This window comes from Catalinimonas locisalis (assembly GCF_038039535.1).
Taxonomy (GTDB): Bacteria; Bacteroidota; Bacteroidia; order Cytophagales; family Cyclobacteriaceae; genus Catalinimonas.
On sequence record NZ_JBBPHP010000045.1, the window covers coordinates 1 to 57,671 of the forward strand.

Here is a 57,671-nt window from a genome sequence, read left to right on the forward strand (position 1 = left end):
TACTACCGCCAAATTGGAAACTTGCCAAGGTAATTGATGTGATGGAAAATTAACAGGCTACTTCACCGCACGGATACGTTAATAAGGGCATTGAAGTTACATAAATACGTAGTTATTCAAGCCATGTTAGATAAATAAACCATATTGAAGTATTTTAATATAGTATAGGCTATACTTTTTTTATAAAATTCTGAAAAGGTATAAAACTGAATTATGCAGGTGATTTTTTCCAAATTGATGAACGGTTTTTGAGGATTTTGAATCTTTTTTTACGGATATATATATAAGAGTACATTTAATAATGCTTCAAAAAACCATAATTATTATGGCGTTTGAAAGGGTATTTTTATTTCCTTATATCTATTAAATATATAATATAATTTAATGTGTTTTTTTAATTAAAAATACATATTAATAACCATAAAGTTAAATTATGTGTTTTGTTATATTTTTAAGATTCAAAAAAAGGAAGATGTCATTAGACAGAGAAATTGAAAACTTGCCCATGTAATTAAAGGTGACACAATGTCAACTAAAGACAATCCGAATGTTATAATATTGAATTGGTGATCGAAATGAGTTTAGAACATCCTCTTTAAAAAAAAACATTTCTATTAATAGGAGGGGCAGCTTAGGATATAATCTTGTAAACTACACTATACACGAAAGTGAAACACAAAAAAACATATATTTTAATAATTGCATGGACTTTTTGCCTAGCGTCATGTATTCCAACCAGGGAGCTGCTTTATTTTGAAGAAACTCAAGCCCCTAAAACATATTCACCGGAGAAACAGGAAGTAGTATTAAGAAGTGGGGATGTGCTCCACGTATCAATAAGTACCCTTCCTACTAGTCAACTGAATACATATTCAAATGCTGATATGCAAAGTAATACTGTCCCTATTATCAATGGATATACTGTTTCTGATGAAGGGTACATAAAGTTACCGGTAATAGGTAAAATAAAAGCGGCTGGAAAAACGGTTAATCAGATTAGAGAAGATATCACAAGCCTAGTAGCCGAATATTTCCAAAATGCTTCAGTAAAAGTTCATTTGTTAACCTTTACCATAAGTGTGATTGGTGAAGTATCCAGACCTGGGCAATATACCGTTTATAAAAGCAATATCTCATTTCTGGATGGGTTAGCTTTAGGCGGGGATTTGCTGCCCACTGCCAACCGGAATGAAGTACATCTTATTCGCACAGTGAATGGAGTTAGTACACGTAGTAAAATTGATTTACAACAGGATAGCCTGTTTTCAAGTCAGTATTATTATTTACAACCTGACGATGTGATTTATGTGGAACCTGCCCGGTATAGGAATATTAATCCTTTACAGCCCTGGGCTATTGCCGTGTCCTCATTATCTGTACTCGCAGTTATTTTAAACATATTCTTAAATTAAATTTCAATGGAAAGCAGGCTTCAAAACGACGAAGAGTTTGATTTTCATAATATTATAAGAAAGGTAAAACAATACCGCTGGCTTTACTTATTCAGCGTGATTGTTTGTGTCATACTTGCCTTCTTGTATAATCGTTATACTGTACCAGTATACAATGTCAAAGCTTCTATTTTGATTGATGAAGAGGAGAATATGAGTGAGACTGCTGAGCTGATTTATGGTACGGATTTACTTTCATCCAATAAATCATTATATAATGAAATTGCGATATTAAAATCTTTTCCTTTCATACATCGCACGGTAAAAGTGCTTAATCAGAGAATTTCGTATTTTAGAGAAGGCAGGATTGAAGATGGGGAGCTATACTCGACGCTGCCATTTCAGGTAAGGATTGACAGTCTACAATATAACAGCCTGAATGAGGATATTCCTTTTTATGTTACCATTCTTGATGAGGAAAAATTCCTGTTGGAAGCATATTGGGATGAAAACCTTAAAGTAGAAAAAGAACTGAAGTTTGATGAAGATTTTATGATCAATGGCACCGGTTTGACCCTTCGGTTAAATTCTTTACCTGAGAGCTCAGGAAGATTTTATTTCATCATTCGTAACTTTGAAAAGTTAGCCCGGAATTACAAAAATAAGCTTGCTATTTACCCTTATAGTAAAGAGTCGTCCGTAATTGATATCTCTATAGAAACAAGCGTGCCTCAAAAAGAAATAGATTTTCTGAATGAACTGACCCATCAATATACCATAGTGAGTTTGGAAGATAAGAATAAGTCTACTTCACAGTCTCTTACTTTTATTGATGAACAATTAGAAACAACGTTTGATACACTTCAGGTCATTGAACAGGAGTTAGAAAATTTTAAGTCAAGGAATAGTTTTTCCCAGGCCAGTACTATGATGGAGCGTAGTTTTGATAAAATTTCGGACTTAGAATCGCAGAAAGCTACCCTCTTGGTAAATGATAAATACTATAAGGCAATCCAACAATATCTGGAAGAAAATAGAGCCCTGGATGAATTAGTAGCTCCTTCTGGTTTTGGGCCACAGGATGTGCTGTTGAATAATCTGATTAACCAACTGGCTACCTTACAGATTGAAAAGAATACCTACTTAATAGAAGGCTCTGCGAAAAACCCTTATGTCAAAGAGGTAGAAGGAAAAATCAACAATATTAAAGCTACCTTAAGCGAGAGCCTTCAAAATATGATTGCCAGTAATCAGATGAGTCTGACGCAAGTGAATAATCGTATTGCCAGCCTGGAAAATGAAATTAGTGTATTGCCTGAAGCGGAAAGGAAATATGTAAATATAAAAAGGCTTTATGATTTAAATGAAAGCATATACAACTTACTGCTACAAAAGAAAGTAGAAGCTGGCATTACCCAGGCTTCCGCAACAGTAGATAATAAAGTGATTGAGCCTGCTTACTTGGTGAATACATTGCCTGTTAAGCCTAGGAAGACAAGGAATTATATCATTTCAGTAATTTTTGGCATTTTGTTTCCTATGGGTACTATATTTTTGCTAGATAAAATTAGTACTACAATTAATAGTAAAGCAGAAATTGAGAAATATATAGATTTACCACTTATTGGATCTATCAGCCAGAATGAAAAAAATTATCCTCTTGCAGTACATCAGTCTCCTAAATCCCCAACTGCTGAGTCATTCAGGGTACTAAGATCAAACCTCAGGTATGCCGTGAGAAACCAGGATACTAACAAGACTTTTTTAATAACTTCTATGATTAGTGGGGAGGGGAAAACATTTTGCAGTGTTAACTTGGCAATTGCTTTAGCATTGTCAGGGAAAAAAACGCTATTGATAGATTCAGATATGCGTAAACATCAACCTATTTCGGAATTAAACCTTGACTCTCAAAGAAAAGGTTTAAGTAATTATCTAATTGGAGATGCATTATTAGATGAAATTATTCAAAGTACACCTATCAATAATTTAGAAGTTATTGCTTCTGGTCCGATTCCTCCTAACCCAGCAGAGTTGTTGATGGAGGGGGCAATGGATGTGATGATGGATGTATTAAAATCATCTTATGAATATATTGTTATCGACACATCCCCTATAGGCTTGGTTGCTGATGCACAGATTATGATGAGTCATAGCGATGCTTGTCTTTTTATAGTACGTCAAAAATTTACACAGAAGGAGTCTCTCAGGTTGCTGACTGAAATTAAAGAACAGAATAGTATCAATAATGCGCATATTGTATTTAATGATGTTGAAAGCAGCTATGGGTATTATGGATATGGTTATTATATATATCCACAAAAGAAAAAATCATTATTTAAATCATTCAAAGCACTGTTTTAATCTCAAATGCAGTTGACTCAGGTATATGAAAGTTCCAGTAATATATATACTCAGTAATGGTAGGAGCGGATCAACCATTTTAGATCTAATGCTTGGCTCATTCCCAAATTTATGGACCCTAGGTGAAGCACAGCTATTACCTTTAGAAATTGATTTTAATGCAATTTGTGGCAGTGGAGAACCTATATTAGAATCCTTTTTTTGGAAAGATTTGATTCCAAGCATTCAATTAGAAGATAATAATAGCAGTATTAGTTATTTTAGAAGGTCCCATCCGCATGGGGCTCATACTGGTGCGGTGATCAGATGGAAATTACTCTATGAATTATTTACAGCAAAGTTTTCTAAAGATACACTAGGAAGAGTTGAAAGTTATGGGAAGCTTAATTATGATTATTTTAAAAAAACAATTCATCATGCTGAACAAAATGGTTTTGCTAATAAAGTTGAGTGGATTGTTGACGCCTCTAAAGATCCCTATAGGCTCATGTGGTTGCAAAAATCTGGTTTATTTGATATTAAAGTAATCCATCTGGTTAAAAGGCCTTCAGCTTTTGTATATTCTACTGCTAAGGGAAAACAGCAAGGAATGAACCCTGTAATGGTAGCAAGGATGACTCTAAGATGGATAATTGAAAATAAGATCATGAGTAAAGTATGTGATCAATGTATCTCTCCAGAAAATGTGTACACTCTTCAATACGAAGAGTTAGCTCAAGATCCAGACAAAGCATTATCCTTAATTGGAGAACGATTTGGTATTAATCTAAATGGATATTCTACTAATCAGTTTAGAGAATATCAAAATTTTGGTGTTTCAGGAAACAAAAGTCGTTGGGAAAATAGAAGTATTTTTCTAGATGAAAAATGGAAAAAACATATGCCTTCTAAACATATTAAATTTGTGAACCTGTGGACTCAAAAGCTTGCAAGTAGATATGGCTATAAAATTATGGGTTAAGAGTGCTTTAGCTCATCCATTTGTAAATAATGCCACATGGATGTTAGGAGGGAGTGGACTGCAGGCTGGTATTGCTTTTATCTCTAATGTAATATTGGCCAGATATCTAATGCCAGAAGATTTTGGGACATTTGCAATTGTGCAAGCCAACATAAATTTAAGCAGTGCAATATTAAATCTAAAATTAGAACCATATATTATCAAGCTAAATCAGACTACTTTAAAGGAAAAATATGAAATAATCACTACTGTAGCTGTAATTCAAAGCATAATCAATTCTTGCATTGGGTTTTTATTATTGATGTTATGGGGTATGATGAATATAGGTGGACTTATTTTACTCATTGATAAACTTATTGCTCCATTAGTTTTATTTCAGTTAAGTATTTTTGAGAGAAAGTTAAATTATAAAAGCATTTCATTTATTGAAACTACATCCAATACCTTGAGTCATTTGCTTGTGATAGTGTTGGCCATTAGTGGAGTTGGCTTTGTAGTTTTATATATTCGTGTATTTGCGGAAACTATTCTTAGATTAACTCATCTGATATATAAAAAAGAGTTGAAAAAAATGCCTCTCAAAAAAGTTAACTTTTCAGCAGTTAAGAATATTATTTCAAATGTTCGTGGCTTCTGGTTAGATGCCTTGTTAGAAGGTATGTTTGAGAGAATATTAATCTTAGGAGGAAGCTTCCTCCTTACCGAAAGACAATTGGGTTATTTTGTTCAGGCAAAAAGGTTGGCGATTACACCCCATCAACTATTACAACCTATAGCATTTCGTATCTCATATAACTTCTTTAATAAAGTAAGTAATCTGAGAGCAAGATTTTTAATGTTATATAAGATTTTGTTTTCTGAATTTGTAGTACTTACGGTAGTAGCGTTGATAATATTCTTTAAGTCTGAAAGTATTATCTCTTTTTTATTCGGAGAGAAATGGGTGGCTTCAGCAATGGTATTAAATAGCATGTTAGGCGTTATCACCTGTCTCACTCTGTTTAATACTTATAAAAGCTTTTTTATGTCTGGGATTCATATGAAAGTGTTCTTTAAGATAGGAAGAGTCATTCAGTTTTCAATATTATTAATAGCCCTCGCAATACTATATACTACTTTGTTAAAAGTTGATTTATTATTTGGTGTGTCACTAACTTATTCACTTGCATATGTAATACCTGTTTTGACGTTAACCTTATATAGCCTCTTGCAAAGTGTATCCTTTAAGAGTAAAGTCATTTATCAATTAATACCAGAAAAGAAGTAACAATGTACAGGGAGTTGTTATTTTATACTTTTGCTTTTTCTGCATTTATACCTATTTATCAGGCTTACAAAAGACCTCGGAAATTGTATGAACTACCTTTTTTGTATGGGGTAGCATGTTTTGTCTTTATAATTCCAACTTTATTCTTTGTTAAAGAAGACAACTATCTGTTAACAGACTCTCAATACAACCGTTATGTACTTAATGCTATAATCTGTTTTTGGGCAGCGATATGGGGGTATCATAGTATTAATAATGCTCAAAGAATTGAAAAAAATAGAAAAGAGTTAGTTTATAGTGACAACAAAATATTTATTGCTATTCTGCCATTAATACTTATTGGTGGTTATGCTTCTTCATTGATTGATCCTTCTGAGTTTGGCAGTGAGCAAGGTGGTATATTTGCAATCATACTGTTTTTTTCTCGTTTATTAAGACCTGCAATAGTTATCCTGTTTACCACTTATCTGATGAAATCTAATCAGAAAAAGTTAATACTATTATTATTCTATTTAGCACTTTCGCTTCAATTTATAATTATTTCCGGGAGAAGAAGTGAAGTGTTTAACTTAGTAATTACAATAATATTTCCACTATTCTTTATTAAGAAAGCATATATTCCTAAACAGTTTATTATACCAGCAATAATATTGGTAATAACTGTAATAGCGGTTTTACCAGTAACAAGAGAATTTACAAAGAGAGGGGAGTTTAACCAATTGTTAAATTTATCATTAACGGAGATTTCCAGTGCGTATTTAAGTGGAGAACGAACCAATGAGGTAATTGAAGCTGCTATCAATATGGAAGTAGTTGATAGAGAAGGAATCTATAATTATGGAGTGTCGATGTACAATTATCTAGTTCACCAATATGCAAGTTCTACTATTTTTGGTAGTGATGTTAAAAAGTCGTTGTTTATCGAAAAAGTCAATATGGATAGATTGAGAGAAAAGTATTTTTGGATGGGAGATGCTGTAGGTTATAAAGGATACTTATCATATACAGGCTTTGCAGCTACATTTTATGAATTTGGTTATTTTGGATGTATTCTCTTCTTTTTATTCGGCAGGCTTACTAAATCCTTTTGGGTGAGAACTCAAGATGGGAATATTTTTTGGGTATTATTTTATTGTTGTTTTGCCACGTTTATACTTTTTTCAGTTTATCATTCAATCATGGCAATACCTACCATTTTCTTACCAATATTAATTATACTGATAGGAGTGATGAATTATGCCAAGATAAAGAGTTACACAATTAATAATAAAAGTTATGCCTGACATTAGATTTATAGTTTCATTGTTAACTGCCAGGAGAGAATATGATGTAGCACGAGTTTTATATAATAATGGGTTACTGGATAGCCTTTTTACTGATTTATACTATGCGCCGAATCAGCCAATAGAGAATTTACTGAAGATTGTGTTACCACAAAGAGTTAGAAAAGTTTTAAATAAATACCAGTCACCCATTCCAAAAATAAAGGTGCACTATGATTTACCACTTGGAATAGAGTTTAGATACAAGTTAAGTAAGAATAAGAGAGGAGATTATTATAAAGCGCAAATAGATGCTTATAAAAAATTAAATAAAAGAGTAATTAAATATGCTGAAAAATCTGATTCTAAGGATAAACTAGCTTTTTTTGGCTTTGATACTGCATGCTTGGAATTATTTGAATGGGGAGCATACAATCAAAGCCACCTTGTGATGGAGCAATGTGTGGCTCCAAGAAAAACACAGATAAAAATGCATCAATATTTTGCTTCAGTTAGTAAGGACAGTTGCCAAAAAATGATTGAACATTGCCTACACCTTCAAGAGAGAGAAGAAAAAGAGTGGGAGTTGGCTGATACAATTGTAGCACCATCTTCCTTTGTAAAGGACAAATTGATAGAAGCTGGTGCACCTCAAGAAAAAATTACAGTAATTCCTTTTGGTTACAACCCTACACATTTACAAAAGGAAGCTGAAAATTGTATTGAAACCCGTTTTCGTAGCGATAAAGAAAAAATAAAAATATTATTCGCAGGGAATGCAGGACAAAGAAAGGGAATCTATGATTTGTTTTCTATTGCTGAAGATATGAAAGCAGAGAATGTACATTTTTTAATTGCTGGAGCAATTGAAGAAAACTGTCAAAACTATCTTAATTCTATTAAGCTTGACAATGTTTCATTCTTAGGGAAGCTTTCTCAAGCTGATTTACATGAAGAATATCGTAAAGCTGATATTTTTTTCTTTCCTTCCTATCTAGAAGGATCAGCCATGGTATTGCTAGAGGCAATGAGTTGGGGAGTTCCTGTTGTCACTACTTATGAATCAGGAAGTGTTATTCAGCATAAGCATGATGGTTTTATTTGTTCAGCAGGTGATAAAAAAGATATGAAATATTGGCTGAGTAAGCTTATAAATGACCTGGGATTAAGATATGAAATAAGTAAAAATGCTTTGTATACCTCAGCAAAATATACATTAGAACAATATAGTGATCAATTAGTAAATAAGCTTACAAATGTCAAGCAGTCTAGTTATGCGTGAAAAACAGTTCGCAAAGAGAGTAAGCGGATCAACGTTTTCAAAACTTAAGGACTTCGGAAGTTTACTCCCATTTGCACTGTACTGGTATATTACGAGAGCTTTCAGGCAATCTTTTCTTAGATTTTATTTCCATACGATAGGCAAATATGGGTTTCGTTCTATTGGAAGAGGTGTTGTTATTGATGGCATGCCTGAATTTATTTGGCCTTGTGCAGATATTACCTTGGGTGATTTTGTGAGAATTGGTAAAAGATGTGTTTTCCAAGGGGCTCCTGTATCTAAGATACGGTTAGGTAACAGAGTTACGGTGAATGATGGCTGTTATCTAACTTCAATGTTTTCTATTACAGTTGGGCAAGGGACTTCCATAGGAGAATATACCAGTATACGGGACTATAATCATAAGTTTGATGATACAAGTATTCCTATAAAAGATCAAGATTACTATGGCTCCCCGATTGAAATTGGGAATGATTGCTGGATAGGAAGGGGGTGTATTATTTTACCGGGAGTGAGTATCGGGTACGGAGCTGTGATAGGTGCTAATTCAGTAGTAACTAAAGATATACCTCCTTTATCGGTTGCTGCAGGAGTACCAGCAAAAGTCATTAAAATGAGAAAATCAGATGTCTAAAACTAAAGCATATTTTATTGACAATCCTTCAGACGTTAGAAAAAGACAAGGGCTTACTTTTAAGAAATCCTTATGCTTATTCCTTTATTATGTAATTGCTCGGCGATTACCTGATACTCCTCTACCAGGAAGTAAATTAAGCATGTACATACGTAATTTGTTAGCTAGACATATTTTAAAAAAAACGCCTAAGTTATTTAAAGTACATGCTGACGTTGATTTTGGAAGTGGATTAAATGTTGAAATTGGAGAAAATTCATCATTGAACAGAGGGGCTTGGATAGGAAATGATACGATTATTGGTGATAATGTGATGATGGGGCCAGAAGTAAGTATCTTATCAGGTAGTCATAATTTTGATAATACTGAGATCCCTATGACGATGCAGGGAGCTCCACCTAGAAAACCTGTAATTATTGGTAATGACGTATGGATTGGTACTAGAACTATCATACTTCCTGGGGTTAAGGTTGGTAATCATAGTGTTATTGGAGCAGGTAGTATAGTGACTAAAGATGTCCCTGATTGGGCTATAGTGGGAGGTAATCCAGCTAAAATAATAAGGTTTAGAAAATAATGCTTTAGATGAAGGTAACATTACTTTCTGGTTCTAATTCAAGGAAATCAGGTGGACTATATAATAGTGTAAGATGTCTGACAAATTCACTAAATCAAAAACAAGTTAATGCTTGTATTCTAGCTCATAATGATGAATTTTCTAGTGAAGACATTAAAGCGTATTCCAATCCTACTGCTTCCTATAAACTAGTAGGGCCTACTAACTTTGGTTACTCGACTGACCTACATAGAATTTTGAGGCAACAAAAGCCTGATATTATCCATACCCAATGTTTGTGGATGTACTTATCTAAAGTAAGCTTAGACATTTATAAGAAACATCATGTGCCCCATATAATCTCCCCACGAGGAATGCTTGACCCCTGGGCAGTAAGCAATGCTGCCTGGAAGAAAAAAATAGTTGCTACTTGGTTTGAAAATAATCATTTGAAAACATCTGCATGCATTCATGCTTTATGCCAAGCTGAAGCAAATGCTATTCGAGAATACGGGTTAAAAAATCCAATAGCGATTATTCCTAATGGTATAGATTTGCCCCCAAGTGAATTAACTCAGCTTAACACTACGCCAGCATGGAAAAAAGATATTCCAGAAGATAAAAAAGTATTATTATTCCTGGGACGGATTCATCCAAAGAAGGGGTTAAAGTTTTTAATAGAAGCTTGGGCATCTTTTGAAGAAGGGGTAAAAGATTGGTGTCTGGTAATTGCCGGATGGGATGAAAGTGGTCATCGTTCGGAACTGGAAGCTATTGTGAAAAAGAATCAACTGGAAAAACATATATTGTTTGTGGGTAGCCAATTGAGAGAAAACAAAACTGCTTCATATCTGCACGCGGATGCGTTTATTCTCCCATCATTAAGTGAAGGATTGCCTATGTCAGTTTTGGAGGCTTGGTCATACAAACTGCCAGTATTGATGACACCTCAGTGTAATTTGCCTGAAGGATTTCATGCCAATGCTGCTAAACAGTTTGCCCCAGATGTAGGAGGTAATTATCTGGCATTATGCTGGCTTCAAAAGCAAGATGTAACTCAACTGAAGTTATTAGGTGAAAATGGTTATAAATTGGTAAAAGAGAAATTTACGTGGGAGAGAATAGCCGAACAGATGGCTGATGTTTATAAATGGGTATTGACAGGTGAGCATAAGCCATTAAGTTTAATTGCTGACTAAGCTGAAATTTATTTTTGAAATGATCAAGATATTTTAATATTTAATTCAATTGTTATTATGGCAAATTATCAAGATTACAATTTTAATGAAACTTATGTCCCTCATCATCATAGCTATTTGTTAAATCCAATAATTAATTTATTAAATAAAAATAACAATAAATATATTTTGGATCTTGGTTGTGGGAGTGGTTTTTATGCTAACGAGCTGATAAAAAGAGGGTATAATGTGTTTGGTACAGATGCATCAGAAACAGGCATAGCACTTGCAAAGGCAAAACATCCAAATAGGTTTTTCTTACAAAATCTTGAAGAAGACGAACTTCCCCCTGAAATAAGAGATATTACATTTGATACAATTATTTCTACTGAAGTCATAGAACATCTATACAATCCTCAAGAGTTTTTAATGTTTTGTAGAAAAATTCTTGCAAAGAATAAAAATGGAACCTTGCTGATAAGTACTCCATATAACGGTTACCTCAAAAACATTGCTTTGTCAGTGACCAACAAATGGGATCATCATCTTAATCCTCTTTGGTTAGGAGGGCATATAAAGTACTGGTCAAAAAAAACATTGGAAATTGGACTTGAAGAGGCAGGTTTTAAAATAAATAAGTTTGTTGGTTGTGGCCGTTTACCTTATCTATGGAAATCTATGTTATTTAAAGCAGATATTGATAAATGAAATACCTTACCATAATACTACTTACGTATAATGAGGAGGAAAACCTTCCGGATTGCCTTAATAGTATGTCTGAATTGAATGCTCCAATATTCGCAGTAGATTCATACTCTACTGATCGGACATTGGAAATATTAGAAACTCATGCGATTCCATTTTTGCAGCACCCTTTTGAGAACTATGCATGCCAAAGGAACTGGGCACAGATAAATTCTCCTTTCGATACAGAATGGGTTTTCCATTTGGATGCAGGAGAAAGAATGACCCCAGAGTTAGTTAGCTGGTTAAATCAAAAATTTGACCCAAACGCAGATGTAGATGGGTTTATGTTTAGCAGACGTACTTTGTTTTTTGGAAAATGGATAAAACATGGAGGCCACTATCCTAACTTTCATCTGAGGTTATTTCGTAAAACAAAGGGGTACTGTGAGAATAAGGTTTACGATCAGCATTTTATCGTTGACGGTAATAAACGAGTAGTACCAGCAGGGTTTGATATCATAGATACAGTAACGGATACTCTAAAAAACTTTACAGTTAACCATGCTAGATGGGCTCAACTGGAAGCTGATGAAATCGTTGCTAATAAAAAGATGAAAGGGGAGGTAAAAGCCAGTTTTTTCGGTTCACCTATTGAAAGAAGGCGTTGGCTAAAAAATAATATCTTCCAAAGAGCCCCCATTTTTGTCAGGAGCTTTTCATATTTCATATACCGCTACTTCATCAAATTAGGGTTTTTGGATGGGAAATGGGGATTAGTATTTCACCTGTTGCAGGGTTTCTGGTTTCGCTTTCTGGTAGATAGCATGGTATTAGAATTATTGCATAATACTCAAAATACAAAAAATCAATCTAATACTTCGTCAAAAGTAGCCCCAGAATCAGGGTTTAGGGTTAACTATAGTGTAATGCAGACTAACAATAAGGTTTCAGTTAAGTCTGAATAAATTCCAGTAACTCTTAATGAAAAATATTACCTGGAAAAACCTTTATTTTTGTGCGTTGGTAACAATATATTTTTCATTATTTCTCTGGGTATTATTCTTCAATAGAATCCCCCCTTTCTATCAGAATAGTTTACCCGCGAAAGAGTTGGGGGCTCAATTGATACCACTAAATACCTCTTTTATTTTCATCAAAAAATCAATTTCAAATGGTTTTAGTTGGCCTACCACCTATATGATGGTATCAAATCTACTTGGGAATGTTATTTTATTTATCCCTTTTGGTATTCTTTCTCCTCTTTTGTTTTCGTGGGTACATAAATCAAAAAGAATACTGTTCTTAACTTTACTATTTAGCTTCGCTGCAGAATTGATCCAGTTTTATTTTCAAATTGGAGTATTTGATGTTGATGACATTATTCTGAATACTCTTGGTAGCGTAATAGGTTATAATTTACTCATTCAATTTTGTTATGGGAGGCTTGAAGGATAGTTGGTTAGTTTTTAAGAATTCAACTATCTTCTCTTAAAAGGATTAATTTTTCTTCTAAACCTAACTGGACCAAGCTCTTTAAGATCTGGCTTATAATTAAGGTCATATTCAATGGCTAACATTCCTCCTACATTACTGGTAATTTTTCCAACGTCAAAGGCTAACGTACCGCTGACCTTCAACCCATTTAACTTATAATTGAGCTCCTGCATAAAATAACTTTGCTTTTTATCGCCCGCTACCCAATGACTATCGTTATAATTGCCATTATTAATGGTATAGGTAAATAAGGTACGGTAGGATAAAGAAAACCACTCAGTTGGAAAATAGCCTTTAACTCCTATATGGAAGCCATTGATACGGTTATTTGCAATGTTATATACCGCTTGACTGTTGTAGCTTTCTCCAAAGTAATGAGTAGCTCTTTGGTAGTCAAAGAAGAGTGGAGTACCAATGATATTCCCTTGGTAAGTCCAACCATTGGTGTAGCGTTCATTATTGTAAAAGTTATAATCTGCCCTCCCAGTAGGACTTGTATTATCCTGCCAGGTGGTATTAATGGCTTCAAAGGTAAGGGCTGAAAGAATGGCATCAGTTTGATGGTTAGTCCATGAAACACCTACCAATCTATTCTTAATCCTGAAAGGATTCATATTGGTTTTACTCTCAAAAGGTACCTGGGTGTAGGCTGTGAGATTAAAATCCCTAGTAGTGAGTGTAGCCCCATAATCAAAAAAACCTAAGTTATTCCCTGGTACTGCAGCTTTAGTGAATATATCTATCCACTCTCCAGGAAGCTTGTTACCCTTTGAGCTTTCACCTCCCCATACTACAAACTGGTTTAACCCTCCATAAAGGTTAATGGTGGTAAACTTCCGCGCATTGACCAAAGGTTTTTTTCCCAGCCTGACATAAAAGCTTCGTTGATGTAGATAAGCTTTGCTCACCAGAGAGTCACTGTCCATCCATCCATTACTAAACTGCCCTTTTACCTGTATCCATCCCGGAGCAATAAAAGGTACATCGGTATAGCTTGGGATAGCCAGACTTACTTTTGGTATGGGCAATGCATTGCCACTGATTCCTAAAGATCCACTGGAAAGCTGATAATCTACTTCACCAACGACTTCTTTGTACCGCCCTATGTCTAATCGTAAAGCGTGCCATTTCACCTTGGCATAGGCTTCAGAAAGAAAAGTTTTTTTGAAGTGATTATGATTGTTAATGGAAACTCCATAGATGATGTTGGAAGTAGGTTGATCAGTATATCTACCGTAGTACTGCCTTATGGGGCCTTTCCCGCCAAATGTATGATGATTGCTTAGTGTAAGATAAGTACTGGCGTCAAACTTTTGATCAGTAATGGTACCCCAGCGATTTGACACCAGCCACAGTGGCTGGTAATCTTCTTTCGCAATGGTAACACTAGTCCCTACTTTTACTTTCAAAGAGTCAAGAAACTGAGCACGCACAGCATGGTTTAGCCCAAAGTAGAGTGCTATTATAAGTATAGGTGTAATGTTTTTTTTGTAGTTTTTCCACCTGTTCATGGCATTATATTTTATCGAGAATGCTACTCCTGATATGATCAAAATTTGGTGTAAGATGGAAATGTGTTTTTCATAATCTCAGCTTTATTATGACCATCCCATATTTTATTTTTGTCTTATTGATAGCGCCTCAGCAATTTCTCCTTCGAAGTCAAGTATACTTTTATCGGCTTGAGTACACCTTTTTCTTTTTGAAGTCGCCGGATTTCCCTGGTAAATTTCGTAAGCTGATAAATCAGAAGTAGCCACTGAACTAACAGACAATACACTATGAGAATGACATCTTACTCCGGGGCAAACTACCGCATGGGCACCTATCCATACTCCGTCTTCCAGGACTATGTCATTTACAATTAAATCAAATGTTTTTACCTTGTAGTTATGGCTGCCAGTTAACAACATTGCACCCTGAGAAATGCATACATGATTACCAATCTGTACATTAGCTAAATTATCAATCCAGGCATTTTCCCCTATCCAAACATGATCTCCGATACAAAGTCGCCAGGGATATTTAATATTTACACCAGGTTTTATGACAACACCTGTGCCTACTATTGCACCAAACAGTCTAAGTAGTCTGGTTTTTAGTGTATTTACAGGAAACAGACTGGACTGAAATACCAGGCTATTTGTGAAATACCATAGCAGCCTGATGATTGAGGTTTTACCGGGCTTATACCAGTCGTTATTATACTGATTGAGTGCTATCTTTAGCATTTGAGATGTATTCTTTAATGATGTACCGCAAATTACAGTCTAGGTTTAAGATGGAATATGTTAAAAAAACACAAATGGTACGTAAGCATAGAATGTCATCTAATTGGTGGATAGTAGTGGGCATTAACTCCTTTTTCAAAGGAGACCAATTTATTTAACCTTGTTTTCAAAGTAAATTCATGACAAGTAGAGCTGGGATGAAAATTACTCTGGACTGTAAGAGAACTCAGTATTTACTAAATCTACCTTGACGAAGTTTTATCAGTAAAATCTTCTGCTTTTTTTAGGCAATTAATCGGTCAATATAGGATAGATCAATCTTAACTTTTTTTGCATCTTATCCTTTGACGTAAAAATATACAAGGTAAGAAATCACCTTGTTCTCAATGGGCAAACCCAGCCAAAATAGATTTCTTTGAACATCCAATATTTTTGGATCTGCCAACCTTAGACCTTCTTATTAAGCCAAATTAAAACAAAGTAAAAATTGAAAGTCTCTATCATTACTGTCGTTTATAACAATGCAGCCACAATAGCTGCTTCCATAGAGTCGGTATTAAACCAGGACTATGAGGATATTGAATATATCGTAGTAGATGGTCAGTCTACAGATGGTACTCAAGAAATTATACAGCAGTATGCCAATGATATACAAGTATTTATATCTGAGAAGGATGAGGGGTTGTATGATGCACTTAATAAAGGAATTGCTTTAGCCAGCGGCGAAGTTGTGGGGATTTTACATGCTGATGATATTTTTTATTCCAAAAGCTCAATCTCTGAGGTTGTGAAGGGTTTTGAGAAAAATAAGGTGGATTGTATCTATGGAGACCTAGTATACGTGGAGAGAGAAAATACAGATGCCATCGTTAGAAACTGGAAATCAGGTGAATACAAATGTTCAAAGTTTTTGAATGGATGGATGCCCCCTCATCCTACATTCTATGTAAGGAGAACATGCTTTCAACAATATGGAGGTTATGATACAGCGTTTAGCTGCTCCGCTGATTACGAGCTTATGTTACGTTACCTGTACAAAAATAAAGTGAAAACAGGCTACGTAAATAAGGTTTTAGTAAAGATGAGGGTAGGAGGAGTAAGTAATAGCACTCTTAATGGTAGGTTAAAAGCTAATCAGGAAGATATGTTGGCTTGGAAAAAAAATAATATTAGCCCTAACCCTCTACTTCGTATTATGAAGCCTCTAAGGAAAATAGGACAGATCAATTTTCCTGAAGTTGGGTTTAAATGGGCTACATATTTAGCTTTAATATTACCTTTTGTAGCTTTAATGAGCGGCTTGGTTGATGGTATGCAAATTGAAACTAATGGAATAACTGTTGGCTTAGCCGGTATTTTTGCCTGGGGTATAGTTGGTGTTTCTATACCGGTAGTGATCAAAATAGCTGAAATCAAACATTTGATGGATAAACCTAATCACCGAAGTTCTCATGTCAAACCAGTTCCTACCTTAGGTGGTATCGCTATTTTTGCTTCTATTTTGTTGAGCCTAACGATCTGGGGAGGAATTAATGAGCTTAATCACCTCCAGTATGTAATAGGGGCCTTAACTATTATATTTTTTATTGGAGTTAAAGATGATATGTTGGTTATTTCTCCTAAAAAGAAATTTATAGCACAAGTTATTGCTTCTATCTTAATTGTTAAGGGGCTTGGAATTGATGTGCAAAGCTTCTATGGAGTATTAGGAGTGAATGAAATATCACCTTGGTTAGGTGTTCCATTTACAATTTTAACTTTTATCCTAATTACTAATGCCTATAACCTAATAGATGGAATTGATGGGTTGGCAAGTTCACTTGGTATGTTTACCGCTTGCTTTTTTGGAAGTTGGTTCCTAAGTGCTGGATATAAAAACGAAGCGATTCTTGCTTTTAGTCTTGTGGGGGGCTTAGCAGCGTTTATTAAGTTTAATTTTTCAAAACACAATAAAATATTTCTCGGCGACACAGGTTCATTGATTATTGGCACATTAAGTGCGACAATGATATTCCAGTTTCTCAAGCTAAACGGAGATGTAATCAATACCCCTTATTACTTAGAAAATGGACCTATAGTAGTAATGGGTGTTATAGGTGTTCCTTTATTTGATGTACTGCGTTTGTTTGTTTTAAGAATTGTTAGGGGACAGTCTCCTTTTAGTCCAGATAGAAATCATATTCACCATTTGTTGATTGACTTAAGCTTTAGTCATAGAAATGCAACTATTTTCATTGGAATCCTGAATGTAATAATGATTATGTTAGCTTTGTTTTTCTTTACTATGCTTGATCCTACTATATCCTTTCTACTTTTAATCTTGAGCTTTTTATTTCACATAGTACTTTGTCACCAGCTTCAGTTTTCAAGTCATAGAGTAGTCAAATTGCTATTCATAAAATACATAAGGCTTCTGAATGGAAAAAGAGTAGTAAAGCATACTATTAAGTCTTCTTAATTAAACTTAAAATAATTGCATAATCCTGCTAAAAAGATAACATGAAAGATGAGTTCTCTTGAGCTATTGCTTTTATGATAGTATAGTGTTGTTTGCTATGTATGAAGAAGTTAATTAAAGTATATCACAAATGATTTTGTATGAGGTGTGAAATTGATTGCCCAGCGCTTTTTACAATTGTGAAACAAATCATAAAAACACAAGGCAAAGGATAGTAAGATTTAAGCATTGACCACCTAAATCTCGGAGTACAATATAATCTGGTGAGTATTTGAATAGCTAATCAATACGAATTTAGGTAGCTGTACATGACAGGGTAATATGGGATTTAGGTAAGGCAAAATCACACTAACCTACTGGTTAACCTTGGATGCATAGTGATTGGATTACAGTTTCCATATGCTATCATAACTTAGAAAAAACTAATAAATGCAAAGTTCACAGAGCTCCAAAGAGAACTCAGCACAGATATTGCCAAGTGATAAAAATTAGAGTATCCATTTTCAGGTGTGAAAAGACTTAAGATCATTCGCAATAGGATAAGCCTCAAATTTTATGAAATAGAGACAGTATCACGTAAATTGTCTTTGCTTTGCTCAATTTTAGATTTTTGCCCTCCCCCTAATAAACTATCCAAACTTAAGCGAAGTAATTTTTCCTAAAAATTTATACCAAAATATATTTTTACATATCATATATTTGTTATTGCTGATTATTAAGCTTACTAATAAGTTAAACCTAGGTTAATAATAACCTAGGTTTCTTTATTAACCACAATTAAGCTCATCTTTAGCCTTTTAGCATAAACAAAAAGAGCTCCCAGTAATAAAAAATTTACATCAAGCACAATACAAATTTGTAATAATTATCCTTTAAGAGTTCTGGAATTAAATATTTCCATTTATCTCAATTAATTCCAGAAAAATATTTAACCATGTTAACGTTTTTCTATTAAGTTTACTCCCTATTACAGGCAGACTAACTATTTACAGTGCATTGAGGTCTATGGATTTGGGTGGAGCAAAAAAGCACATAAATGTCGCTCAGTGTTTAGTAAAGTAAAGTCAAAGGGGTAACCTACAGGGCTTTCCGCGTGCTGCTCTGTGATATATGGCAACCTCCGCAAAATATTTCTCCTTCAGAGCTTGCTTTTGTGTATCTGCCTGGTGGTACATTGTAATTGTTAGACAAAATTCAGGGAATCGTCCATTTTTTAGTCATCTTGCTACCATGGGCCCAAAGGTATTGAGCGCGATAGCTAAAGGACAACTCCATGAATTCTTCTAATGTCATTCTTTCCTCTTCCATATCCAAGCAAGAGAAAAGCCCAGGAGGTCATTTGCGATGAGATCCCGGGCTTAACTATGTTTAAAAAAAAATAAAAACTATGTTGATGTAAAGTAAGCTACTGCCGCAATAATATACTAGTGTATTTCGGTGACTATATTACTGTGTATGAAAGAAGTAAAAATCTTAAAGTTGACTCCTAAAATAATATTGTCATTGTATAAGATTTAGATTTCTAAAAAATTAGAAAAGGTAGTCCAACCAAAAAACCTATTGTTATTATTAAGTTGAATACAACTCCTAAACTTAGGAACGGTTTTCATTAATATTTATAGATCTATTTAGGAGGTAAAAAATTGAAACTGTCAGTTTTTTTATTTGTAATATAAGGCCAGCAATAATGTGAAAATATATCCAATAATAGGTTAAAAAAGTTAATCCTCCACTGCTAATTCTTTTCCTCCACTAATCAGATTATTGAATACGAGCTGCAACCAGCTCACAAATTGCTTGTAAAGTTACTATAGTTAAACTAACCTTCACTTATGTTTTCAATCTCAAGCACCATCAACGTATCACCTCAAACCTAAGCGCAAAAGTATAATTTTCCTCTTCTAAAACTTTATCAACCCGTATCTGCATAAACTCTTCATTAAGTTCTTCCAGTATCCAGTTTTCATCAGCATAAGACTCTTCCATTGCATAACCATAGAGCATGCGGTGACCGGAGGCAAAAAGAGATACTGCGAAAATGGTACGCTGATCGTTGAGCTTCCATCCGGCGATGAGTGGAATGTAGGTGAGGTCATTTTGCTGACATACTGTGTTTCCTTCTTCACCATTCAATTGTCCAACCGCTCCTGTACCAGGAGCTTCGGTGATGAAGATGTTGTCTTTTACACAGGCAGGTAACTGTGCATACCAATCCAGTATTTCGCCATCGCTCTTTCTTTCCGCCAGCATGGAGACTACTTTCCATCGTTTCTGATGCAGCAGTGTTTTCATTTCATATTCAGGAGGGGCAATCATCTCTGGAGACTGACATGAGGCAATTGTAGTAAAAGCTAGTACATAAAAAGCATAATAGTGTTTCATAGTGAGCACTAGTTTTGGGGGTTAAAAAATTGGGGTATCAGATATTAAAGTTCTTTCCAGACTTTTTCTTTGCCGGACAGCATCGTTTATGGATTCAGGGTTTTTAGTGACTTGCATCAACAATTCATCAGATTGCTCTAGCAGTGTTTCAGCAGTCAAAAGATATTCCTCGCTATAGGACTGCAGTGCTATTCTTTCCGCCTCAGTCATGGAGAAGCGATCATTTTGCTTTAGTACTTCATTCATTTCAGATGCTTTGCGTATGAGGTCTTCTGCCAGAAACTGAAAAGCTACCGCTGCATATGCCATTCTTTGAGCAGCGTAGTACGAAAAGCTCTTGATAAGCTCAGCTGAGGTCTCCTTATCCTCTTGAAAGTTATTAAAGTCAATGGGCAGAGCTTCAGCAGAACTAGCCATAAATAAATCAGCATAGGTTTCATCTATTGATCTGTATAATACAGGATGTTCACCAATGATAATATCTAGTTCTATATCTGACTGGCGAATCCCATTGACCAGTTCATCAGCCAAATAGATAGACTTAGAAAGATCGCTCCAATGCAAATCTCTCACCGACTCAATCTGCTTCCACTGATGGAGCACTTCCTCTTGCAAAGCCTCAATACTGCTGTATTGTGCGAGCATACCTTCTCTGTGCTCCAGTGTCTTTTGATACTGTTGTTGCTTGACTACATTCATGGCAAAATCCTGCACACTTTTACCTAAAGCTTTGCTATCATAAACCATGATAAGCTGGGCCCGAAGGGCAAAAGGCAGCATAAAGAAAAGGGTGAAAAATCTGAATTTCAAGTGCATGATAGTGATATTCAGGGTTGAAACAAAGTACTTTTTTCAAGAATTTTTCGCTCCAGTTGATGCTCAAATACTTGGACTGAGTAAGCCTTTGAAAAAGAGTTAGATGCGGCTTTTTGTACCCATTGATCAGCTTTGGTTTTAAGCTTTGAGCTACTTTGGAAGTACTCCTGCATCCTTTTGATAGTCTTTAGTCTTTGCTGTTCAGTCATAGAAAAAACTTCATCACGCTGCAACAATAGCTGTAACTCTTGGGCATTTTTAAGTTTGCTTTCAGCGAGATCCTGATAGGTCTTAGCCAGGAGCAGTTTTCGTTTGTCGCTCATCTCTTTGAGTGCTAATTGATTCAGCTTTCTTTGCTTTTGATCAACATCAAAACTACTAGGCTCAGTCAACATCAATGACTCATCGTAGGGAATTAGCTCCTCGTAAAGAAGCTGACTCTTCTGAGCAGGTTCTAACTGGGCATGATAGATTTCAGCAAGATTGTTCGCAAAAGAGTAACCTGTTAATTGGGAAGAAGCCTGTATTATCTGAAGAGCATTGTCCCTTTCTTCATCCAATTCAGAAACTCGAAATTGAGCAGTACTTGCAGTCTGCTTGAGAAATTCCTGATACAAAGCTTGTAACTGGTGAGTCGCTGAAACCGTATCCAGGCTTTGCTCAGTAAGCTGCTGGATAAGTCCTAGTATGGCTGCCTGTTTGGTATCATGGTTTAGCTGTTCTGCTATTTCATCTTGTAAGAGATGATCACTTACTGAGATTTGAGCTAGCAAACCATGGGTAGGTATAAGTATGAGAACAAGGAAGATGATGAACTTCATACGAGATGAAATTTATGGACACGAATTTTAATAAAGTGGGGTATTGGCAAGTACCTCTCGTTCCAACTGTTGTTCGTACTGTTTGATGGGGCCGGTCTTGCTTTGTTTTGCCGCCTCCATCACATCCAGGATCAGTTGATCGGATTGAAGCTTCAAGTCTATACTTTGCAGGATATAGTCATGGGCCTGTTTGATACTGGAGAGTCTTTCTCCTTCAGTCATAGAAAAGCGTTCGTTGACCAGCAGCGCCTGGCTGAGTTCCTCAGCTTTTTCCAAGAGGTCTTGAGCTAGCTCATGATAAGATAAGGCCACCTGTAACTTCTTCTTGTAAGCCATCTCATCAAAAGCGGCACGATTCACCGAAAGCGATGAAAGGCTGGTTTGCAGGGCATCCGGGCTAGCAGGTAGTAGATTGTCTGCGCCAAAACCATCTAACTCCTGGTATAAGCCCATAGCACCATTTGCGTTTTCAGGGTTATGATAAGCATCTTTGAGTCTTTCAATACCCTCAAAGCCTTGCACATAAGCATCCATGTTGGTGGCTATGGATAAAGCCTGGGCTTCACTGTTTTCTAAATTGGTCCATTGTAGCTCCTGTATGCTTTCGGCCTGTTTGAGAAATTCCTGGTAGTTGTACTGTAGGTCATAGATTTCCCCAATCCTCTCTTCAATCCGGTAGGATACTGTTACTTGTTCGTTGAGTTTATCCAGTTGATCATTCAGGGTTTGTCCATTGGCTACTGTCATCGCGATATGCGTGACATCCATGACCGGAATACCCTGAGCAAAAACCTCGGTACTCAAGCAAAGCCATATTACCAGAAGAGTGTAAAGCTTAGACGTTTTCATGCTATTGATCATTTAGTATTTGAGAAACAAAAAGAGGAAGCCCATCAGGCAGGAATACTGTAGTTTGCTTTCTTCTACTTCTCTGAAGAACATTACGACCCAGTTCAGCGGCTATATCCAAAGGAATATCTCTTACCGACCGCTGTCCCTGCCGGTAAAGGGTTTGTTGGCCAGCTTCTTCCAGAAGACTTTGAGACTCATCCAATAGAATACCCTCATGAAAAGTATGATGATGCACCTGAAGGTGAACTGGAGTTTGCAATATCCTTGAAACCGTTACCAGGATTCTGCTTTGGGCGATTCTTGCCGAGCCGTAAAAAATGGTGCCGGCAGGAAAAGTCTGCCCCTTGATGGATAAGCTTTCTGTTAAGCGGAGGCTTAGCATATCGTTGTTACCCAACTCCTGATCTCCATGTATTACACAAGCGGTAAAGCTTTGGGTAGAGGTATTGGCCAGGTTCACTTTCACAGCTTGAAAGAAATTCTGGCTGTCTGCTTTATTCATATCTTCAGTAGTCAGCACTTCGGTTTTTTTTTCCTTAGGCGTTTCTGTAGTGACTTCTTTTCTTTTTCTCTTCATTTTAATTTTCCTGGATGGAGAATTGACTTTTTTGAGTGTATCAGCTGCTAAAGACTTTGGCTGAATACTCTCCCTTTGTATGGAATCTATCTTTTGAACAGAATCAGTTTTAGGCAATGACCTTTGCTTGATCATCTTCCAGTCAGGCCTGGTAATTTTGGACTTGGCCGCACCTTTAGCTTGTTGTGAGAATTCCTGTCTTCTATCTTTTTCTTCCTTTTTGAGGGCTTCTTTGTAGACTTCGGTTTTGTCCGGTAATGCTTTGGGTTGAATACTTTCTTCCCAACCAAAGCTAGGCAGCGGAGTAAGCCGTATTGTCTGTAAGATATCCTTACCCTTAAAGTGAAGTACAGTGATTGCAATTGCTGCTGCTCCGACAATGAGTAGCAGCCAGGATTTGGAGAGAAGTTGCAATACTTTGTCCTTCCAGCTTTTGGCAGGCTTGGGAGCCTCAAAGCGAAGCTTTTCAGCATTGATATGCGCTTCATCAATTTTGTCTTTAAAGTCCATGGTGTTTTTGGGGTTTGGAGATTGGTGGTTAGGGATTAGAGATTGAAAGTAACTTTACAGTTCTAAAGATTAGCTTCACACTAAAGGCCAAGTCCTAATCCCCAACTCCCATCCACTAATACAAATCCGCTCTTCTGATCAGCTGATAAGGAAGTTTTAGTGAGACACTGCGACGTGCCCCCTTTTCTCTTAAAGTAGCGATAATAGATTCCTTTCTTTCCAGTGCCTGAAGGGGAAGTAAATAATATAGGTAGGCAGATGAATAGGGTAAAATATCATTACTCCCCCACTCTTCAGCTCCTAATATTGGAAAATGGGCCGCTTGTGTTTTGGCAAAGAAGCCTTTCCTGTACTTCTTGAGTCTTTCAAAACCAATAAACTCAGTTTGATAGATTACCGAAGTATGGTTTTTTACTTTGAACTTGAGATAAGTAGCCTGATGATCATGCAGTATGCCTACCAGCTTAAAACCAATACCGTGCTCTCTATTTCCTGCATAATGAAGATCTGTTTGCTCTTTGAGTACTTTAAATCTCTTCTCAGCTTCACTAACTACTGACTTTTCATGATCTGTCTCATCCTTTCTGAAATCATAAAAAGCCCGAGGATGAGATTGAAAGATGAGTATTCCCTGAAAGGGCTTCCCTCCTACTAATGCATAGAATGGCGTCGGTGAAACATTATCTCCTTTGGCAATCACCATGACAATTTCACCTTCAATGCGTGCTTCATAATGCATAGGATTACCAATATCTGCCAGACTCACTGCTTTATCAAAGATTAGATAAGACTTTGCCTGATCAGACACATAGATGGTATCCTGACTATAACTTAAAGTAGTTACCAACAACAAAATGAAAATTAAATTGTATCTGATCATGGTTGCTTTTCTTCTTTATGAGAGTAGGCGATAAAGTCAAAATCAGTAAGCAAAAGGCCATAAGGGTTCTTCTCATGCCGGTAGGCTTGCACTACCTTGAAACTCGCTGCAATTGGAAGCGTCCGTACATTGTCTCCGATATGTACTTCCTGCAAGGCATAGAACTTTCCTTCTATGGGAAGGGTGTTCATATCCAGTACCACAGAGTCCAGCTTGACCTCCGTGTGAGAACCATAGCGGACGTAGTTTTTCTGCACTTCTCCTTCTTCAAAGTCATGGTAGATCCTTTTACCGGATTCTTCATCAATTAGATTCAAGGCATAGTTGATATGCTCATAATAAGTCTCCGCACTATGGGCAAACATATGCTTGACAAAGGTCTCCACATGATTCTGGGTCTCTATCCTGGATACTTTTCTTCCGTCATAATAGCTGGCAGGGAATGTACCCCAGGAGGTAATGACATAGGTCTGTTGCTGGTAATACTCTTTTACTTTTCTGTATTGAATAATATATACCACAGTAGAAATCATAAAGCCCAGGATGCTGACAGCTGCCAGCATCTGCATAGTCTTGAAGGTTTTGTTAAAGTCTTTTACGCTTGACATGGTGTTTAGGGGTTAGAAATTTGGATATTAGGTTTTAATAAATCATTGTTTTCTGCGATGAGCGTATCTGGCTGCCTGTGCACCAGCGTTGACTGATGTACTACCGGCTGCTCCTGTACCAACGACTACTTTACTAGTAGACATCACGGCCTTTCCCTTCTGATACGCTAATCCTGCGCCTAACATAGCAGTGCTAAAGACCCTGCTCTGAAAGACAGCAGCATGTGAATGACCGATGATGTAACTTGTCAGATGGGGTACCATAAAGTAGAGAATGACTATCACCAGACTGACCAGTACAAAATTGGTGGTGCTCAACTCATCAGGGAATAAATAACCATTGAAGTAGAGACTGTTAAATTCTGATACCAGTGTATCCAGGATAATGAGCGTAATACTCCAGAACTGTACCGTCAGATAGCTCTGCAGCCATTTCATGGCAAGGCTATTCAAACCAGGTATGACCGACAATCCAATCGCCAGTGGTCCTACGATGTAGAGAAAAGCCAGCAGCACCAGACGGATCAATTCAATGCCTTTTCTTACGATATGCACAAAAGATCCTTCCAGCAAAGCCAACAGCCAGTTGACCAGGTCAAACTGCATCAGGCGAGTAAAAGAGGCATACAGCTCTTCCATATTGCTGGGCAGCTCTCCGGTCTGGCTTCCCGGCAAGAGCAGGTTCCACATCTCAGCAAGCTTCTGCATGAAGGTCCTGTCAGGTCCGATATAATCCGAGATCGCTTGAATTGTCGCACTGATCACATCCAAAAAGTCTGAGTAGAAAGCAAGCCCAATCCAAAGCACCACACCTCTGACCATCGGCTGAAAGTCCAGGCGAAATCGTTGGGAAAAGACCAGTGCAGAAAAGACCTGGTTGAACACAACAATCAACAGAAAGACTGGAATCATAGAGAGGCCAATAGCCAGGGTTCTTTCCAGCAAAGTGTTTACAGCTGCTAAAAACTCAGCGCTCGCGCTTAAATTGTTCATTACAAATTGAAAATTGGAAAATTAAAAATTGCAAATAACTTATAGCAAGGCTTAGAACATGTGTGAGTAAGGAATTGGTATTCGTAGCTTTCATGAATTTTCAATCTGTAATCTTCAATTTGGAATTACTCACAAATTGATTCACCGCGAAAGGCAGATTTCCCTGATACCTTTCAATGAGCTTTCGCAAGTAGTTTCGCTCTTCGGGCTTGGAAGAAAGCACCGCGTCCAGATGAGCAGAGGTTTCCAATCTGAATACTCTGGCTTCTTCTCCCTGCTTGATAAAGAGTTCCCGGAAAGACTTCTCCACTCGCATGGAATGGATCAGGTCTATCTCATGATCGGTAAAGCCAAGATGATCCGCCAGTTCACTAACCAATCTTTTGTCCTGATGCTTCAGGATGATCTTGGTATCGGCATTCACGAGTACTGCTTCTCCCACACTGGATTTTTTGATCTCACCCAAGCCTTGGGTGATGATGCAGACAGAACCGTTATTCTTTCTGATGGTTCTGAATAGCTCATTAATAAACTCCTGTAAACTCCCCGAAAGCATGGACCAGGCTTCATCCAGATAGAGATATTTGATTTCATCAGGGTACTTTCTGATCTGGTCCAGGGCCAGTTCAGTAATCAGCAGCGTTACCAGTGGATACAAGACTGGATCAGTATTGACCTTATCCAGGTCAAAACAGACCAGTTGTTGTTCACTGATGCTGATCTCTTGTACGGCATTGAGCACCTGCCGGTATTCGCCTGAGACAAAGGGTCTCAAGACCGTTAGGAACTGCTCCATATCAAAGTACCTGATCTCTGAGCGGTATTCTTCTTCCTGCTCATGAATCCGGTGGTATTGCCGCAAGAAATGATAAAAAGAATTAATCCCCGGATAGGATGCCGGGTTCTCATCCAGATGTTGGTAGTAACGGGGAAGGATCATTTTAAAGATCGCTCTTTCAGCAGGAGTTAGATCCTGTTTTCCTGATCCATCAGTGCTTCCTCCTTTCCAGATGGTGCTTAGCACGGCAATCAAAAAGTTACTCTTCTCAGCGGTAAGCAGATACTGATTATCCTCATTCTTCTCCAGCAGAAAAGGATTAAAAGCCAGGGGCTTTTCAGCGCTATATTCAAAGTAAGTCTCGTCAAATGATTTTCCGTTCAGCGCATACATTACATTACGGTAAGTACCGCCTTTGTCAATGATGATCTGCCGGGCACCTCGCTCTAGTCTTTGGGCAATGAAGTTTCCCATGGTGTAAGACTTGCCTGAGCCAGATGGGCCAATGACTACACAGTTCTGGTTGGCTTGCCGGGTGTTGAAAAGATTCACCTGCAAAAGATTTCCAAAGCGGTCACACAAGTATTCTCCCGTTTTATCACCAACATGACTTGTCATGAAGTGCAGATAACATCCTGCAAGATCTGCCGAAGTAATGAGCCAGCGGTAGTGCTGAAAACCATTTCCCGGAAGAGAAGCAAAAAACAGATTGCCTGTATCAAAACTCTCAACGACTACTTCTGCGCCATAGAGCTGACGAATGGCTGAGACCACTCGTTCAACGTAAGTTTTTCTTAAATGCTCATCACTTTCAAAAACCATCACGGATTGGTGCAGGCTTACCAGGCTAGTGTTACCTGACCTTACATAAGCAGTAAACTCTTCCAGTTCCTGAGCTTTGAGCTCATGATCCTGGGTAGTGAGCCACTCTAATGAGTCATTGAGCTTTCTTTCAAAGTCCAGGTTCTTGAGTTCTCTCTCAGTGTCTTCTACCAATAGACATTGGGTCACGACATGAGGAAATTGCATGTATTGAGACAATTGATAGGTATAGGGACTACTGACGCCATAATGGTTTTTGACACTGGCAAAGACTTCATTGCCTTGCCCTATTATGGTAATCACATTGGCTTTCTTTTCTCCGACAGCCAGGGAGGAAAGATCATTGTAGAGGACTCTATTTAGACTTGTACAGGGATGATCAAAAGAAAGATTGATGTAGCGCAGATAGAGGGAGTTTAACTCATCTTCATTTAACCTATCAAAAGACACATCCTTTAGACTGTAGAGTCCTTTGACAAAAGAGGCTGCCAGATTTTCAGCTTCTTTCAGCAGATCCTCTATGCCATCAAATGGATTCTTCAATATAGATCCTCCGTAGGCAAACATGCTGCTTACAGGGTTGACCCTTTGGGGTGAAGTATTATTTAATTTGCTCTTGGTCCTGCTGGGAAAAGAAAGAAACAGATAGCTTTCTTGCAAAAGTGTTAATCTCGCAAAGAAGTGTTCGTGCAGTTTAGCTTCGTAATAAGCGGATTCCCGTATATTTTTCGCTTTATATTCTCGGTCAAAGTAGATATCGGTCTTTTGTATCACAGTACCTACCGGCAGCATCTTGAGCTGCTGGCATAGCACATCATTAGCCTGACCGTACTGGCTCTCCGTCCAGGACTCCAAAGGAGCTCCGGATACACGAAAACCTATGCCTACTCTTCCGTCTTTGAAGATGACTTTATCTTCTTCCAAAGCAAATATGGGTAGTCTATCCCGTAGATAGGTAGATTTTTTCTTATTAGGTTTGATGAACATGTTTACGTTAGAATTGAATCATTGTAGTTGTTTGTTTCCGGTATTTGGTCCGTCACCTCCAGTTTCTCTTCCCCAAACCTCTAAGCGCTTGGGTTGCCAGAAACGATAGGAAAGCAGTGAAAAAAGAAAGCTGGGATGCTTTCGCAAGTTGATGCGTTTCAATAGAAAAAAAGCTCCTAAAGTTGCGAGTAGCACGGCAAAGAAATAGTACTTGCTTACCGGCAGAAAAAAGTTGATCACAATACCCAGCACCATTGCAATGGACAAGCCAAAGAGCAGGGCAAACAAATCCTGCATGGGCAGTCCTAAAATCTGGGCTTTCTTTTCAATGGACTTAAATGTTTTCATTATCCTTGCGTGTCATCCAATAAAATATCTCCTCCTAAGAAAGCGGCCAGGTCATCTACGATGAACTGAAAACCTCCGAAAAGGGCAATGGCGATGACAATTCCGATCATGAACTCCACCTTGTCAGGAGCACCCGTGAAGAATTTCATGGCAGCTTTGAATATTCCGATAGCAATACCTATCAGAAAAGCTACATTCAGAATAATCACAATCCAGCTTTTGATGCTGTTCATGGCATTTTCTACCAAAGCCTGTCCGAAGGACTGCTGAACCGATAAGAAAACAAAAGCCATTAGTAGCATCAAAGACTTGCTACGGATGATCTGCGCGGAATAAAGCACAGCACGGGCTTTGAGGAATGCATACAAATTTTGCATGGTGTAATATGGTTTGGTGTATAAAATGAATTGACAAAAACACTATAATGAATCACACATCCCAGGCATTCTTGAGTGAAGCAAGACGTTCCTTCTGCTTTTCCAGGCTGAGCTTTGACGGTTTATGGATATTCACTGGTTTAGGTGTGATTTTCTCAACTTGCTCATCACCCAATTCAAACTCAGAAAGTTTATATTCTTTAACCAGAATTGCCGGATGATTTTGATAGATAATTTTTTCTTTTCGGCTCGCTTTAGCCCACTTTCTACACTGCCAAACGGTCAAAACCAATAGCAAAACCCACAGTAGAAGTGCTACTATGCCCAGCGGTGAATTCATAAAATTTAATAGACTTTGTGTCATTTTGGTTTGTTGCTTTTAAGTACAATTTTTACTCACTTACTAAATCAATACAATACATATCAAATTGTATGAATTATAATATTATAAGTATTTGATATGTAGATAATTATAGCAAAAAATGAATTGAATATGCAAGCTGTAGATATGGATAAATTGATTGCGATGATGCTAAATACAGTTAAGTAAAATTAGAAAAGTACAATATAATATCTGGAGGTATCAGGTATTAATATGGCAAATACTTGCAGTGAAGTATTTTAACCCGTGGGACAGGAGGTTTTTCTCTTACTTGTAATAAGTGAGTTCTATCGGTGGGGATTAAATCCTCTAGGCTAAGCTTTTATCCTGAATATAGGTAGTCTGAATGCTCAGTAATACTTTCTTTGAATGAACATGGTCTTTAGCTTACAAGGTATTGTGGTTAATAAACCAGTCAACGTATTCAGGAATTCTAGTCCCCAGGTAATAAGGCATGTTCATCAGCAGGTAAGGCTTTCCTTCCGAAGTTTTGGTTTTAATGACTTTAAACTCACCAGCATACATCCTTACTGCGTATGGGTGGGACGCACGTGCTACAAACTGATGCAAAGATTTCAAGCTGCCGGTACTTCCCGACTTGATTTCAATAGGTATTACTTTGTCCTGATGTACATACAATAAGTCTACCTCTGAAGAAGCCTGATTTTTCTCTCTCACCCAGAAGTATGGCTTTTTGTTACTGAAGCTGTTAAGAGAGATAAGCTCCTGGTTGATCAGATGAGGAACAATGCTTCCTTTATAAGCATTACTCATATCTTTTAAGCCTAGCATTTCTGCCTGGATACTTAGCACATGATTTATCAGTCCGGTATCCAGCAGTTGCAACTTAGGCGACTTTTTCAAATCAGGTATAAGGGGTACTTCCATGTCTGTAGTAGGGTACATGAGCTGTATGACTTTGGCATCATCCAGAGTACGCATGGCTTCTCCTACCTCCCGGGAACGGTAATTGGAATTACCGAAATGCTGAAACTTGATACGTTGGTCTACATAAAAGGGGGCTGTAGCCATGATGTGTTTGATAACTTTCCGCTCGGTGTCGTTTTTGGCATACTTTTCCACATCATTCTGATAGGTGCCCCATATGCTTTCGTATACCGAAGGCAACAGTTGCATGTTTCGCTCCTGCACATAAGTTCTCACTACCTCAGGCATGCCTCCCATAATGGCATAGGTATGGAATAAATTGAGCAGGGTGGTATGTGCAAAAGCTTTGACCGGCATCTGTTGCAATTGCTCCAGCGCAGTGTGATGATTAATCGCCTGAAGAAACTCTGAAAAGTTGAGGGGATATAAAAATAAATATTCCACCCGGCCTACCGGAAAACTCTTAACCTTACGCATGGCAAACTCCAGTAATGACCCTGCCGCGATCACTGGTAGTTCAGGCATCTCCTCGTAAAAGTAGCGTAATAGCTGAATAGCCTTGGGGGATTCCTGTATCTCATCAATAAATAAAAGGGTGTCTTTCAGTTCTGAAGTTAGGTTACGGGATAAAAAGAGCGCATCCATGATCGTATGAACATTCTCATAGGCCTCAAAAAAATTGCGGTCTTCTGGTTTTTCCAGGTTCAGAAAAATAGTTTGTGCATACTTCTTACCAAAAGCCCGGATTAGGGTAGTTTTGCCTACCTGTCGGGCACCTTGCAAGATGAGAGGCTTTCGGTGGGCTTTATTCTTCCGGTTTAGATGTTGCTCACCAAACTATTATTGTATTTTAACCTCGGAGTAAATATTTCCGAATGTTGTAACATAATAAGGGTAAAATTAATAATGATTTGTAACAAAATAAGGGTGATCAAATAGAGCTAATTATAGCCTAATAATTGTATTGTTATTTTCTCTTTTCAAATATGCAGTGATAAATTCTTCTGACTCTGTAATTTTCTTAATGAAATATTGGAGTTCAGCATTTCCAAGCTTTGCTAGCTTTCTATACGCTTCTCTATGGCAATGTCTATACATTAACTGGCTTCCGCAAAAACATCTTTTTTCACTTCTGGAAGGCTCTTTCCTTTGCAAAATAAACTGTAACCATTTTACTATATCTAGAATATTATCAGTTATCAGTTCACTCTTGAAAAACTCTATTTCTCCAGAAATACCGTGTGAACGTTCATTAAGAAAATATCCTTTTAAGCGTCTGAATGTTTGATTGAAAAAATAGGGAATAACCTCTGTCTCGATGAAGTGAGAGAGGGTGATGCCATTCTTGCAGATTAAGATTTCTTCAGGTAACGTTTTGATGCAACAGTGGCCTGTGCTCTCAAAGATATGCCAGTCAATATTCCTTGGAATCCTTCCTCCAGTTTCAAATACCAGAGGAAAACGGCTGGGATAATGAGCAGTGGGAAGTATCTCAATTGCATAAGTATCTTTTACACCCTCATTTTCACTAACTAAGTCCAGTTCTCCTGAAATAATTGGAATGTCATTTTTTTCTATAACTCGAAGCTTTGGGGTTTGACAACCTATCTCTTTTGCTTCTGTTAAAAAAAGCTCTAAACCTTTTTTGCCCATGGATTTGAAGATTTTGCTCCAGAAATGATAGCGGCAAAAGCTTTTTGATCTTCCTCTTTATCCTTACCCTCTGGAAAACGATCGCCTAAGTGTTTATTCCAAAGCTTACTTGCTTTTAACTGGTTTGGCTCTCTGAGTGCTTTTTCTGCATCTTCAATGAACTCATTCAAAGCAGTCAGGAAGTTTTTCTTTCGTGTATCATCATAATTAGCAAACAGATCATCTCCAGGAACCATAGGAACTATACACTCAAAACGGAAGTCCAGAATTTTCTTTATTTCTTTCAGTGTATCTTTTAATGTGATGTCATCCCTGTCATTGTAAAAAAAATTGTCTTTCGCATTGGCAGCGAGAATTGTCATAGATAAGCCATTGGGCATTCTATTTCTTTTGTGATCGCACCATGCCTTCAAGAATTTAATTACTCTGACAAGTTGCCCTTTTATATCTTTTCTTTTGTTGAGCCAGTCAACCATAGCCTTGGGGTCACTATCTTCCCATCCATTATTTTTAACCGCAAGCTGATATTCCTGTCCTTCTACTTTATAGTATACCGGCATATCAATTTCATAGTCACCGGCGAATATGCTTCTTATGCACTTCTTTCGGTGTTCAGGAGATGTTGTAGTATATCCTTCTACAGCTTCTTTTACCCAAGTCTGCAAAGTAGTAGCTGAGACATCAGGCTGACGGAAAAAGTAAACTCCGTCATCCAGATCACAAATATCCTCTTTAGTTCTTATACCGGTTCCCATTTTCCCAGATCCCTGTATATAGAACTTTGGCTTATATTCTGGATGATTTTCTTTAAAATCCTTTCTTATTCTACTCCTTAATCCATCTCTGGAATTGGTCATTCTATCTTTTTTGACTTTTCTAATTGAAATATCCTGATGGAACGTTTGAAATAATTCGTGACAATCTGCCATAATTAAATTTGTTTTAATGGTTTATACTCTCTTTTTTGTCTAACAAAAAACTCTTTTACTATCTCTGCACCATGTTCTTTGAAGGATTGAACTCCTATGTCCTCAAGCTGGGTTATTTTATTTTCAGCACTTTCATCCATATCAATAGATTCTCCTTTTTGGAAGTCATACTGCACCCTTTTATAAAAGAATCTTGAGTTACTTGTGTGTCCAAGTCCACTAGCTAGAAATTTGACAGTGTTATCGGTGTTTTGTGCTTGTGCACTAAATATCATTTCAAAAACACGCTGTCGTTTGAGCCAGTACATGATTCCAAACTGATGAGGGTTCAAAGTCTCTGAGAATTTCAGATGTCCGGTACCCAGAGACAATACCTTGATTTCCTCAAGAGGCACATCTAGTGCACAATGGGCTTCAATGATACCTATGAGAGTGGGATTGTTGGCGATAATGCCACCATCAACATTATGATTGACACAAATCTCGTTTTCCCCTCTTACATGTTTGTATTTAAAAGAATGTGGCTTAAAAAAGATAGGGGCAGAAGCAGTAGATAGAGCTACATCATGAGCAGGTATTTGATAATCCCGCTTAAGGTCAGGGTGATGTGCAGTCTTATAAACATGTGCTTTTCCTAAATATGCATTAAATGTTGGAATACAAACTCGTGTTCTGGAATGCCCAAGTCTTGTGTCTCCTGTTTTAGAAAGAGGTTGAAATGTTTTCTTTAACAAACTATAGAGATACTCATTTGGGTATTTAGGTTTTCTTAAATAAGAAAGAATCCCTGGTCTTCCAGGAAATATTTTTTTTGCGTTCTCCCGGTAAAGAAGTAAAATATCTTGAGCTGACATGCCTAATGCCAAACCCAGGGAAATTATTCCACCTGTTGATGTTCCACAGATAAGGTCAAAGTAGTCACATATATTTTTTTTTTCAGAACAGTTATGATTGATTTCTTCTTCAAGTTCTGTAAGTAATCTAGCTGGATAAATACCTCGGATGCCTCCACCATCTATAGATAATATCTTGAATGACTTTTCTTCCATTGTCTTTTCTATTTTCACTTAGTTGACAAGTTTCAAATTTTATACCAATCTGTCAACCAAAACATTTTGTCAGTATTTTTAAAAAGTATAGTTCATAACTGTCATACGTTGAAATATTTATTTATGACAAGTTGACATATTTACTTTATTGACTAGATTTGTAAACCAGTCATTGCTTTTTTATGTTGTTCAAATACAACAATAATTTACTTGTATGAAATACTTTGCTGAACGTTTAAAATCAGCTCGTTTGATGAACGGCTTATCCTTGCAGGGACTAGCTGATCGGATCAATAATAAAGTAACTAAACAGGCAATAAGTAAATATGAACAGGGGCTAGTAACTCCTGATAGTGAGATGATAAGTTTACTTTCTGAGTCGCTTCAAGTGCGTCCGGATTATTTTTATTCAGATACTGGAGTAAATTTTGGTGAGATTGAATTTAGAAAACTCAAAAAGTATTCTGCCAAAGAAAAAGCCAGGATCATAGAGATTGCTCGCGATATCCTCAGAAGATATATTGAATTGGAGGAGATTCTGGGTATTCAAACTCAATTAAATAATCCTTTAAAACATTTTTCTGTGAGTAAAAATCATGCTCAACAGGATGTTGAACATGCGGCAGATGAGTTGCGCAAAGCATGGAAATTAGGGTGTGATCCAATAGCAAATGTCATCGAGCTTTTAGAAGACAATCATATAAAAGTCATTGAGATTGAATCTACTGTAGAATTGGATGGGTTTTCCACTTATATTAATGATAAAGTTCCTGTCATTGTACTTAATATAAATAAACTTGATAACAACCCTGATCGGAAACGTTGGACTGCATTGCATGAGTTGGGGCATCTTTTACTAGAAGATCTGTCAAATTTTCCAGAAAAAGACAAAGAGAAACTTTGTCATTACTTTGCAGGAGCTCTTCTATTCCCTGAAGAAGCAATTAAAGGTGAGCTAGGGGAACGTAGAACCCGGCTGTCTTTTCATGAGTTAGGAGCATTAAAGCAGCAATATGGTATCTCTATGCAAGCTATAGTGTACAGAGCAAAAGACCTTGATATCATTAGTGACAATTATTATAAGCAGTTTTTCTTTATGTTTAGCCAAATGGGTTATAAAAAGGAAGAACCCTATAAATATCAAGGTTACGAGAAGTCTAATCGCTTCAGCCAGTTGTTGTTTCGGGCCTTAGCTGAAGAAGTCATTTCTATGAGTAAAGCAGCATCTTTGAATAATCAGAAACTAGCTGAATTTAGAAAGGAAAACCTGATGATTTAATGAAGATTGCTGTTACAGATGCTTGTATATTTATTGATCTGATTGAGCTAAAGCTTATATCTCCTTTTTTCAAACTGGGCAGCACACCACTAGAATTGGAAATTCACACCACTTTAGAGGTAATAGATGAGTTATATCCAGAGCAACAAGAGATTTTGAAAGCATATGAAACAAGCCAGCAATTAACTATACATAATAATAGTGCTGAGGGACTGGAGGAAATTCAGTCCTTTAACTTTCCTAAAGCTTTATCACAGCAAGATAAATCTGTAATCTATGTGGCATCTCAATTAAAAGCCATGGTATTGAGCAGTGATAAACCAGTGAGGAATTTTGCCAAAAAAATTGCTGTTGAGGTTCATGGTATGTTCTGGATATTTGATCAATTGGTTGACAAAAACCTTCTCGACCAAGAAGAAGCTATTATTAAAATCCGTCAACTTATGCATACTAATCTAATCTATCAGAATAATATCCAGCTTTGGAAAGAAGCTAATAAAAGGATCACTTCCTGGGGCGGTAATGTTGAGTAAGAAAAGAAATCAGTATAATTATCTTCATTGCACAGAAGACATAGCATTTCTCAGTTGCTAGTGGCGATCTACTATATGTACCTCTCAATCATAGTTTATAACCTGCTCTAGTATTAGATAAAAACTTCCAACCGCACAAGGTTCATGCAAATGGATAGAGCAATTTAGGCTTGATTGCTGGAAAATAGGCAAGAAATTCCGGCATAAAGCCACCCCACTTTCCTCTACAAGTTTATTCCGTTGCTTCGTTGCCCGAATTCCAGCCCCAAGCCTGGGTGATGGCCCATCAATTTTTTCACCGTCCCATTCCCGGGACACAAACCCTTTACTCTTATGAAAAAGTATTCTAATTCCCAGGCTCGCAAAGATGTTTACCAAATGGTCACTGACATCATCCTAGAAAAACTAGAACAAGGGGTCATTCCCTGGAAGCAAAGCTGGAGTGAACAAGGCCCTGCCGCCAATTACCTGAGCAAGAAGCCTTACCGCGGAATTAACGCACTACTGCTCAACAGTCTGGGCTTTAGCCATCCCTACTTTCTTACTTTCAAGCAAGCTCAACAATTAGGAGGTAAAATCAAGAAGGGCTCCCAAGCTCTTCCAATTGTTTACTGGCAATGGTACTTCCAGCATCAGCAAACAGGGAGGAAGCTTACTGAAGAAGAAGCCAAAAGCCTCCCAACCGCTGTAGTAGAGCGCAAAGCTTTCCTCCGCTATTACCGGGTTTTTAATATTCAGAATATTGAAGGAGTAACATTTGATCTGCCAAAGCACAACCAAAGTATCGGTGCTAATAAAGATAAACTGATGCAGGGCTTTAAACCTCTCCACACCATGCCATATTCAGTTGGGATAAAGACCCAAAGCAATACACCTTTCTATCATCCTCAACACGATTACATCAATATGCCTAAGATGACATCTTTTCCTACTACTGAAGCGTATTTTCAGGTACTATATCACGAGCTGTCGCATGCCACTGGCCATCCTAAAAGACTGAACCGTAAAGGCGGCAACACCCCTCAACGCTTCGGTTCATGGAGCTACAGCCAGGAAGAGCTTATCGCGGAGATGGGAGCCAGTTTCTTATCCAATCTGATGGGATTTCAGACTGAAGTAGAACTCAATGATGCCGCATCCTACATACAAGGTTGGCTTAAGGTACTGCATAATGATAAGCGCTTTGTCATAGAAGCTGCCCAGCAGGCTCAGAAAGCAGTAGATTATATTCTAGGAAACAAGGAGGGATCGCCGTGAAACGGGATTAGTCTCCCTTCCTTTTTTTCAACAGGATGAAAATATTGATTTAGCTAACTTAACTATTGATAAGTACTAGTGCTGAGCATAGCGCTATTGTTTAAATCGGTATAGATATCTTCCGTTGTATCATCATTATGGCGCTGTTTGCAAAATGTACTTTTAACCCTTTCTGAAAGATGGAAGTAAGGTACCCAGATTGCAGCACCAATAATCAGTCTGCCTACTTCCTTATATACTTCCATACGATGCTGATCTGATAGTTGGGACGGAATGATTTCTTCAGCGATCCATAAATCCAGCACAGGTATAATAAAGCCTAATGCATAATAAAATGTGATTAAACGGGGCAGACTGGTCCTGCGCTGGTAGAAAGCAAGGAGTACCATAATGGTAAATACAAGAAACAGCGTATTACAAACTAATTCCGCTCCGAAGAATAGAGCATATTGAACAGGGTTGTCAATACCAGTGGAGAAAATACTTTCCCATGAATTTTGGTTGAAATAGTCGTCTGAAAAAATATCTACACCCTGCAAAAGAGGGGAGAGGGTTAGCCCAATGGCAGGCAATATGAGCCATCCTCCAATAGGTTTATCTTCGGCATATTTCCAGGCAGACGGGTCATACTGATCGTAAATTCTGTAACAAATAAATACACCAGCTCCAATAGCAATTACCACCAGTACCACAGAAACCCAGCTTAAGGAGAAGCCTGCAAGGCTATGGTAGTAGGTAAGGTAATAGTTGAATTCATTTTGTATGTCCTGATGTTTACGCAGCATTTCCTCTGCTGAGTCTCCCGCAATATATTCTTTATTCAGGCTGTAATTATGCGTTACTGAGACTGTCCTGCCATCACTTTGAATAATATTTTTATAGGCAAACCCATCTCCATTGATATTTATGTCCAGCGGTTGAACCGGCCAGTCTTCGGGCATATCCACCTGAGTCGTCTGAGAAAATGAGTAAGGCTCTCCCATATAATAGGGCATGCTACGTTGGGTAGTTTTTGGGTAGCCGAGTTGAGACTCAAGTACTAAAGGGTAGATTTCACAGTAGAGATAGGAAGAATCATCAGAAGTGAGCCAAAAGTTTTCTATCTGGTAATGCTCCTCTACCACCACTTTATTGGTAGAACTGCGTTCATAATCAAAAAACTTTACAGAATCCACCGATTTCAGTGAGGTATACAAACTATGGTAATAGTTGAGATAACTTTGCTGAATAGACGCCCTTGAATCAGTATTGAAATTACTTCGGATAAAGTCCGCTTTAGAGCCGGTATATTCAGAGCGGATGAGCAGGTCTGCTTCTTCACCTATCTGCTTTACGGTAATTAACTCCTTAATATTAATTGTAGGTATAATGCTCTTAGGAATACTGATAAGCTCTGAATTTCCTTGCTTTATGATGAGCCCTCTCTTATAGTTAGGAAATGACATATGGGCAAGATCACCTCCCTGGTTAGAGATAGTTGGATCTACAAAATAGTCTGCTCCCTGGAAGCGAAAGTTCACTACACAATGATCAAAGGCTCTGTTGCTGGGTAACTGTTCCACTAAATCCTCTTTCAATTGCGTATTGACCAGCATAGGGTAAGCTTCAACACCTTCTTTGCGAAGTAAAGCGACCAGCAACAGAGACTTGTCTTTGCAGTCACCATAGCGCTGGTTAAATATTTTTTGAGGGGGATGAGGTTTGTAAGCACCTATTCCAGACTCAAATCCTAAGTAGCGGATATCATCCTGAACCATTCTGATGAGTGAAAGAATAGTGGTCTCTTTTGTAAAAGTATTTTCCAGAACAGGATTAAGTTTACCTACCTGGCTTTTAGAATATTCGTACAAAGGAAGCGCCCAATCCACTACCTCTTTCCAATCTTTAAAAGTAGAAATCGCTACATGCCGATGAGGATCGTACCAGGCAGGTACATTGTTATCATACAGTAAATAATCCATTGCTTCTACATCCCAAAGATATTCTTGTGTAGCATCCGATTGTTTCACAGTAGGTTCAGCAGCACCTTCAAACAGGCGATATTGGATATCCTGATGAGTATTGCATATGAGTCGGCTGTAGATCCGGTTGACGGGTACAGTGTGCTGATGATAGAAAACAGTAGAAAACTCACCCTGGTGAATAGGGTTGAATCCCACTATAGAATAAGCATATTCTATGATATCGTTTTTGCGAACATCGCTTAGGTTCACCACCGCTGACAAAGAGCCATCATAAAGTGACCTTTCCATACTGGTTTCTCGCTGGAAAGTCTGAACCTTGCTCTGCTGAAGCTTATCTATTTCTTTTCCTTCTCTGATGATTTTAATATCATGCACCAGCAGTTTCTGATAGCTCGGATCAAAGGTTATACTGATATCTGACATGGACTGAATACCATCGGCATTCAGTACCTTTACAGCATAGTGTCGGTAGACGGTCTCCCTTAACAGGTTAACCTGCTCATCAATGAGAAGGTATTGATAACTCCCATTATCCTGAAGTATTTTTTGGCTAGTAATCGGAATGTTATTGACCCAGGTTTGAGGTTGAATTTTTTGAACTTGCTGGGCCAAAGAAGAGAGCGTACAAAGGCAAACTAAAAGAGCTGTAAAGATATTATGCATAGCTTATCATTTACAAGCAAATATATAACTATATTAATTAATTATATAATTAAATTTATATAAAATATCTCTTTAGATGTTGAGCAGGTTTTATCTTGTTCATTTTGTATAAGTGACTAGGCTTTCTGATTTTGCAGATATAATAATATTTGCTTCTTATCAGCTGTTGTTTTTATTATTTAAATAAACTAACATAGGGCTATCTAATAAATGTAATTTGATGTTACCGTCTTCAAATCCTGGAAAAAAGCTTATTATTTTAGATGAGGAGGATGTTTGGAATCGGCTAAGGGCAGGTGACCATAGTGCCTTGGAATATCTTTACCGTACCTATGGTAAAGATTTATTCAACTTTGGAATGAAGCTGTATGGGAGAAACGAATGGGTGCAAGATACCTTACAAGAGTTATTTATAGATCTTTGGAAGCAACACCAAAAACTATCAGCAGTCACCAAAATTAAAACTTACCTTTTTAAAGCCTTTAAGTACAAATTACAGCGCCAATATGGCAAAGAGAAGCGTTGGATTTATCAGGTAGATTTTGAAAAACTGCCGGAAATGGACGTAGAACTGCCTCTGGAAAATAAGCTAATCACCGCCCAACTTACTAAGGAACAGCAACATAAGATTGCTAGTGCTATTTCAAAATTGCCTCCCCGCCAAAGAGAAGTGCTACACTTATTATTTGATGAAGATCTGAGCTATGAAGAAATATCTCAGGTTATGGAGATTAATGTAAGGTCAGTCTATACAGTTGCCTGGAAAGGAATCAAATCGCTCAGAAAAGCCATAATAGATTTTCTTTTTTTACTTGTCACCTATCATTTTTTATTCTTTTCTTAATTTTGCAATTAGCTGAAATCCAGTTGATTATATTCTTATTTTAAAAATATTTTATTTTTTTTCTCTTTAGAAGGATAACTTTCTCAGGTTGATGTCACTGTTATATTGAAATGGCATCAATATGAGTTACAGTCGGTTTACAGTAGAAGATTTTGTGCTGGATAAGTATTTTCGGAAGTGGGTACTTTCACCCGACGAAGAGAGCAACTTATTTTGGCAAGGTTGGTTGCAACGTAATCCTGATAGAATAGCAATGTTGCAGGAGGCAAGGGCAATCATCCTGAGGATGCCTCGCATTAACTACGGATGGAATGATGAACTTGAGAATTCCATTTGGAAATCTATTGTGCAAAGCACAAAAGAAAATCCTCAAGTTAAGGATGCAGCCAATACCAAAGTTATTCCGCTAAATGCGGAGACAGTGTTAGGCACCTCGGCAAACCCGTCTCAAAGAAAGAAATGGGATTATCAGAAATTTAGCAGAGTAGCCGCTACTGTATTGCTGTTGCTGAGTATTGGTATAGCAGGTTATTTAGGATTTCATGAAAGTGAAAGAGGGGAAAAAGCGATCGCTTTTCTTACCAAAGAAGCTCCTCTTGGCACCAAAGTACGGTTTGACCTTTCAGATGGCACCCAGGTGATATTAAACGCCGGGAGTACAGCCCGATATCCTGAACGTTTTTCAAGCAATGAAAGAGTAATAGAAATTAAAGGAGAAGCTTATCTGGATGTAGCCAAAGATAGCTTAAGACCATTTAGAGTCAGGACCAATGAAGTGATAACCGAAGCGTTGGGAACCGCATTTAATGTTAGAAATGAACAAAATAAAGTTGAAATAGCCCTGGTAGAAGGAAAAGTGCAGGTGAGTTTAGCAAAGCCTGATACGGTATCTACTTTGATACTTCATCCCGGTGAACAGGCTTCTTTACATAGAGGTAGACATTTAAGCAAACAAGGGTTTGATACTGAGAAAGTAATCGCCTGGAAAGATAACATTATATTTTTTGAAGGGACATCTGAGGAAGAGGTAATAAGACAACTGGAACGTTGGTACGGTGTCAAAATTACCATGATAGGTCAATCCTCAAAACCCTGGGACTATACAGGAAAATTCAAAGACAAAGGTCTATCCTATGTATTGAAGTCTATTGGCTACACCATGGGTTTTCAGTATGTGATTGATGGAAAGGAAGTAAAAATTATGTATACGAATTAATTTTAAACAAATGAGGCAATTTTTAAACAGCAGCTAGAAGTTTACGCTGACTACAAGACCTAACAGGTTTTTTTAATACTTACACACCTAAAACTTATACTCATGTCAACACTACTACAACACTTAGGCAAGTGCTGGAGATTCTTTCTGGCACTCCTGCTATTGCAGGCTTTACTTTTTAGAATGACGGCAGCCTCTGCAGAAAATAAGCAGGCAGGTAAAAATGTAAAAGAGGTATATACCACGCTTGAATTCAATAATGAAGATGTCATTTCGGCATTTAAGAAGATAGAAGAAGCTACCGGCTTTAGCTTCTCCTACAACATCAGTGACGTTAAGGAAAAGAAGATAAATGGGAATTACCAGAAGCAGTCATTGTTTGAAATTTTGATAGATTTTTCCCGACAGTCAAATTTAAAATTCCGACAATACAATGATGTGATTAATGTAAAACCTAAGCTAAAGGGAGAAAAAGCAAAGGATGTTGAAATAGCTAAAGTGGCTTTGACTGTACAAGGAGTTGTTTCCGATCAGGGAAGTGGGCAGCCTCTTCCCGGTGTCAATGTTATTATTAAAGGCAGCAGCACTGGAACGGTTACCGACGTAGAAGGAGCTTATAGTCTTAATGTACCTAATGACAGTGATACATTACTCTTTTCTTCAATAGGATACATATCACGTGAAATCGGAGTAAACGGAAGATCTACCATTAATGTAGTTTTAGAAGAGGATGTACGTAGTTTAGAAGAGGTGGTCGTAGTAGGTTATGGTACGGAGAAGAAAGTTAATGTTACCGGATCTGTCAGCTCAATTGATGGGAGTGAATTGGAAGAGATACCTGTCGGACAAACTACGATGGCCTTACAGGGAGTGGCTCCCGGTGTTACAGTTACCCAGCGTTCTGGGCAACCTGGTTCGGATGGAGGTAATATAAGGATCAGAGGTGTTGGCACTTTGGGGGATAGTAACCCTCTGGTTATGGTAGATGGAGTGGAAACTGACCTCAGTAATGTAGACCCTAATGCTATTGAGAATATATCAATCCTGAAAGATGCAGCCTCTGCAGCAATCTACGGTGCTCGTGCTGCAAATGGAGTAATTCTGGTTACTACTAAACGGGGTAAAGAAGGAGTAAGTGTAAACTACAATGGCTATGTAGGTCTACAAACCCCAACCGATATGCCGAATATCGTCAATGGAGCTGACCATATGGAGCTCATGAGTGAAGCGTATACAAATGTTGGCCTTACACCTATTTGGACACCAGAGCAAATTGAGACACACAGAAATGAAATGCCTTCAGATCAGTATCCCGATACGGATTGGCAGGAATTGACCATGAAGAATAGTGCCCTGATGCAAAATCATAATTTAAATATCAATGCGGGAAATGAAAGGGCTAAATTATTTGCTTCTCTTAGTTATTTAGATCAGGATGGAATCATACCCAATACAGATTTTAACAGGTTTAACATTCGCTTGAACTCTGACATAAACATTACGGATAAGTTGACAACTTCCATGGATGTTTTCCTTCGTCGTACTGTACAAAATCAACCTTCAAACGGAACAGGTTATGTATTCCATTGGATGCGTCGTATCCCGTCTAATGAAGTGGGTTTATTGTCCAATGGCTTGTATGGAGAGGGCTGGAATGGAGATCACCCTTTAGCGCGGGCAAAAGACGGAGGAATATGGACTATTGAAAACCTTGATGCTATCCTTAATTTTAGAGCTAATTATCAGTTTACGGATTGGCTTTCAGCAGAGGTGATGTATGCGCCAAGGTTTGAAAATCCCCATGAAGTCAGGTTTTACAATATAACACAAACTTATGCCAGAGATGGGGTTACGCCTACTCATTTTGTGCCTCAGAGAAATTCACTGACCGAACGCTTTGATCGTGAATGGTATAATAACCTACGAGCTATAGTTACGGTAGATAAGAGCTTTAATGATATGCATCAGCTAAGTTTTTTAGCTGGATATCAACAAGAGGACCAGACGAGTAACTGGGTTTCAGCATATAGAGAAGTTTTTCCTTTACCTGAGTATCAGGAAATTGATGCTGGAAACCGGGCAAATGAATTAACAAGAGGCTCAGGAACCCATTGGGCATTACAATCTTTATTTGGAAGGTTAAAATATAACTTCCGGGATCGCTATTTGCTGGAGGCTAATGTGCGGCGTGATGGCTCTTCGCGTTTTGCCGAAGGCAACCGACACGGTGTGTTTCCTTCCTTTTCTGCTGCCTGGAGAATATCTGAAGAGCCCTTTATGCAGGGAGTATCTGATGTTGTAGACCATTTGAAGTTGCGTGCTTCCTGGGGACAATTAGGTAACCAGAACATAGGGTTATATCCTTATGCTGCATTCATTCAAATTGGTGGAGGTAATACTGATTATGTTTTTAATAATGCAATTTCCCCGGGTGCTGCATTAACGAATATGGCCAATCCGGATATCGTATGGGAGACATCTGAGACCACCGACATTGGAATTGAAGCCAACCTGTGGGGTAAGCTGGATATTACTTTTGATTACTATTACAGATTAACCAATGATATTCTCCTGCAACTGAACATTCCTCAGACGCTAGGCCTAGAAGCTCCCTTTCAAAATGCCGGAGTAGTAGAGAACAGAGGTTGGGATTTTGTAACGACCTATCGTGATAGAGTAGGTGAGCTGAATTATAGCATTACCTTCAACCTTTCTGATGTGAAAAACGAAGTGTTAGACATGAAAGGCATACAACAGAGTGGCCTTCAGGTAGACCGCGAGGGGTATCCCATAGGTTCATTTTTTGGTTATCGGGCTTTAGGCCTTTTTCAATCAGAGGATGAAGTAGAAGATCATGCTACACAGTTTGGTACTATTGCACCTGGTGATATTAAATACCAGGACATCAATAATGATGGCATCATTAACGACCAGGATCAGGTCGTGATTGGAAGTCCCATCCCCAGATATACCTATGGAGCCAGGTTTAATCTGGATTATAAAGCATTTGATTTTTCTTTGTTTCTGCAGGGTGTAGGTAAAGCAGATGGCTATTTATTTGGCCAGGGTATTATGCCCTTCTATCTGGGAGGTACGGTACAAGAACAACATAAAGATCGTTGGACTCCTGATAATACAGATGCCAGCTATCCCCGCCTGGCATTTAATCAGGTCAACAATGAACAGAACTCAAGCTTTTGGATGAAGGATGCTTCTTATTTGAGGCTACAAAATATTCAAATCGGTTATACTATTCCTCAAGGTGTTATTAATAATGTTCAACGCTTACGTATTTATCTGAGCGGGCGAAATTTGTTTACCATTGATAATTTTTACGAGGGATATGATCCGGAAGCTCCTGTAAGTAACGGTGGGTGGTATCCGCAAATGAAAGTGTTTACTGCCGGGTTGAACCTTAGTTTTTAATTTCAAAATACTGCAACGATGAAACTACTTAGATACATAACCATATTTTGTTTGTGCTTCATAAATTATTCCTGTGAGGAATATCTGGAAAGATTACCTTTAGATTCTCCTTCTTCGGAAAATTTTCTAACCAATGAAACAGAATTAGAACTAGCGGTCACGGGCGTTTACAACACGCTCTGGTTTCACCCTCCGGGAGTAGGACATCCCTTCGTATTATCGTTGGAGTTTGCTTCTGATAATGGTTGGGATCGTAACGGAAGCGGCTTGCAGGCACTTGGCAGAGGAGATGCGAATTCTGATAATGATTTTACCGGGTCTTTTTGGACGGCATTTTATCGTGGCATAGGCCGTAGTAATTTTATTATATCCGGGTCATCTCAACTGGCCAGTGAAATGGATGCAGAAAAATATAATCGCTTATTGGCAGAGGTGCGGTTTTTAAGAGTGTATTTTTATTCCTACCTGAGTGAGCTCTACGGTGACATTCCATTATTAGTAGAAGAAACATCTTTGGAAGAGGCACAAATGCCAAGAACGCCAAAATCTGAAGTTGTTGATTTTATGCTGGCTGAGCTGGATGAAATCATTGACATCCTTCCTTCCGAACCCGAGAATAAAGGTAGGGCCACTAAGGGTGTGGCTTTGGCGCTTAAATCCAGAGTAGCGCTTTACAACGAACGTTGGGCAGAGGCAGCAGAAGCTGCGAAAACTTTGATGGACTTAGGTACATATCAATTACATGATGACTATGCTGAATTATTTAAATATGCAGGTGAAGATTCCCCTGAAATCATCATGTCAGTACAATATTTAAGAGGAGTACAAACCCATGCTATGCCCCGCAACTTTTTCTCCAGGATGGCATTAGGGCACTCTAATAAGAAACCACCACAGGATATGGTAGATACTTATGATGCGATTGACGGTTTACCCATTGATGAGTCTCCTTTGTATGACCCAATGAATCCTTTTGAAAACAGAGATTCACGCTTAAACTATACCCTGGTAGTACCGAATAGTGTGTATGTGGGATTTGTTTTTAATACAAACCCTGACAGTACTATGGTCTGGAACTACAATGAGACTCCTCCGGTGCGCATTGAAAATACAGAGGCTCCACATCCATATTCCTCCTTTACAGGTTATCTGTATAGGAAGCACGTAGACCCTATGGATTACCCTACAGATGTATCCAACAGTGAGCAGGATATCATTCTATTTCGGTATGCTGAGGTACTGCTCAATTATGCAGAGGCAAAAATAGAAATGAACGAAATCGACCAGTCTGTATATGATGCAATCAATGCGATACGGACCAGACCTACTGTAGAAATGCCTGAAATCACTCAGGGAAAAAGTCAGCAGGAACTTCGTAACATCTTAAGGAAGGAGCGGAGACATGAGCTTGGAATGGAGGGCTTAAGGTATTTTGATATCCGTCGTTGGAGGATAGCTCATGAAGTGATGCCTGGTCCTCTCAGAGGAAGGATAGAGACAGGTTTCTTGTCTGAGGCTCCTGAAATTGATGAAATCGGTACCCCTAGTTATGACAATGTAAGCAACGCAGATCAAATGGTTATCATTGAAACCCGCACATTTGATCCGGCAAGAGATTATCTCTGGCCTATTCCACGTATTGAACTGGAGACAAATCCCGAGCTTGAACAGAATCCAGGGTATTAGGGTGATTGCCTTACTTTAATTTTTAAACTGTAATCTAACTTTAGTAGAACGACTTCAAAGTCGTTCTACTTATCATTCTTTGATTTTACGCTTGAAAAGACTTGATATGATCATCAGAAATATAGTTTGTTTTATTTTAATAGGTTTCCTTGGCTGTTCTTCCCCAAATGAGCAGGAAAATGTTAGGGAAGTAGATATCTGTGTGTATGGCGGTACTGCTGCCGGTGTAATAGCAGCCTATTCCGCGAAAAAAATGGGTAAATCAGTCTTGCTGATAGAACCTGGTAAATACCTGGGAGGAATGACTACCGGGGGGTTGGGCTGGACCGATTTTGGGAACAAAGAAGCTGTTAGCGGACTGGCTCTGGATTTTTACAAAAGAGTTGGAAAAGCTTATGGTAAGCCCGAGCAGTGGGCTTTTGAGCCCTCTGTGGCTACTAATACCATACAGCAGTATTTGGATGAAGCAGACCTGGAAGTATTGTTTCAAAAGAGAATTTCCGGAGCAGTTACCGAAGATAAAAATATTATTGAAATAGCTTTAATGGATAGTGCCGACCCTACTTCACATCAGGAGATTAATATAAAAGCAAAGGTGTTTCTGGATTGTAGCTATGAAGGTGATTTGCTTCCTAAAGCAGGGGTCTCTTATGTAGTCGGAAGGGAAGCTGCTGATGTATACAATGAGTCACTTAATGGAGTACAACTGTATCCGGAAGAGCTGCCCGCGGATATTGATTCTATCAAAGTTGACTATTTTAGTAGAGTACCCGTTAACCGGCATCAATTTCCTGATGGGGTAGATCCCTATGTAGAAGAAGGAAATCCGGAAAGTGGCTTACTATGGGGGATTAGTGATGATAAGCTGGATCCTATTGGTAGTGGTGACAAGAAAGTGCAGGCATATAATTTTCGTTTATGTCTTACCCAGGATACTACCAATCAGGTGCCCATAAGTAAACCGGAAAACTATGATCCGGAAAAGTATACTTTACTAGCCCGGCTTATTGAAAAGCAAAAGAGTACTGATATCAATGATTATCTGCTTGCCAGGTGGAGCATGCCCAAGGGAGATATGGATGTGAATAATAAAGGTGGGTTTTCCACGGACATGATCGGTATGAATCATGAATATCCTGAAGCCGATTATGAAACCCGTGCTAATATCTGGAAGGCTCATGAAGACTATACCAAAGGTCTTTTATATTTCCTCGGTCATGATGAAAGAGTACCCGAAGAACTAAGGAATAAAATGTTGTCCCTGGGGTACTGCGAAGATGAATTTGTGGACAATAATCATTTCCCCACTCAACTATATGTGCGGGAAGCAAGAAGAATGATCGGCGAATATGTTATGACCCAACATAATGTAGTAGGAGATAAGGTAGTTGAAGATCAGGTGGGAATGGCTGCTTATGGTATGGATTCCCATCACATCCAGCGGATTGTGGTTGATGATGGAAAAGGAGGTGCACAGGTGAAAAATGAGGGAGATATACAGGTTCATGGCTTCCCTCCTTATCCCGTTGCTTACCGTTCTATCACTCCCAGGAGAGAAGAGTGTGAAAATCTTCTTGTACCCGTTTGTCTCTCTGCATCTCACATAGCTTATGGGTCTATCAGAATGGAACCGGTATTTATGGTGCTTGCCCAATCTGCAGCAGTAGCCGCATCATTAGCCATTGATCAGGGTGTGCCTGTTCAGAAGGTAGAGATAGCGGATATTCAACAAAAGCTTAAAGAGGATCCATTACTTGAAAATACAGCAAAAATGGCACAGAACTAAAAAGATATGAAGAACACTATATTATTATTCGCTTTTCTGCTGGGCTTAGTTGGCTCAGGGTTTAGCCAAAAAGCACAAAATAATACATACGACATTGTTATTTATGGAGGCACATCAGCTGGGGTTGCAGCGGCAATTCAAAGCTCAAGGATGGGCAAAAGTGTCTTGTTGATTGAGCCTTATCAAAGGATAGGAGGGCTTACCACCGGAGGCTTGGGGCAAACAGATATTGGTAATAAACAAGCTATTGGAGGGATATCCAGAGAATTTTATCAGAACATTCGCAAGTACTATAATGATCCTTCTAATTGGAAATGGCAGGATAGAGAGGAGTATATGGATGGAGGACAAACCCGGACTGCTGAAGGAGAAGATGCTATGTGGACCTTTGAACCTTCAGCGGCCTTGCAGGTCTATAAGGATATGCTTGCCGAAGAAGAGGTAGATTTAGTTTATGACAAAAAACTGAATAGAGAAAGTGGTGTAAAAAAAGAGGGGGCTGTTATTTCGCAAATTGAAATGGAAAGTGGTGAAGTTTATAATGGTAAAATGTTTATTGATGCTACTTACGAAGGGGATTTGATGGCAGCTGCTGATGTAAGCTATACCCTTGGCCGAGAGTCAAATGAACAGTACGGAGAAACTTTGAATGGAGTACAGGCAAATAAAATCAGCTTGTCCCTGCTTGGAACAGTATCAAGGAACGGCCGCCACCATAACTTTATAGCAGGCGTAGATCCCTATGTGGTCAAAGGAGATCCATCCAGTGGTGTACTACCTTATGTCAATACCGAAGGACCGGGTATAGATGGAAGTGGAGATAATAAGATTCAGGCATACTGCTTTCGCATGTGTTTGACTGATCATCCTGAGAATCGTATTCCCTTTGAAAAGCCTGCCAACTATGATGAGCGCAATTATGAATTACTCATCAGAAATTATGAAGCAGCAAAAGGACCTTTAGAAGAAATGTACGATTATGGAAGTTCAATCGCTCCCTGGATCAATTCTAATATGCCTAACCGAAAGACTGATACAAACAATAAATATGGTTTTTCTACAGACTTTATAGGGCAGAATTATGATTACCCTGAAGCTTCCTACGAGGAGCGGGAAAGAATCATTGAAGAACATAGAAACTATCAGAAAGGTCTGATGTGGACGCTGGCCAACCATCCCAGAATTCCAGAAAAGGTAAGGGAGGAAGTATCTCGCTGGGGAACATCCAAGGATGAATTTGCAAGGGAGGATGGCTGGCAACAGCAATTATATATCAGAGAAGCCAGGCGGATGGTAAGTGACTATGTGATGACCCAGCATCATTGTGAAGCCTTAGAAGTAGCAGAAGACCCCATAGGATTAGCAGCATACGGTATGGATTCCCATCATATTCAGCGTTTCATAGATGCCAACGGTTATGTGCAGAATGAAGGGAATGTAGAATGTAAAGTGGCGGGCCCTTATCCTATAAGTTTCAGGTCCATTGTTCCCAAAGAAGGTGAAGCAACTAACCTAGTGGTACCTGTTTGTCTCTCTGCTTCGCACATTGCTTTTGGTTCAATTCGTATGGAGCCTGTCTTCATGGTGTTGGGGCAATCAGCTGCCACAGCCGCGTCATTGGCGATAGACAAAGGTGTTGCATTGCAAGACCTGCCTTATGAGAGTTTGAAAGAGGTTTTGCTTAAGGACAAACAGCGGCTGGATCCATCAAAGTAGAAGGCTAGCTGTAGATTGAAAGGAAGGAACTAAGAATATTTATTAAATAAGCATTTAAAGCATATGAAGAAGACTATATTATTATCAGCTTTTCTGCTGGGCTTAATCTTTTCAGGGTTTAGTCAAAAAGCATACGACATTGTCATTTATGGAGGCACATCAGCTGGGGTAGCAGCGGCAATTCAAAGCTCAAGGATGGGCAAAAGTGTACTATTGATTGAGCCTTATCAAAGAATAGGAGGGCTTACCACCGGAGGCTTGGGGCAAACAGATATTGGTAATAAACAAGCCATTGGAGGAATTTCCAGAGAATTTTACCAGAATATCAAGAAATACTACGAAGATCCCTCTAACTGGAAATGGCAGAAAAAAGAAGAATATCAGGATGGAGGACAGACGCGTACTACTGAAGGAGAAGATGCCATGTGGACCTTTGAACCTTCAGCAGCCTTGCAGGTCTATAAGGATATGCTTGCCGAAGAAGATGTGACATTGGTATATGATCAAAAACTTAACAGAAAAGATGGAGTAACGAAAAGAGGAACATCCATTACTCAGATAGAAATGGAAAGTGGTGAAGTGTATGAGGGTAAAATGTTTATTGATGCTACTTATGAGGGAGATTTGATGGCGGCAGCAGGTGTAAGCTACACTCTTGGCCGGGAAGCAAATGAGCAGTATGGAGAAACTTTGAATGGAGTACAGGCCAATGACTGGAGTGTTACGCTCACACGACAACCATCCTTGAATGCCTATAATCATAATTTTGTTGATAGAGTAGATCCCTATGTGGTAAAAGGAGATCCCTCCAGCGGTTTATTGCCTTTTATCGTTAAAGGTGGCCCAGGTGTAGATGGTAGTGCTGACAAAAAGATTCAAGCTTATGGTTTCCGAATGTGCCTGACGGACCATCCGGAAAACAAGATTCCTTTTGAAAAGCCTGCCGGATATAATGAGCGCGATTATGAATTACTTTTTCGGAATTATGAAGCTGGTTTTGATAAGCTTCCCTGGATCAACTCGGCAATGCCTAACCGCAAGACTGATACCAACAATAACCACGGCTTTTCCACTGACTTCATTGGACAAAATTGGAATTATCCGGAAGCATCTTATGAAGAAAGGAAAAAAATAGTAGAGGCCCATCGCAATTACCAGAAGGGACTAATGTGGAGCCTGGCTTATCATCCACGAATACCAGAAAGAGTTAGGAACGAAGTGTCCCGCTGGGGCACTACAAAGGATGAGTTTGAGAGAGAAGATGGCTGGCAGCAGCAGCTGTACATAAGAGAAGCCAGACGGATGGTGAGTGACTATGTGATGACTCAGCATCATTGTGAAGGCATGGAAGTAGCCGAAGATCCAGTGGGACTGGCAGCCTATGGTATGGATTCTCACAATATTCAGCGTTATGTGGATGCTAATGGGTATGTGCAAAACGAAGGAAATGTACAGGCTAAAGTTGCAGGTCCCTATCCCATTAGCTATCGGGCAATTGTTCCCAAAGAGAATGAATGTACTAACCTGCTGGTGCCTATATGTCTTTCTGCCACGCACATCGCTTTTGGTTCAATCCGTATGGAACCTGTCTTCATGGTATTAGGGCAATCCGCTGCCACAGCAGCATCATTGGCAATAGACAAAAATCTTGCATTGCAAGACTTGCCTTATGAAAGCTTAAGAGAAGTTTTGCTGAAGGACAAACAACGATTAGCACCGGCAATGTAAAAATAAAAAAGTGAGGCGGGGAACTTATTTAAAATAGCACCTCAGGCAGGAGTTGGAAAGGTAGTTTTGAAATATTGATGACAATTTAAATTACACGATATGAAAGCTTTACATGTAACAGCCAGATTGTTATTCAAATATTTCACGTTGTTAGTATTTTTGCTCTTCCCTTATATGGTGGTGAGCCAGGAAATTGTATGGTTAGAAGCGGAACAATTAGATAATATTGGGGGGTGGACCAATGACTGGCAATTTATAGACCAGATGGGCTCCCCTTATCTGCTGGCCGCAGGCTTGGGAACACCAGTAGATGATGCCGTCTCTACCTTCAAAACCAGTAAATCTGGGAGCTTTAGGATATGGGTTCGCAGCCACGACTGGAGCCCTGAGGCTCATCCTGGGAAATTTGAATTACATATTAATAATAAGCAAACCGCTAAAACTTTTGGTGAGAGTGGCAAGGAGGGTTGGGTTTGGGAGGATGGAGGAGTGGTTTCACTGAAGAATGTTAACGAACTTCGCTTAAAGGATTTGACAGGATACTATGGCCGCTGTGATGTAATTGTTTTTAGTTCGGATTTAGATTGGACGCCCCCTGTTGAGCAGAATGACATTGCAAAACTTCGGGAGCGTTATGGGGCTGTAAGCCTGGAAACTAAGGATGTGGGTCACTACGATGTAGTGGTTGTGGGAGGAGGTATCTCCGGAACTTTAGCAGCAGTAGCTGCTGCCCGTGAAGGTGCAAGAACAGTATTAATCCAAAACCGAAAAATGTTAGGGGGAAATGCCAGCCTGGAAATTCTGGTACCACCGGTAGGGGTTGTGCAAACTAAATTGGAAGAAGAACATAAAAAATATGATGTAAGAGAAACCGGGTTGATTGAAGAAATAGCAGCATACGGAAACCAACGTTATTTTACTGACGGAAAACTTTATCCTAGCAGGCTATTAAGACTGGTAGAATCTGAGCCGAATCTTGACTTGTTTCTTAATACGCATGCTACTGGGGTGGAAATGGAAAGTGAAACTAATATAGCAAGTGTCCTCTGTATAGGTTTGCCTGAAGGTCAGCGATTAAGGTTCAGTGGAAAGTTATTTATTGACTGTACAGGCAATGGAATCATAGGTGTGAAGGCAGGAGCAGCTTATATGTATGGCAGGGAATCCCAAGATATGTACAACGAAACCAAAGCTCCTGAAGAAGCTGACACTACCACACTTCCCAGCTCTTTAAAGTACTGGTATGAGCCACAAGCTTCACCACAGCCCTTCAAAAGCCCCTCCTGGGTATATTCCTTCCCTCAGTGCAGTGATTTTGGAAAGGGACGACACCCTAAAATCGGACCTATTGATAGCCAATGGGTCATAGAACTGGGAGGTACTGAAAAAACATATGCCAACGCTGAAGCAGTGAGAGATGATCTTTTCAAATTAATCTATGGTATCTGGGATCATTTAAAAAACCATTGCACGGAATGGAAAGAGGAAGCGATGGACAAGAAACTAGTCTGGGTAGGACATGTAGTGGGAATGCGGGAAAGTTATCGTTTAAAAGGGGACTATGTGATGTCAGAACGGGACGTTACAGACCAGCCTCTTTTGAAGGACAGGGTTGCTTATGGTGGCTGGGGACTTGATGACCATCCCTCGCTAGGTTTTTTTGATCAGGAAAGGTTAAATAATCACACCCATCGGGGTGTGCTTCACTCCATTCCTTATCGGAGCCTATATTCCAAAAATATTAATAACTTAATGATGGCAGGCCGTGATATATCAGTAACGCACGTGGCACTGACTGCTACCCGTGTCATGTTAACCTGCGGTGTGATTGGGCAGGCTACTGGTACTGCCGCTGGTATGGCTATAAAGGAAAATACCTCACCACGAGGTATATACCAATCGCATTTAGACCTGTTGCAACAAAAGTTACTGAAACAAGGAGCATATCTGATAGAACTGCCAAACCAGGACCCCGAGGATCTGGCACTCATGGCAAGTGCAAAAGCTTCAAGTGAGTTAACTCCGGCAAGCGAAGTAACTAATGGTTATGCCCGGGCAAGGCTACCTTCTGCTTTTCCCCATGCTGAATTCCATTTTAATGCATGGATTCCTGATTCAACACAAAAAGGACCTCATTGGCTTGAGCTAAATTGGGCAACTCCTCAGTCTTTTAATGTGGTACATGTGGTGTTTCAGAACCGCGGTGAACTGGCACCAAAAAAATTTAGATTAGAGAAAAAGAGAGAAGGTAATTGGGAAACATTGAGAATAGTTGAAAATTCCCAGGCATACAGACGCTTTGTTCTACCAGTGGGAAAAGTAAATACATCCAGTCTGAGAGTGGTACTGGAAGAAGAAAAACCTTCTGGTGGAATCTGTGAAATCCGAGTATACAATGAACCACAACATAAAGTGAATATGGCTGCTCGTGCATACAAAACTATGAGTCAGCCTGATGATCAGGTATTGTTACCCTGGGAAAAAGAATGATAAATGAAAGTTGATGCCATACTTTTGATCAGCACCTTAATACTTGCACTGGGCTTTCAGTTTCTGCAAAATGAAAAACGACAGTATTTTAATGGAGCATTCCATCCAGGGAAAATTGTGCACGTGGAAGAAAGGCTCGTTAATTTTCAGGATACAATTCCCAACGATACTGTATATATCTGTTTTTCAGAGCGGAATAGTCCACTGGCTATTTACCGTGAAATACGGACAGGTGTCTGCCTGGAAGGCGTTTGCTTACCAGTATATCTTAATATTTACTGGACAGTTTCAGGAAATTATTTAGGCTATCAATTAGGTGAAGGTGAGGTGTTGACAAAAAATGAACATGAGCCTTTTACAGAGCATGATTATGAAAAACTGCATTCTTTATTAAATGACCCTCAATCACTGTTGGCAAATTATACTTTAGCAGAAATAGCCTCCGGAAACACAAATACGGAGCAGGTAGATGGGGTAAGTGGTGCTACCAAATCAGATTTGAGAGGTTATATTATCAAAGGAGCTGCTTACACTACCCATACATTATGGCATGTCGTTTACGGCCCTAGTAGGGATAGCGTAATGAATATTTCTTCAGCATATGCTTCCTCTCTTTTATTGAGTAATATGATTTCTAGTAGTGACAGACAGGATAAAATCTGGGCTGTGAGACAGTTTAAAGAAAAGGCGCATGAGTTTCCCGAGCTTATCCCCAAAATTCAAGAGACAATACAGTCAGGAGATTTCTATCTAAAGGAGCAGGCAATCCAAAGTTTGATTAACGCAGAGTTGAGTGATAGAGAGATTCAGATAAGGCTTTTTGAAGCATTTCCCATGTGCGATTTTGGTACAAAAAGAATGATCATCAATCAGTTGGCTGAATGTTGCAGGCTTAATTCAGAAGTTGTTGAAAAAATTGTTCAGCAAATTCCTATTGAAAATAATGCAATCGCTAATCTGCTATTTACTCTCTTAAATGAATCCTATCAACCAGAGCCTTTCCTTGTTCAGAAAGTAAGCCTACTACTAGGACATGAAAAGAAGTATATATCTGATGCAGCTTATAATTACCTCTCAACATCAGGAAGCAGAGAACCTGGATTAGAGGAAAAATTAAAAGAATATCAAAACAGGTATTAATAAATGAACATATCACAACCTAACTTTAGATGTATGAAAAAGTTATCTGTCTATCATTTTACGTGTATTTTACTATTCCTTTTTTCATGTTCTCAAACTACCACCGTTCAGGAAGAACCTTCAGCAGAAACTCATTCGGCTGACGTCATCATCTACGGAGGTACTTCAGCCGCGGTGACAGCTGCGGTGCAGGTAGCCCGCATGGGCAAGTCTGTTATCATGGTATCCCCGGATGTTCATCTGGGTGGCTTATCCTCGGGAGGATTAGGCTTTACTGATACAGGAAACAAAGAAGTGATCGGTGGTCTTTCTCGGGAATTTTATCATAAAGTCTATCAGGAATACCAGAAGCCTGAAACCTGGCAGTGGCAGAAAAAGGAAGAATACGGTAACAAAGGTCAGGGCACTGTAGCCTTAGATGGAGAGAATCGTACCATGTGGATTTTTGAACCTCATATTGCTGAAAAAGTATTTGATGACTTCATTGAAGAGCATGATATAGAACTTTATCGTAATGCCTGGTTGGACCGGGACAATGGTGTAAAAAAAGAAAACGGCAGGATTATCTCTTTCACAACATTAGATGGGAAGACCTTTCAGGGCAAGATGTTCATTGATGCTACCTATGAGGGAGACCTAATGGCTGAAGCAGGAGTTAGTTATCATGTTGGCCGGGAAGCCAACAGTGTATATGATGAAGAATGGAATGGCATACAAACCGGAGTATTGCATCATGGTCACTGGTTTAACAAAGACATCAGCCCTTATAAGATTCCCGGGGATCCCTCCAGTGGATTGCTGCCCCTCATTTCTGATGAAGATCCCGGTGAATATGGAGAAGGTGATGATAAGATTCAGGCATATTGCTTCCGTATGTGTCTCAGCAACCATCCGGATAACCAGGTAGCCTTTCCCAAGCCTGCCAACTATGATCCAGCACGCTATGAGTTGCTTGCAAGAGTATTTGCTTCAGGCTGGAGAGAGACTTTTAATAAGTTTGATGCTATCCCAAACCGTAAAACAGATACCAATAACCATGGTCCGGTAAGCACAGATTATATAGGCATGAACTATGAGTATCCTGAAGCTTCTTATGAACAACGCCAGGAGATCATCAAAGAGCATGAAGACTACCAGAAGGGGTTAATGTACTTCCTGGCTAATGATCCAAAGGTGCCCGAAGAGGTAAGAGAAGAGATGAGTCGCTGGGGATTAGCCAAAGATGAGTTTACAGATAATGGCCACTGGCCTCACCAGATCTATGTTAGAGAAGCAAGACGTATGATTGGTGACTATGTAATGACTGAAAATGATATTTTGGACAAGAGAGAAACGCCAAATTCAGTAGGCATGGGGTCCTACACGATGGATTCACATAACATCCAGCGTTATGTAAAACCGGATGGTTATGTGCAGAATGAAGGGGATATAGGCGTAAAAGTACCTGAGCCCTACGAAATAGCCTACAGCTCACTTGTTCCGAAAAAGGAAGACTGTGAGAACCTGCTGGTTCCGGTTTGTGTATC

The 57,671-nt window shown here is 38.7% G+C and carries 44 protein-coding genes and 2 pseudogenes (1 of these 46 running past the window's edge); 27 read left to right on the top strand and 19 right to left on the bottom strand.

The features are described 5' to 3' along the window. Nucleotides 1–668: 668 nt before the first annotated feature. From WJR50_RS29105 to WJR50_RS34305, 13 genes and pseudogenes are all read left to right on the top strand, one after another. Nucleotides 669–1,412 (top strand): polysaccharide biosynthesis/export family protein, encoded by a 744-nt coding sequence (locus WJR50_RS29105; protein WP_341296848.1) that lies wholly within the window; start codon nucleotides 669–671, stop codon nucleotides 1,410–1,412. Between the two features lie 6 nt (nucleotides 1,413–1,418). Then, nucleotides 1,419–1,703 (top strand): annotated as a pseudogene (locus WJR50_RS34295) (Wzz/FepE/Etk N-terminal domain-containing protein); the annotation flags it as partial. A 177-nt stretch (nucleotides 1,704–1,880) separates the two neighbouring features. After that, nucleotides 1,881–3,755, top strand: coding sequence for a GumC family protein (locus WJR50_RS29110; protein ID WP_341296849.1), 1,875 nt, complete (start codon nucleotides 1,881–1,883; stop codon nucleotides 3,753–3,755). A 25-nt stretch (nucleotides 3,756–3,780) separates the two neighbouring features. Beyond that, nucleotides 3,781–4,716 carry a sulfotransferase gene (locus WJR50_RS29115; RefSeq protein ID WP_341296850.1) on the top strand — a complete coding sequence of 312 codons (936 nt, stop codon included), beginning with the start codon at nucleotides 3,781–3,783 and terminating at the stop codon, nucleotides 4,714–4,716. Next, entirely contained in the window at nucleotides 4,694–5,983 is a 1,290-nt protein-coding gene (locus tag WJR50_RS29120; RefSeq protein WP_341296851.1) for an oligosaccharide flippase family protein, read from the top strand. Before WJR50_RS29115 ends, WJR50_RS29120 begins: the two co-directional genes overlap by 23 nt. 2 nt (nucleotides 5,984–5,985) lie before the next feature. After that, nucleotides 5,986–7,266 (top strand): hypothetical protein, encoded by a 1,281-nt coding sequence (locus tag WJR50_RS29125; protein ID WP_341296852.1) that lies wholly within the window; start codon nucleotides 5,986–5,988, stop codon nucleotides 7,264–7,266. Further along, a complete protein-coding gene (locus tag WJR50_RS29130; protein WP_341296853.1) occupies nucleotides 7,259–8,527 on the top strand; it encodes a glycosyltransferase family 4 protein in 1,269 nt (422 codons plus the stop codon). Before WJR50_RS29125 ends, WJR50_RS29130 begins: the two co-directional genes overlap by 8 nt. Further along, nucleotides 8,520–9,161, top strand: coding sequence for an acyltransferase (locus WJR50_RS29135; protein WP_341296854.1), 642 nt, complete (start codon nucleotides 8,520–8,522; stop codon nucleotides 9,159–9,161). Before WJR50_RS29130 ends, WJR50_RS29135 begins: the two co-directional genes overlap by 8 nt. 412 nt (nucleotides 9,162–9,573) lie before the next feature. Next, nucleotides 9,574–9,732, top strand: a pseudogene (locus WJR50_RS34300) (DapH/DapD/GlmU-related protein); the annotation flags it as partial. A gap of 14 nt (nucleotides 9,733–9,746) precedes the next feature. Continuing rightward, a complete protein-coding gene (locus WJR50_RS29145; protein WP_341296856.1) occupies nucleotides 9,747–10,916 on the top strand; it encodes a glycosyltransferase in 1,170 nt (389 codons plus the stop codon). Nucleotides 10,917–10,973: 57 nt separating this feature from the next. After that, a complete protein-coding gene (locus tag WJR50_RS29150; RefSeq protein WP_341296857.1) occupies nucleotides 10,974–11,603 on the top strand; it encodes a class I SAM-dependent methyltransferase in 630 nt (209 codons plus the stop codon). Further along, nucleotides 11,600–12,547, top strand: a complete 948-nt coding sequence (locus tag WJR50_RS29155) for a glycosyltransferase family 2 protein (RefSeq protein ID WP_341296858.1) — start codon at nucleotides 11,600–11,602, stop codon at nucleotides 12,545–12,547. The genes WJR50_RS29150 and WJR50_RS29155 overlap by 4 nt, the downstream gene beginning before the upstream one ends. Nucleotides 12,548–12,563: 16 nt before the next feature. Beyond that, complete coding sequence (locus WJR50_RS34305; protein ID WP_445223500.1) at nucleotides 12,564–13,037, top strand: VanZ family protein; 474 nt, start codon at nucleotides 12,564–12,566, stop codon at nucleotides 13,035–13,037. A gap of 23 nt (nucleotides 13,038–13,060) precedes the next feature. Here the strand turns inward: WJR50_RS34305 and WJR50_RS29160 are convergent, their stop codons facing one another. Both WJR50_RS29160 and WJR50_RS29165 read right to left on the bottom strand, forming a co-directional pair. Then, nucleotides 13,061–14,587 (bottom strand): capsule assembly Wzi family protein, encoded by a 1,527-nt coding sequence (locus tag WJR50_RS29160; protein WP_341296859.1) that lies wholly within the window; start codon nucleotides 14,585–14,587, stop codon nucleotides 13,061–13,063. Between the two features lie 105 nt (nucleotides 14,588–14,692). Next, nucleotides 14,693–15,307, bottom strand: coding sequence for a WcaF family extracellular polysaccharide biosynthesis acetyltransferase (locus tag WJR50_RS29165; RefSeq protein ID WP_341296860.1), 615 nt, complete (start codon nucleotides 15,305–15,307; stop codon nucleotides 14,693–14,695). 487 nt (nucleotides 15,308–15,794) lie between these two features. Between WJR50_RS29165 and WJR50_RS29170 the strand changes: the two genes are divergently transcribed. Continuing rightward, a complete protein-coding gene (locus tag WJR50_RS29170) occupies nucleotides 15,795–17,765 on the top strand; it encodes a glycosyltransferase (RefSeq protein WP_341296861.1) in 1,971 nt (656 codons plus the stop codon). Between the two features lie 1,854 nt (nucleotides 17,766–19,619). On the opposite strand, the gene WJR50_RS29175 is transcribed toward WJR50_RS29170, so the two are convergent. The 16 genes from WJR50_RS29175 to WJR50_RS29250 form a co-directional block, all read right to left on the bottom strand. After that, a complete protein-coding gene (locus WJR50_RS29175) occupies nucleotides 19,620–20,147 on the bottom strand; it encodes a cytochrome c-type biogenesis protein (RefSeq protein WP_341296862.1) in 528 nt (175 codons plus the stop codon). 21 nt (nucleotides 20,148–20,168) lie between these two features. Further along, the gene (locus tag WJR50_RS29180) at nucleotides 20,169–20,963 is read right to left on the bottom strand and encodes a hypothetical protein (RefSeq protein ID WP_341296863.1); all 795 of its coding nucleotides are present in this window, start codon (nucleotides 20,961–20,963) and stop codon (nucleotides 20,169–20,171) included. An 11-nt stretch (nucleotides 20,964–20,974) separates the two neighbouring features. Next, nucleotides 20,975–21,784, bottom strand: coding sequence for a hypothetical protein (locus tag WJR50_RS29185; RefSeq protein ID WP_341296864.1), 810 nt, complete (start codon nucleotides 21,782–21,784; stop codon nucleotides 20,975–20,977). Between the two features lie 27 nt (nucleotides 21,785–21,811). After that, a complete protein-coding gene (locus WJR50_RS29190) occupies nucleotides 21,812–22,633 on the bottom strand; it encodes a hypothetical protein (RefSeq protein WP_341296865.1) in 822 nt (273 codons plus the stop codon). Nucleotide 22,634: 1 nt separating this feature from the next. Further along, nucleotides 22,635–23,723, bottom strand: coding sequence for a conjugative transposon protein TraM (gene traM, locus WJR50_RS29195; protein WP_341296866.1), 1,089 nt, complete (start codon nucleotides 23,721–23,723; stop codon nucleotides 22,635–22,637). A 115-nt stretch (nucleotides 23,724–23,838) separates the two neighbouring features. Continuing rightward, nucleotides 23,839–24,603: a hypothetical protein gene (locus WJR50_RS29200; RefSeq protein WP_341296867.1), complete on the bottom strand. Its 765-nt coding sequence runs from the start codon at nucleotides 24,601–24,603 to the stop codon at nucleotides 23,839–23,841. Further along, the gene (locus tag WJR50_RS29205; RefSeq protein ID WP_341296868.1) at nucleotides 24,600–25,211 is read right to left on the bottom strand and encodes a conjugal transfer protein TraK; all 612 of its coding nucleotides are present in this window, start codon (nucleotides 25,209–25,211) and stop codon (nucleotides 24,600–24,602) included. The genes WJR50_RS29200 and WJR50_RS29205 overlap by 4 nt, the downstream gene beginning before the upstream one ends. Nucleotides 25,212–25,253: 42 nt before the next feature. Further along, entirely contained in the window at nucleotides 25,254–26,204 is a 951-nt protein-coding gene (locus tag WJR50_RS29210; RefSeq protein WP_341296869.1) for a TraJ family protein, read from the bottom strand. 100 nt (nucleotides 26,205–26,304) lie between these two features. After that, entirely contained in the window at nucleotides 26,305–28,791 is a 2,487-nt protein-coding gene (locus WJR50_RS29215) for a VirB4 family type IV secretion system protein (RefSeq protein ID WP_341296870.1), read from the bottom strand. An 18-nt stretch (nucleotides 28,792–28,809) separates the two neighbouring features. Further along, nucleotides 28,810–29,139 (bottom strand): hypothetical protein, encoded by a 330-nt coding sequence (locus tag WJR50_RS29220; RefSeq protein ID WP_341296871.1) that lies wholly within the window; start codon nucleotides 29,137–29,139, stop codon nucleotides 28,810–28,812. Next, nucleotides 29,139–29,516, bottom strand: coding sequence for a hypothetical protein (locus WJR50_RS29225; RefSeq protein WP_341296872.1), 378 nt, complete (start codon nucleotides 29,514–29,516; stop codon nucleotides 29,139–29,141). The genes WJR50_RS29220 and WJR50_RS29225 overlap by 1 nt, the downstream gene beginning before the upstream one ends. Nucleotides 29,517–29,568: 52 nt before the next feature. Then, nucleotides 29,569–29,880 (bottom strand): hypothetical protein, encoded by a 312-nt coding sequence (locus WJR50_RS29230; protein ID WP_341296873.1) that lies wholly within the window; start codon nucleotides 29,878–29,880, stop codon nucleotides 29,569–29,571. A gap of 405 nt (nucleotides 29,881–30,285) precedes the next feature. Next, nucleotides 30,286–31,572 carry an ATP-binding protein gene (locus tag WJR50_RS29235; RefSeq protein ID WP_341296891.1) on the bottom strand — a complete coding sequence of 429 codons (1,287 nt, stop codon included), beginning with the start codon at nucleotides 31,570–31,572 and terminating at the stop codon, nucleotides 30,286–30,288. A 159-nt stretch (nucleotides 31,573–31,731) separates the two neighbouring features. Then, nucleotides 31,732–32,439: a hypothetical protein gene (locus tag WJR50_RS29240; protein ID WP_341296874.1), complete on the bottom strand. Its 708-nt coding sequence runs from the start codon at nucleotides 32,437–32,439 to the stop codon at nucleotides 31,732–31,734. Beyond that, entirely contained in the window at nucleotides 32,421–33,368 is a 948-nt protein-coding gene (locus WJR50_RS29245) for a cyclic GMP-AMP synthase DncV-like nucleotidyltransferase (protein ID WP_341296875.1), read from the bottom strand. The genes WJR50_RS29240 and WJR50_RS29245 overlap by 19 nt, the downstream gene beginning before the upstream one ends. Before the next feature lie 2 nt (nucleotides 33,369–33,370). Further along, the gene (locus tag WJR50_RS29250) at nucleotides 33,371–34,417 is read right to left on the bottom strand and encodes a CBASS cGAMP-activated phospholipase (RefSeq protein WP_341296876.1); all 1,047 of its coding nucleotides are present in this window, start codon (nucleotides 34,415–34,417) and stop codon (nucleotides 33,371–33,373) included. A 214-nt stretch (nucleotides 34,418–34,631) separates the two neighbouring features. On the opposite strand from WJR50_RS29250, the gene WJR50_RS29255 reads away from it, so the two are divergent. The 3 genes from WJR50_RS29255 (at nucleotide 34,632) to WJR50_RS29265 (ending at nucleotide 37,486) form a co-directional block, all read left to right on the top strand. After that, nucleotides 34,632–35,696, top strand: coding sequence for a helix-turn-helix domain-containing protein (locus WJR50_RS29255; protein ID WP_341296877.1), 1,065 nt, complete (start codon nucleotides 34,632–34,634; stop codon nucleotides 35,694–35,696). Then, nucleotides 35,696–36,229 (top strand): PIN domain-containing protein, encoded by a 534-nt coding sequence (locus tag WJR50_RS29260; RefSeq protein ID WP_341296878.1) that lies wholly within the window; start codon nucleotides 35,696–35,698, stop codon nucleotides 36,227–36,229. Before WJR50_RS29255 ends, WJR50_RS29260 begins: the two co-directional genes overlap by 1 nt. A 333-nt stretch (nucleotides 36,230–36,562) precedes the next feature. After that, complete coding sequence (locus WJR50_RS29265) at nucleotides 36,563–37,486, top strand: ArdC family protein (protein WP_341296879.1); 924 nt, start codon at nucleotides 36,563–36,565, stop codon at nucleotides 37,484–37,486. Nucleotides 37,487–37,548: 62 nt separating this feature from the next. Here WJR50_RS29265 and WJR50_RS29270 read toward each other — a convergent pair whose 3' ends face one another. Then, on the bottom strand, nucleotides 37,549–40,113 hold the full coding sequence (locus WJR50_RS29270; protein ID WP_341296880.1) for a DUF3857 domain-containing protein: 2,565 nt from the start codon (nucleotides 40,111–40,113) through the stop codon (nucleotides 37,549–37,551). 220 nt (nucleotides 40,114–40,333) lie between these two features. Here WJR50_RS29270 and WJR50_RS29275 point away from each other — a divergent pair, with 220 nt between their 5' ends. The 10 genes from WJR50_RS29275 to WJR50_RS29320 all read left to right on the top strand — a co-directional run. Beyond that, on the top strand, nucleotides 40,334–40,957 hold the full coding sequence (locus WJR50_RS29275; protein WP_341296881.1) for an RNA polymerase sigma factor: 624 nt from the start codon (nucleotides 40,334–40,336) through the stop codon (nucleotides 40,955–40,957). Nucleotides 40,958–41,078: 121 nt separating this feature from the next. After that, nucleotides 41,079–42,173, top strand: coding sequence for a FecR family protein (locus WJR50_RS29280; protein WP_341296882.1), 1,095 nt, complete (start codon nucleotides 41,079–41,081; stop codon nucleotides 42,171–42,173). Nucleotides 42,174–42,275: 102 nt separating this feature from the next. Continuing rightward, the gene (locus WJR50_RS29285; RefSeq protein WP_341296883.1) at nucleotides 42,276–45,599 is read left to right on the top strand and encodes a SusC/RagA family TonB-linked outer membrane protein; all 3,324 of its coding nucleotides are present in this window, start codon (nucleotides 42,276–42,278) and stop codon (nucleotides 45,597–45,599) included. A gap of 51 nt (nucleotides 45,600–45,650) precedes the next feature. Next, nucleotides 45,651–47,285, top strand: a complete 1,635-nt coding sequence (locus tag WJR50_RS29290) for a RagB/SusD family nutrient uptake outer membrane protein (RefSeq protein WP_341296884.1) — start codon at nucleotides 45,651–45,653, stop codon at nucleotides 47,283–47,285. 106 nt (nucleotides 47,286–47,391) lie between these two features. Then, nucleotides 47,392–49,071 carry an FAD-dependent oxidoreductase gene (locus WJR50_RS29295; protein WP_341296885.1) on the top strand — a complete coding sequence of 560 codons (1,680 nt, stop codon included), beginning with the start codon at nucleotides 47,392–47,394 and terminating at the stop codon, nucleotides 49,069–49,071. 6 nt (nucleotides 49,072–49,077) lie between these two features. Beyond that, on the top strand, nucleotides 49,078–50,787 hold the full coding sequence (locus tag WJR50_RS29300) for an FAD-dependent oxidoreductase (protein WP_341296886.1): 1,710 nt from the start codon (nucleotides 49,078–49,080) through the stop codon (nucleotides 50,785–50,787). Between the two features lie 63 nt (nucleotides 50,788–50,850). Further along, nucleotides 50,851–52,515, top strand: a complete 1,665-nt coding sequence (locus WJR50_RS29305; protein WP_341296887.1) for an FAD-dependent oxidoreductase — start codon at nucleotides 50,851–50,853, stop codon at nucleotides 52,513–52,515. 99 nt (nucleotides 52,516–52,614) lie between these two features. Then, nucleotides 52,615–55,005 carry an FAD-dependent oxidoreductase gene (locus tag WJR50_RS29310; RefSeq protein ID WP_341296888.1) on the top strand — a complete coding sequence of 797 codons (2,391 nt, stop codon included), beginning with the start codon at nucleotides 52,615–52,617 and terminating at the stop codon, nucleotides 55,003–55,005. 3 nt (nucleotides 55,006–55,008) lie between these two features. Then, a complete protein-coding gene (locus WJR50_RS29315; protein WP_341296889.1) occupies nucleotides 55,009–56,145 on the top strand; it encodes a hypothetical protein in 1,137 nt (378 codons plus the stop codon). 33 nt (nucleotides 56,146–56,178) lie between these two features. Beyond that, nucleotides 56,179–57,671, top strand: partial view of an FAD-dependent oxidoreductase gene (locus WJR50_RS29320; RefSeq protein ID WP_341296890.1) — the 5' portion only. The gene runs 223 nt beyond the window's last position; the window shows 1,493 of its 1,716 coding nt (coding positions 1–1,493); the start codon lies at nucleotides 56,179–56,181; its stop codon lies beyond the right edge, outside the window.

What these genes read in the sequence shown, in the direction of transcription:
- WJR50_RS29115 (WP_341296850.1), top strand. Translation starts at nt 3,781, where the DNA reads ATGAAAGTTCCAGTAATATATATACTCAGTAATGGTAGGAGCGGATCA.
- WJR50_RS29120 (WP_341296851.1), top strand. Translation starts at nt 4,694, where the DNA reads ATGGCTATAAAATTATGGGTTAAGAGTGCTTTAGCTCATCCATTTGTA.
- WJR50_RS29125 (WP_341296852.1), top strand. Translation starts at nt 5,986, where the DNA reads ATGTACAGGGAGTTGTTATTTTATACTTTTGCTTTTTCTGCATTTATA.
- WJR50_RS29130 (WP_341296853.1), top strand. Translation starts at nt 7,259, where the DNA reads ATGCCTGACATTAGATTTATAGTTTCATTGTTAACTGCCAGGAGAGAA.
- WJR50_RS29135 (WP_341296854.1), top strand. Translation starts at nt 8,520, where the DNA reads ATGCGTGAAAAACAGTTCGCAAAGAGAGTAAGCGGATCAACGTTTTCA.
- WJR50_RS29145 (WP_341296856.1), top strand. Translation starts at nt 9,747, where the DNA reads ATGAAGGTAACATTACTTTCTGGTTCTAATTCAAGGAAATCAGGTGGA.
- WJR50_RS29150 (WP_341296857.1), top strand. Translation starts at nt 10,974, where the DNA reads ATGGCAAATTATCAAGATTACAATTTTAATGAAACTTATGTCCCTCAT.
- WJR50_RS29155 (WP_341296858.1), top strand. Translation starts at nt 11,600, where the DNA reads ATGAAATACCTTACCATAATACTACTTACGTATAATGAGGAGGAAAAC.
- WJR50_RS34305 (WP_445223500.1), top strand. Translation starts at nt 12,564, where the DNA reads ATGAAAAATATTACCTGGAAAAACCTTTATTTTTGTGCGTTGGTAACA.
- WJR50_RS29160 (WP_341296859.1), bottom strand. Translation starts at nt 14,587, where the DNA reads ATGAACAGGTGGAAAAACTACAAAAAAAACATTACACCTATACTTATA.
- WJR50_RS29165 (WP_341296860.1), bottom strand. Translation starts at nt 15,307, where the DNA reads ATGCTAAAGATAGCACTCAATCAGTATAATAACGACTGGTATAAGCCC.
- WJR50_RS29175 (WP_341296862.1), bottom strand. Translation starts at nt 20,147, where the DNA reads ATGAAACACTATTATGCTTTTTATGTACTAGCTTTTACTACAATTGCC.
- WJR50_RS29180 (WP_341296863.1), bottom strand. Translation starts at nt 20,963, where the DNA reads ATGCACTTGAAATTCAGATTTTTCACCCTTTTCTTTATGCTGCCTTTT.
- WJR50_RS29185 (WP_341296864.1), bottom strand. Translation starts at nt 21,784, where the DNA reads ATGAAGTTCATCATCTTCCTTGTTCTCATACTTATACCTACCCATGGT.
- WJR50_RS29190 (WP_341296865.1), bottom strand. Translation starts at nt 22,633, where the DNA reads ATGAAAACGTCTAAGCTTTACACTCTTCTGGTAATATGGCTTTGCTTG.
- traM (WP_341296866.1), bottom strand. Translation starts at nt 23,723, where the DNA reads ATGGACTTTAAAGACAAAATTGATGAAGCGCATATCAATGCTGAAAAG.
- WJR50_RS29200 (WP_341296867.1), bottom strand. Translation starts at nt 24,603, where the DNA reads ATGATCAGATACAATTTAATTTTCATTTTGTTGTTGGTAACTACTTTA.
- WJR50_RS29205 (WP_341296868.1), bottom strand. Translation starts at nt 25,211, where the DNA reads ATGTCAAGCGTAAAAGACTTTAACAAAACCTTCAAGACTATGCAGATG.
- WJR50_RS29210 (WP_341296869.1), bottom strand. Translation starts at nt 26,204, where the DNA reads ATGAACAATTTAAGCGCGAGCGCTGAGTTTTTAGCAGCTGTAAACACT.
- WJR50_RS29215 (WP_341296870.1), bottom strand. Translation starts at nt 28,791, where the DNA reads ATGTTCATCAAACCTAATAAGAAAAAATCTACCTATCTACGGGATAGA.
- WJR50_RS29220 (WP_341296871.1), bottom strand. Translation starts at nt 29,139, where the DNA reads ATGAAAACATTTAAGTCCATTGAAAAGAAAGCCCAGATTTTAGGACTG.
- WJR50_RS29225 (WP_341296872.1), bottom strand. Translation starts at nt 29,516, where the DNA reads ATGCAAAATTTGTATGCATTCCTCAAAGCCCGTGCTGTGCTTTATTCC.
- WJR50_RS29230 (WP_341296873.1), bottom strand. Translation starts at nt 29,880, where the DNA reads ATGACACAAAGTCTATTAAATTTTATGAATTCACCGCTGGGCATAGTA.
- WJR50_RS29240 (WP_341296874.1), bottom strand. Translation starts at nt 32,439, where the DNA reads ATGGGCAAAAAAGGTTTAGAGCTTTTTTTAACAGAAGCAAAAGAGATA.
- WJR50_RS29245 (WP_341296875.1), bottom strand. Translation starts at nt 33,368, where the DNA reads ATGGCAGATTGTCACGAATTATTTCAAACGTTCCATCAGGATATTTCA.
- WJR50_RS29250 (WP_341296876.1), bottom strand. Translation starts at nt 34,417, where the DNA reads ATGGAAGAAAAGTCATTCAAGATATTATCTATAGATGGTGGAGGCATC.
- WJR50_RS29255 (WP_341296877.1), top strand. Translation starts at nt 34,632, where the DNA reads ATGAAATACTTTGCTGAACGTTTAAAATCAGCTCGTTTGATGAACGGC.
- WJR50_RS29260 (WP_341296878.1), top strand. Translation starts at nt 35,696, where the DNA reads ATGAAGATTGCTGTTACAGATGCTTGTATATTTATTGATCTGATTGAG.
- WJR50_RS29265 (WP_341296879.1), top strand. Translation starts at nt 36,563, where the DNA reads ATGAAAAAGTATTCTAATTCCCAGGCTCGCAAAGATGTTTACCAAATG.
- WJR50_RS29270 (WP_341296880.1), bottom strand. Translation starts at nt 40,113, where the DNA reads ATGCATAATATCTTTACAGCTCTTTTAGTTTGCCTTTGTACGCTCTCT.
- WJR50_RS29275 (WP_341296881.1), top strand. Translation starts at nt 40,334, where the DNA reads ATGTTACCGTCTTCAAATCCTGGAAAAAAGCTTATTATTTTAGATGAG.
- WJR50_RS29280 (WP_341296882.1), top strand. Translation starts at nt 41,079, where the DNA reads ATGAGTTACAGTCGGTTTACAGTAGAAGATTTTGTGCTGGATAAGTAT.
- WJR50_RS29285 (WP_341296883.1), top strand. Translation starts at nt 42,276, where the DNA reads ATGTCAACACTACTACAACACTTAGGCAAGTGCTGGAGATTCTTTCTG.
- WJR50_RS29295 (WP_341296885.1), top strand. Translation starts at nt 47,392, where the DNA reads ATGATCATCAGAAATATAGTTTGTTTTATTTTAATAGGTTTCCTTGGC.
- WJR50_RS29300 (WP_341296886.1), top strand. Translation starts at nt 49,078, where the DNA reads ATGAAGAACACTATATTATTATTCGCTTTTCTGCTGGGCTTAGTTGGC.
- WJR50_RS29305 (WP_341296887.1), top strand. Translation starts at nt 50,851, where the DNA reads ATGAAGAAGACTATATTATTATCAGCTTTTCTGCTGGGCTTAATCTTT.
- WJR50_RS29310 (WP_341296888.1), top strand. Translation starts at nt 52,615, where the DNA reads ATGAAAGCTTTACATGTAACAGCCAGATTGTTATTCAAATATTTCACG.
- WJR50_RS29315 (WP_341296889.1), top strand. Translation starts at nt 55,009, where the DNA reads ATGAAAGTTGATGCCATACTTTTGATCAGCACCTTAATACTTGCACTG.